The sequence below is a fragment of the Actinobacillus ureae ATCC 25976 genome (assembly GCF_000188255.1).
In the GTDB taxonomy this organism is placed as follows: domain Bacteria; phylum Pseudomonadota; class Gammaproteobacteria; order Enterobacterales; family Pasteurellaceae; genus Actinobacillus; species Actinobacillus ureae.
The window spans coordinates 61,153-104,267 of record NZ_GL831081.1; the positions used below are offsets into that span (position 1 = coordinate 61,153).

38 protein-coding genes and 4 pseudogenes are annotated in these 43,115 nt (G+C 40.4%); 19 read left to right on the forward strand and 23 right to left on the reverse strand.

All coding sequences use genetic code 11. The annotated features are described in order from the left end of the window. The 3 genes from rsxC to rsxA form a co-directional block, all read right to left on the reverse strand. A partial coding sequence (gene rsxC, locus HMPREF0027_RS08145; RefSeq protein ID WP_005624039.1) for an electron transport complex subunit RsxC occupies positions 1 to 1,813 on the reverse strand: 1,813 nt, incomplete at its 3' end. Then, entirely contained in the window at positions 1,806 to 2,426 is a 621-nt protein-coding gene (gene rsxB, locus HMPREF0027_RS08150; RefSeq protein WP_005624040.1) for an electron transport complex subunit RsxB, read from the reverse strand. The genes rsxC and rsxB, both read right to left, overlap by 8 nt. Continuing rightward, positions 2,426 to 3,007 carry an electron transport complex subunit RsxA gene (gene rsxA / locus HMPREF0027_RS08155; RefSeq protein ID WP_005624041.1) on the reverse strand — a complete coding sequence of 194 codons (582 nt, stop codon included), beginning with the start codon at positions 3,005 to 3,007 and terminating at the stop codon, positions 2,426 to 2,428. Before rsxA ends, rsxB begins: the two co-directional genes overlap by 1 nt. Before the next feature lie 246 nt (positions 3,008 to 3,253). Between rsxA and HMPREF0027_RS12700 the strand changes: the two genes are divergently transcribed. The 9 genes from HMPREF0027_RS12700 (at position 3,254) to HMPREF0027_RS12235 (ending at position 10,650) form a co-directional block, all read left to right on the forward strand. After that, entirely contained in the window at positions 3,254 to 3,991 is a 738-nt protein-coding gene (locus HMPREF0027_RS12700; protein ID WP_244261862.1) for a TolC family protein, read from the forward strand. 59 nt (positions 3,992 to 4,050) lie between these two features. Next, positions 4,051 to 4,566, forward strand: coding sequence for a TolC family protein (locus HMPREF0027_RS12705; RefSeq protein ID WP_005624045.1), 516 nt, complete (start codon positions 4,051 to 4,053; stop codon positions 4,564 to 4,566). A 1-nt stretch (position 4,567) separates the two neighbouring features. Further along, positions 4,568 to 5,140 carry a type I secretion system permease/ATPase gene (locus HMPREF0027_RS13160; protein ID WP_005624047.1) on the forward strand — a complete coding sequence of 191 codons (573 nt, stop codon included), beginning with the start codon at positions 4,568 to 4,570 and terminating at the stop codon, positions 5,138 to 5,140. 128 nt (positions 5,141 to 5,268) lie between these two features. Continuing rightward, positions 5,269 to 6,474 (forward strand): peptidase domain-containing ABC transporter, encoded by a 1,206-nt coding sequence (locus HMPREF0027_RS13165; protein WP_005624048.1) that lies wholly within the window; start codon positions 5,269 to 5,271, stop codon positions 6,472 to 6,474. After that, positions 6,467 to 6,784: a hypothetical protein gene (locus HMPREF0027_RS13170; protein WP_420834422.1), complete on the forward strand. Its 318-nt coding sequence runs from the start codon at positions 6,467 to 6,469 to the stop codon at positions 6,782 to 6,784. The genes HMPREF0027_RS13165 and HMPREF0027_RS13170 overlap by 8 nt, the downstream gene beginning before the upstream one ends. Then, positions 6,762 to 7,982 (forward strand): HlyD family type I secretion periplasmic adaptor subunit, encoded by a 1,221-nt coding sequence (locus tag HMPREF0027_RS08170; protein ID WP_005624053.1) that lies wholly within the window; start codon positions 6,762 to 6,764, stop codon positions 7,980 to 7,982. The genes HMPREF0027_RS13170 and HMPREF0027_RS08170 overlap by 23 nt, the downstream gene beginning before the upstream one ends. A gap of 219 nt (positions 7,983 to 8,201) precedes the next feature. Next, positions 8,202 to 8,669 carry an anaerobic ribonucleoside-triphosphate reductase activating protein gene (gene nrdG / locus HMPREF0027_RS08175; RefSeq protein ID WP_005624055.1) on the forward strand — a complete coding sequence of 156 codons (468 nt, stop codon included), beginning with the start codon at positions 8,202 to 8,204 and terminating at the stop codon, positions 8,667 to 8,669. Positions 8,670 to 8,673: 4 nt separating this feature from the next. Next, entirely contained in the window at positions 8,674 to 10,455 is a 1,782-nt protein-coding gene (nrdD, locus tag HMPREF0027_RS08180) for an anaerobic ribonucleoside-triphosphate reductase (RefSeq protein WP_005624057.1), read from the forward strand. Between the two features lie 27 nt (positions 10,456 to 10,482). Further along, positions 10,483 to 10,650 (forward strand): hypothetical protein, encoded by a 168-nt coding sequence (locus tag HMPREF0027_RS12235; protein ID WP_005624059.1) that lies wholly within the window; start codon positions 10,483 to 10,485, stop codon positions 10,648 to 10,650. Between the two features lie 346 nt (positions 10,651 to 10,996). Here the strand turns inward: HMPREF0027_RS12235 and HMPREF0027_RS08190 are convergent. Next, positions 10,997 to 11,510: pseudogene (locus HMPREF0027_RS08190) on the reverse strand (HAD-IA family hydrolase). 9 nt (positions 11,511 to 11,519) lie between these two features. Beyond that, positions 11,520 to 12,428, reverse strand: coding sequence for a recombination-associated protein RdgC (rdgC, locus tag HMPREF0027_RS08195; RefSeq protein ID WP_005624067.1), 909 nt, complete (start codon positions 12,426 to 12,428; stop codon positions 11,520 to 11,522). A gap of 252 nt (positions 12,429 to 12,680) precedes the next feature. On the opposite strand from rdgC, the gene proC reads away from it, so the two are divergent. The 3 genes and pseudogenes from proC to citC all read left to right on the forward strand — a co-directional run bounded on the left by proC (position 12,681) and on the right by citC (position 15,720). After that, a complete protein-coding gene (gene proC / locus HMPREF0027_RS08200) occupies positions 12,681 to 13,502 on the forward strand; it encodes a pyrroline-5-carboxylate reductase (protein ID WP_005624071.1) in 822 nt (273 codons plus the stop codon). Continuing rightward, a complete protein-coding gene (locus tag HMPREF0027_RS08205) occupies positions 13,499 to 14,671 on the forward strand; it encodes a 3-phenylpropionate MFS transporter (protein ID WP_005624073.1) in 1,173 nt (390 codons plus the stop codon). Before proC ends, HMPREF0027_RS08205 begins: the two co-directional genes overlap by 4 nt. Further along, positions 14,664 to 15,720 (forward strand): annotated as a pseudogene (gene citC / locus HMPREF0027_RS08210) ([citrate (pro-3S)-lyase] ligase). The gene HMPREF0027_RS08205 and the pseudogene citC overlap by 8 nt, the downstream one beginning before the upstream one ends. 72 nt (positions 15,721 to 15,792) lie before the next feature. Here citC and mnmA read toward each other — a convergent pair. The 9 genes from mnmA to HMPREF0027_RS08255 form a co-directional block, all read right to left on the reverse strand. Then, positions 15,793 to 16,962 (reverse strand): tRNA 2-thiouridine(34) synthase MnmA, encoded by a 1,170-nt coding sequence (gene mnmA / locus HMPREF0027_RS08215; protein ID WP_005624079.1) that lies wholly within the window; start codon positions 16,960 to 16,962, stop codon positions 15,793 to 15,795. Between the two features lie 241 nt (positions 16,963 to 17,203). Continuing rightward, on the reverse strand, positions 17,204 to 17,449 hold the full coding sequence (gene nqrM, locus HMPREF0027_RS08220) for a (Na+)-NQR maturation NqrM (protein WP_005595875.1): 246 nt from the start codon (positions 17,447 to 17,449) through the stop codon (positions 17,204 to 17,206). A gap of 12 nt (positions 17,450 to 17,461) precedes the next feature. Continuing rightward, positions 17,462 to 18,502, reverse strand: coding sequence for an FAD:protein FMN transferase (locus HMPREF0027_RS08225; RefSeq protein ID WP_044024477.1), 1,041 nt, complete (start codon positions 18,500 to 18,502; stop codon positions 17,462 to 17,464). A gap of 213 nt (positions 18,503 to 18,715) precedes the next feature. Beyond that, positions 18,716 to 19,945 (reverse strand): NADH:ubiquinone reductase (Na(+)-transporting) subunit F, encoded by a 1,230-nt coding sequence (gene nqrF / locus HMPREF0027_RS08230; protein ID WP_005624083.1) that lies wholly within the window; start codon positions 19,943 to 19,945, stop codon positions 18,716 to 18,718. A 10-nt stretch (positions 19,946 to 19,955) separates the two neighbouring features. Then, positions 19,956 to 20,552 (reverse strand): NADH:ubiquinone reductase (Na(+)-transporting) subunit E, encoded by a 597-nt coding sequence (nqrE, locus tag HMPREF0027_RS08235; protein WP_005624085.1) that lies wholly within the window; start codon positions 20,550 to 20,552, stop codon positions 19,956 to 19,958. Between the two features lies 1 nt (position 20,553). After that, positions 20,554 to 21,177: an NADH:ubiquinone reductase (Na(+)-transporting) subunit D gene (locus tag HMPREF0027_RS08240; RefSeq protein WP_005624087.1), complete on the reverse strand. Its 624-nt coding sequence runs from the start codon at positions 21,175 to 21,177 to the stop codon at positions 20,554 to 20,556. Then, positions 21,177 to 21,950 (reverse strand): Na(+)-translocating NADH-quinone reductase subunit C, encoded by a 774-nt coding sequence (locus HMPREF0027_RS08245; protein ID WP_005624090.1) that lies wholly within the window; start codon positions 21,948 to 21,950, stop codon positions 21,177 to 21,179. Before HMPREF0027_RS08245 ends, HMPREF0027_RS08240 begins: the two co-directional genes overlap by 1 nt. Before the next feature lie 2 nt (positions 21,951 to 21,952). After that, positions 21,953 to 23,185: an NADH:ubiquinone reductase (Na(+)-transporting) subunit B gene (locus HMPREF0027_RS08250; RefSeq protein ID WP_005624092.1), complete on the reverse strand. Its 1,233-nt coding sequence runs from the start codon at positions 23,183 to 23,185 to the stop codon at positions 21,953 to 21,955. Positions 23,186 to 23,189: 4 nt separating this feature from the next. Further along, positions 23,190 to 24,521 (reverse strand): Na(+)-translocating NADH-quinone reductase subunit A, encoded by a 1,332-nt coding sequence (locus HMPREF0027_RS08255; RefSeq protein ID WP_005624094.1) that lies wholly within the window; start codon positions 24,519 to 24,521, stop codon positions 23,190 to 23,192. A gap of 477 nt (positions 24,522 to 24,998) precedes the next feature. Here HMPREF0027_RS08255 and nfuA point away from each other — a divergent pair, with 477 nt between their 5' ends. Next, positions 24,999 to 25,598, forward strand: a complete 600-nt coding sequence (gene nfuA, locus HMPREF0027_RS08260) for a Fe-S biogenesis protein NfuA (protein WP_044024478.1) — start codon at positions 24,999 to 25,001, stop codon at positions 25,596 to 25,598. A gap of 69 nt (positions 25,599 to 25,667) precedes the next feature. Here the strand turns inward: nfuA and add are convergent. The 3 genes and pseudogenes from add to HMPREF0027_RS08275 form a co-directional block, all read right to left on the reverse strand. Further along, a pseudogene (add, locus tag HMPREF0027_RS08265) lies at positions 25,668 to 26,702 on the reverse strand (adenosine deaminase). A 164-nt stretch (positions 26,703 to 26,866) separates the two neighbouring features. Next, positions 26,867 to 28,531, reverse strand: coding sequence for a ribonucleoside-diphosphate reductase subunit alpha (locus HMPREF0027_RS08270; protein WP_005624104.1), 1,665 nt, complete (start codon positions 28,529 to 28,531; stop codon positions 26,867 to 26,869). After that, entirely contained in the window at positions 28,518 to 29,498 is a 981-nt protein-coding gene (locus HMPREF0027_RS08275; protein WP_005624106.1) for a ribonucleotide-diphosphate reductase subunit beta, read from the reverse strand. Before HMPREF0027_RS08275 ends, HMPREF0027_RS08270 begins: the two co-directional genes overlap by 14 nt. Before the next feature lie 357 nt (positions 29,499 to 29,855). On the opposite strand from HMPREF0027_RS08275, the gene dusA reads away from it, so the two are divergent. From dusA to HMPREF0027_RS08290, 3 genes are all read left to right on the forward strand, one after another. Further along, positions 29,856 to 30,827 carry a tRNA dihydrouridine(20/20a) synthase DusA gene (gene dusA, locus HMPREF0027_RS08280; RefSeq protein ID WP_005624112.1) on the forward strand — a complete coding sequence of 324 codons (972 nt, stop codon included), beginning with the start codon at positions 29,856 to 29,858 and terminating at the stop codon, positions 30,825 to 30,827. 65 nt (positions 30,828 to 30,892) lie between these two features. Further along, a complete protein-coding gene (gene ppnN / locus HMPREF0027_RS08285) occupies positions 30,893 to 32,257 on the forward strand; it encodes a nucleotide 5'-monophosphate nucleosidase PpnN (RefSeq protein ID WP_044024532.1) in 1,365 nt (454 codons plus the stop codon). An 11-nt stretch (positions 32,258 to 32,268) separates the two neighbouring features. Further along, a complete protein-coding gene (locus tag HMPREF0027_RS08290) occupies positions 32,269 to 33,834 on the forward strand; it encodes a DUF2813 domain-containing protein (RefSeq protein ID WP_005624118.1) in 1,566 nt (521 codons plus the stop codon). A gap of 82 nt (positions 33,835 to 33,916) precedes the next feature. Here HMPREF0027_RS08290 and HMPREF0027_RS08295 read toward each other — a convergent pair whose 3' ends face one another. The 5 genes from HMPREF0027_RS08295 to HMPREF0027_RS08315 all read right to left on the reverse strand — a co-directional run bounded on the left by HMPREF0027_RS08295 (position 33,917) and on the right by HMPREF0027_RS08315 (position 39,607). Continuing rightward, positions 33,917 to 34,177, reverse strand: a complete 261-nt coding sequence (locus tag HMPREF0027_RS08295) for an acylphosphatase (RefSeq protein WP_044024479.1) — start codon at positions 34,175 to 34,177, stop codon at positions 33,917 to 33,919. A 17-nt stretch (positions 34,178 to 34,194) separates the two neighbouring features. Beyond that, the gene (locus HMPREF0027_RS08300; protein ID WP_005624124.1) at positions 34,195 to 35,328 is read right to left on the reverse strand and encodes a glycerate kinase; all 1,134 of its coding nucleotides are present in this window, start codon (positions 35,326 to 35,328) and stop codon (positions 34,195 to 34,197) included. Between the two features lie 10 nt (positions 35,329 to 35,338). Then, positions 35,339 to 36,601: a GntP family permease gene (locus HMPREF0027_RS08305; RefSeq protein WP_044024480.1), complete on the reverse strand. Its 1,263-nt coding sequence runs from the start codon at positions 36,599 to 36,601 to the stop codon at positions 35,339 to 35,341. Positions 36,602 to 36,736: 135 nt separating this feature from the next. Continuing rightward, positions 36,737 to 37,846 (reverse strand): CdaR family transcriptional regulator, encoded by a 1,110-nt coding sequence (locus HMPREF0027_RS08310; protein WP_044024533.1) that lies wholly within the window; start codon positions 37,844 to 37,846, stop codon positions 36,737 to 36,739. 123 nt (positions 37,847 to 37,969) lie between these two features. Continuing rightward, on the reverse strand, positions 37,970 to 39,607 hold the full coding sequence (locus tag HMPREF0027_RS08315; protein ID WP_044024481.1) for an ABC transporter substrate-binding protein: 1,638 nt from the start codon (positions 39,605 to 39,607) through the stop codon (positions 37,970 to 37,972). A 446-nt stretch (positions 39,608 to 40,053) separates the two neighbouring features. Here HMPREF0027_RS08315 and leuC point away from each other — a divergent pair, with 446 nt between their 5' ends. Then, positions 40,054 to 41,463, forward strand: a complete 1,410-nt coding sequence (gene leuC, locus HMPREF0027_RS08320; RefSeq protein ID WP_005624136.1) for a 3-isopropylmalate dehydratase large subunit — start codon at positions 40,054 to 40,056, stop codon at positions 41,461 to 41,463. A 10-nt stretch (positions 41,464 to 41,473) separates the two neighbouring features. Then, positions 41,474 to 42,076, forward strand: coding sequence for a 3-isopropylmalate dehydratase small subunit (gene leuD, locus HMPREF0027_RS08325; RefSeq protein ID WP_005624139.1), 603 nt, complete (start codon positions 41,474 to 41,476; stop codon positions 42,074 to 42,076). Positions 42,077 to 42,117: 41 nt separating this feature from the next. Here leuD and HMPREF0027_RS08330 read toward each other — a convergent pair whose 3' ends face one another. Continuing rightward, positions 42,118 to 42,936, reverse strand: coding sequence for a glycosyltransferase family 2 protein (locus HMPREF0027_RS08330; RefSeq protein ID WP_005624141.1), 819 nt, complete (start codon positions 42,934 to 42,936; stop codon positions 42,118 to 42,120). Between the two features lie 72 nt (positions 42,937 to 43,008). Between HMPREF0027_RS08330 and HMPREF0027_RS12015 the strand changes: the two are divergent. Beyond that, positions 43,009 to 43,104: pseudogene (locus tag HMPREF0027_RS12015) on the forward strand (IS1595 family transposase); the annotation flags it as partial. Positions 43,105 to 43,115: the final 11 nt, after the last annotated feature.

A 43,115-nucleotide genomic window follows, 5' to 3' on the forward strand; every position in this document is an offset into this window, starting at 1 on the left:
CCGCTTGTTCCGGCGCTTGCTGAGCCGCTTTCTTCGCTCTTGCACGCGCTAATGCTGCTGCCACCGCGGCTTTCTTAGGATCAGTCTCTTCCACTTGCTGCACAGCATTGATAGAAAGATTGTCATTTACTTCATTTGTAACTTCAGCTTGTTTTGCCAAACGTCTTGCTCGGCGCTGCGCCATTAATTCGCTATTATCCGGCTCTCCATTGGCTTTTATATCAGCTTTTGCATGAACTGGTTCCGCTAATTGTGCTTCCGCTTTTTTCGCTTTGATACGAGCGAGTGCGGCTGCCACCGGATCTTCTCCGGCTGAATTTGCAATTTCTTCTCGGCGTTTATCTGCTGCTTGTGCGATACGTGCAGTTCGAGCGTCTTTTTCTTTTTGTAAACGAGCTTCTCTGGCTTCAAAACGAATTTTCGCTTCTTCCGCTTTTTTCGCTTTTTCCTCGATTTCCGCTATTTTGGCTTTTTCTTGGCGGAAATATTGGATCAAGGGAATGTAGCTCGGGCAGACATAAGCACAAACGCCGCATTCGATACAAGCGTCTAAATGGTATTCCTTCGATTTATCATGATCATCCGAACGAGAAAACCAATAAAGCTGCTGCGGCAATAATCCGACCGGACAAGCATCAGAGCAACTTGAGCAACGGATACAGCTACGTTCAGGCTCCGGCGGCGCATATTCAAAATGATCCGGCGCAATAATACAGTTGGCGGTTTTGGTAATCGGCGCTTGTAATGATTTCAGAATAAAACCGGTCATCGGCCCACCTAAAAAGACAGGGAAACGGCTATCCGCTTGATAATCCACTTGCTCCAATAAATGCTGAATCGGCGTTCCGAGTCTTGCCCACACATTACCTTTGTTGCGAATTTTATCGCCAGTCAGCGTCACTACTCGTTCAATCAACGGTTCATCGTCCATTACCGCACGTTTAACCGCAAATGCCGTACCGACATTGTGCATCACAATGCCCATTTCGATAGTACGTTTACCCTGCGGAATTTCTAAACCGGTTAAGACTTGTACCAACTGATCCGATGCACCGGAAGGATATTTGGTCGGAATTGGTTGAACATGAATATCATCCGAACCTTTTAGCGCTTTTTGGATCGCTTTAATCGCTTTCGGTTTGTTATCTTCAATCGCCAGTACCACCTCTTCCGGACGCAACACATAGCGTAAAATGCGGATACCTTCGATCAATTCAGCAGTGTAATCTTGCATCAAGCGGTCATCGCAAGTGATATAAGGTTCACATTCCGCACCGTTAATAATCAGTAATTTACAACGCTTATCCGCTAAGCTTAATTTAGATGCGGTAGAAAATACCGCCCCACCCAATCCAGCAATGCCGTATTGGTAAACTTTTTGGATAATTTGATCGCTTGTCAGTGTTAAGAAATCATCAATCGGCTGACGCTCAACCCATTCGTCTTTGCCGTCTGTTTCTATAATCACCGTGACTTCCGGCAATCCTGACGGATGTGCGGACACGTGTGGTTCAATACCGAGTATCGTACCGGATGTCGGGCTATGTACCGGCAATTGACGAAAATTATCACCTTTAGTCAGCGCCTGACCTTTTAAAACTTTATCGCTGACATTGACGATTAATTCGCCAGCCCAGCCCGAATGTTGAACTACAGGGACATAGAAAAACTTAGGTAAATGTAAGCTGCGAATCGGCTTTTGATTCGATTGCTTTTTGTTTTCCATCGGGTGAATACCGCCCGGATACGCCCACAATTTACCGGTTTGTTTAGTTTGACGAATGCGCTCAAGAACTAAATTAGGATTAGACATCTTTTGCTCCTTTTTCAGTTCCGATAATCATTTTTTTCTGTAACTCCGTAGTATTTACGATAGGGATAATCAGATTTTCATCAAATTGCCAATTCCAAGAACGAGCGCTCGGCTTCACTTTAATCATTTCAATACAATTGGTCGGGCAAGGCGCTACGCATAATTCGCAACCGGTACATAAATCCGCAATAATGGTGTGCATTGCTTTATTTGTGCCGATAATCGCATCCACCGGACAAGCTTGGATACACTTGGTACAGCCGATACACATATCTTCATGCACAAATGCCACTTTCACTTCCGGCTCTTCCACGCCATCCATTGCCGGTACTTCTACGCCCATCAAATCAGCAATTTTCACCACCAACGGCTGACCGCCGGGTACACATTTAGTGATTTGATCTCCATTAGCGATAGCTTCCGCATAAGGCTTACAACCGGGGTAGCCGCATTGACCGCATTGGCTCTGAGGCAACAATGCGTCAATTTGGTCGACAATCGGATCTGCTTCCACTTTGAGTTTAATTGACGAATAGCCTAATACCGCCCCAAAAATTAAAGCAATCACGGCAATAGCAATTAAGATGTAGGTGATAATTGGTAAGTCTAACATTAGATTTTCACCAATCCTGTAAAGCCCATAAAGGCAAGAGACATTAATCCAGCAGTGATTAAAGCAATTGAAGCGCCTTGGAAGGGACGCGGCACATCCGCCGCCACAAGGCGCTCACGCAATGCTGCGAAAAGCACTAACACTAACGAAAATCCAGCTGCCGCCCCGAAACCATATAAAACCGATTCCACTAAATTATTTGCTAAATTTACATTTAATAATGCCACCCCCAGTACCGCACAGTTGGTGGTAATCAGAGGTAAATAGATCCCAAGTAAACGATAGAGAATCGGACTGGTTTTATGAACGATCATTTCTGTTAATTGCACTATCACAGCAATCACTAAAATAAAAACTAAAGTACGTAAAAACTGTGCTTCAAGTGGTGCTAAGATAAATGTCTCGACCAAATAAGCTGATAACGATGCCACCGTCAACACAAAAATTGTCGCCATTCCCATACCAATCGCAGTTTCTACTTTTTTCGACACGCCCATAAATGGACAAAGTCCTAGGAATTTCACTAGGACAAAGTTGTTTATTAAAGCAGTACTGATAACTAACAATATATAATCGAGCATAGAATCCACAAAAGAAAGGTTCAATTTATTACAAAACAAGCGGTTAATTTTACGCCAAATTTTGCAAAAAACAGTAAAATTTTAACCGCTTGTAATACATCAAGCTAAAAATTCCGGTTATTATCCTGTCTTTTGCTATTTCTAACAATAAAAAATATTCACTATCTTGATCTTTATTAGTTTTGCTTGCATTACTATATGATTTTTATGAATTTTTTTAGAACATATTTCCTTATTTTCAGTCTAATGCGTGCTAGAATATTTGCTACCCATTTTATTTCTGCTGAATATTTCTCCCTGAAAAAATCTTATTATACTTTATTAAGTGTTGGATTATTTTTATTCACCCCATCACTCTCTCAGGCTGAAAGTTTAAAACAAATTTTACAATATGCTTTAGCTGAAGATCCCAGTTTAGAAGAAGCTCGTGCGCAAATTCGTATTGCAGAGAGCCAAACTAAGATTTCAGAGGCAGGACATCAACCCGTTATTTCCTTAAGCCAAAATGGTGTTATTGCTCAAAAGCATACTTACCAGGGCAAACGCCGTTCAGAGCCAAGTTTAAATGGACGTGTAAATCTCTATGCTTGGGGCGCAATTGAAGCAGAAATCGCTCGCGATAAATATAGAACGGATTATTATCAACATAAATTTTATGAAACCCGAGAATTAATAGGGCAACGAATCGGCCAGCTTTATCTAAGCGCATTAAGAGCGAAAGAAAACATTGCGATCTATCAAGAAAGTTTCGACCGCCATACAAAATTAGTAGAAGACTTAAAAGTGATCGTTTCTTACGATAATGGTCGAGCCTTTGAATTAACCGAAGCACTCTCTCGTCTGAATCAAGTTGAATCCAATATTGCACGCCAAGAACGAGTACTTTCTACCAGCTTGAGTCAATTAGCTCGCTATACTAAAAAAACCTCGATGAACATTCATTACAAGATCCTTTTTCTTCACAGGATACGCATGCTTTTCTAAAACGCTACCAAAATAATGATCTCTCAGCTAACCCAACCTTTTTAGCACAACAAAAAGAAGTGAAAAGTAGTGAGTCGGCAGCAAAAGCAGCTGAAACTCGCCGAATGCCATCTATTAACTTAGAAGGGTCTGCAAGTCGCCATGAGCGAGAAGTTTATGTTGGTGTATCTTGGGATATTTATAACCAAGCAAGTAAATATGAAGTGGAAAAAAGCCAATACACTAAAGCAGCGGCTGAAGCAAAATTACGTGAAATTCAATTAGATGTGACGGAAAAAGCTCGTACGGCAGAATTAGAAATGTTCCGCTCACAAAAACTGGCGAAAACAACACAACGTCAAATTAAATTACAACGAAAAGTTGTTGATGATACCGAACTACAATTTGATATTGCGACAAAATCATTACTTAATTTGCTGGATGCATACCAAGAATTAACCAGTGTACAAGCGGAAGAAGTTGCAGCACGCAATGATTATCGAGATGCTGCTTTACTCTATTTGGTTTCTCAAGCCAAAGTAGCAAGTTGGGCTGGTTTTAGCACTCTGAACTTAACGGAAGAAAAAGGTAAATAAATTGAAAGCGATTATCGACCACTTAGATCATATCACTCAATTACACGGTTCGCCGGTTGCTAAAGAGGCGCTTTCCGCGCAAGTGATACGAGAACAAAACCTCAATGTAAATTTTCAGTCCTTAGTAGAAGTTTTACGTTCACATAGATTTGAAAACCAAATTTCTCATCGTGACTTAAAAGATATTCCTTCGCTTTCAACCCCAGTATTGCTGGTCTTACAAAATGAAGAAGCGGCGATTGTCACGAAAATTGAAGGTGCAGGTAAGGACAGAATTTATCATCTGTATCAAAATGGCATCACACATAGTGTATCTGCCGATTCACTTACTCAGAATTATTTAGGATATTGTTGGTTTATTAAGCCTCAAACAGGCAAAGATCAACGTTCCGAATTGCCGGAGTACCATATGCCAAAAGCTTGGTTCTGGAAGGTAGTTTGGTGTTTCCGTTCTTATTATTATCAAGTGATCTTAGTAACGTTTATCATCAATTTCTTAGCCTTAGTCAGCTCACTTTATGTGATGAACGTTTATGATCGAGTAATTCCAAATAAAAAGTATGAAACCCTTTGAGCATTAAGTATCGGCGTAGTACTTGCGATTAGCTTTGAACTAGCTGCTAAATTAATTCGAGCACATCTCACTGACATCGCCGGCAAAAAGCCGACTTACTGATAAGTTCAGCTATTTTCAGACGGGTTATGGGGCTACGTTTAGTCGATAAACCGGCATCTTCCGGTTCTTATGCCAACAACTTACGTGAATTCGAATCCGTTCGAGAATTTATGACCAGCGCAAGTTTACTGGTATTAGTTGACTTGCCTTTCGTATTGTTATTTATTTTTGTGATTTTCTTGGTGGGTGGTTCCTTAGCGCTCGTGCCATTGATCATTATCCCAATTGTAATGATTGTCGGCTTTGCGGTACAACCGAAAATTGCTGAAAACATTAATAAAACCATGCGCGAAAGCTCGCAACGACAAGGTTTAGTTGTGGAAGTGATTGACGGTATTGAAACCTTAAAAACCAATAATGCGGCAAATTGGGCTCAGCAACGCTGGGATTCTTATACGGCAAAAACGGCCGCAACACAAATTAAGGTCAAAGATTTAAGTAATTTTGTAGTAAATTTTTCAACGGCAATGCAGCAACTGAATACAGTTTTCTTAGTTGTCGTCGGGACTTACCTTATCCATGCGGAAAATGAAGCGTCTCGTATTACGATGGGTGCATTGAGCGCTTCCGTGATTCTTTCCGGCCGAGCATTAGCGCCATTGTCACAAATTGCCGGATTGGCAACGCGTTTCCAACAAGCTCGTCTAGCGTTAAAAGGCTTGGACAGCATTATTGAGCGTCCAACCGAGCGAGATCCGGAGCGTAAATATATTACTCTGTCATCGGTACAGGGACATATTCAATTTAACCAAGCACATTTCCAATATTCGGAGCAAGGTAACGATATTGTTTCAGGGTTGAATTTACAGATAAAACTGGGTGAGAAAATCAGTATTTTAGGCAGAATCGGAAGCGGCAAAACAATACTACTTAAATTGGCTTCAGGTTTATACGAACCAAGCAAAGGTAACGTTACATTAGATAATGTAGATTTACGCCAAATTGATCCAAACTTCTTACGTAACCAAATAGCACTGTTTAGCCAGTCGCCTCACTTATTTTTAGGTTCATTACGTGAAAACTTAGATTTAGCGCGTACTGACAATTTCGCCAGTGACCAAGAGCTATTACTGGCGCTACGTCGTTTCGGCTTAGATCGCATTATCCAGCGGCATCTTCGCGGTTTGGATATGCCTTTAGGTGAAAATGGACAAGGCTTATCCGGCGGTCAAAAACAATTTAGTAGCCTTAGCACGCTTAACTTTAAAAGATCCAAAAGTAGTTTTGCTTGATGAACCGACCAGCGATCTTGACCAAGGCTCGGAAATGATGGTGTTAAACGCTTTTGCGAATTGGACGAAAAATCGTACGATGCTGGTAGTTACGCATCGTCCGCAAGTATTACGAATTGTTGAGCGAGTAATCGTGGTAGAAAATGGCAAAATCGTATTAGATGGTCCTCGTGATACCGTGTTAGCAAAATTGCGTGAGAATGAACAAGCAAAAAAACAACAAAATTCGACCGCTACTACTAAACAAGCAGAACCTGTAGCAACACAATCTCAAGGAAGTGAAAATAATGAGCAACCAAGAAAAAATTAGTCAAGCAGATCTTGCTTTAATTAACGATCTGAATGCTGCGATGCAGACCGAAAAACATCGTGGCATATTTGCTGTGATTATCTTGTTCTTCGCTTTTCTCGTGGTCTTCGTAATTTGGGCATATCATAGTCCATTGGAAGAAGTCACTCGCGGGCAGAGTGTTATCCCGACCAGTCGTGAACAAATAGCACAGAGTCTTGATCCCGGCATTATTCGCGAAATGAAAGTAAAAGAAGGCGATATTGTCGAAAAAGATCAAATTTTACTAACTTTGGACGATACCCGTAGTTCTGCAATGCTGCGAGAAACTAAAGCGAAAGTGCTTAATCTACAAGCGGTTTCAACTCGTTTACAAGCTGAAGCTTATGGTATGCCGCTTAAATTTAGCACTGATATTCCTCGTGATATTCAAGCGCGCGAGAAAGCCGCTTATCAAGCTCGTTTACGAGCTATGAGTGATGCGGTGAAAGGTTTAACACACAGTAAAGCACTATTGGATCGTGAAATTGCACTCACCTCGCCAATGGTAAAAAGAGGTGTAATGTCCGAAGTTGAATTACTACGGACTAAGCATCAATCGGCCGATTTAGCACAACAAATTGCAGAGCGTAAAAATCGTTATGCTGCTGAAGCGAATGAGGAATTAGTTCGAACAGAATCTGAATTAGCACAAGCGAAAGAAACGCTGGCGATGTATGCGGATCCGGTTGAACGTTCGCAAATCAAAGCTCCGCTACGTGGTATTGTGAAAAATATCAAAATCAATACAGTTGGCGGTGTGGTTCAAGCCGGACAAGATATTCTGGAAATTATACCGTTGGATGAAAAATTGTTAGTACAAGCCTATATTAGCCCTAAAGATGTCGCATTTATTCGAAGCGGGCAACTTGCTCTAGTTAAAATCAGTGCCTATGACTATGCAAGTTATGGCGGACTTGAGGGAAAAGTGACGCTTATCAGCCCAGATACCTTGCAAGATGATCGAACTCAGAGTACGTTAAAATTAAATCCGGATGAGTCTTACTACCGTATTTTAGTCGAAACCAACGAAAGTAAAATTTTCGATAAAAATGGCAATCCGCTTGAGATTACGCCGAGTATGACCGCTACAGTTGATATCCGAACTGGTGAAAAAACAATTTTCCAATATCTGATCAAACCGATTACGCGTATGAAGCAAGCAATGCAAGAGCGCTAAATCATTCTCATTTTAATAAGGCTGTCTGATCTTCAGGCAGCCTTTTTTATCACAAAAATTTACAATCCGTTATCCGCTTTATTTTTCCGTCACTTAGCAAATTGCAACCCCTCCCCTGCAAATTTTTTGATTTTATTTTCAAAAAAAATAACTACAATACACAACATATTGTGTCATCAATAAAAAATAACACAATATATAGTAACAATTTTATAACAAATGAAAAACCTCAGATTCTGCTCAGAACAAATTGTTTGGCAAGAAGTGCCGCACGAAACCTCACTCGCCTTCTTAATTACTGGCTGCCCGTTAGGCTGTAAAGGCTGCCATAGTACAGAAAGCTGGAAGGTTGGAAGCGGTCAAATTTTGACAAAAAATTACCTCATCGAGCAATTAAATAAATACCAAGGCTTAATCAGCTGCGTACTTTTTATGGGTGGCGAGTGGCTACCCGAACAACTTATTCCGCTACTGAGTTACTGCAGAAAAAGAGGGCTACAGACTTGCCTTTATACTGGGCTTGAACGAAATGAGCTTTCTGCAGAGTTGCTTTCGCAATTAACCTACCTAAAAACTGGGCGTTGGATAGCAGAAAGAGGCGGTCTAAATAGTCTTACCACCAATCAACGATTTATCGATTTACGCACCGGCGAAAATCTAAATCACTTATTTAGCAAGGGAGTTTAATCATATGATTCGCTTACAACCTAATCAACTTGAAGGCAAATTAGGCTTTATTGATCATTATCTGCACGCAAAAAATGCGGCGGACGGCTCCAAAATGGATGCGAATGCCAATGTGACCCAAAAAAACATTGCCACCATGGAAAATGAAATGATGAAAGACTTCTTTGTGCAAATTAACCGTGCCAAAGTGAGTCACAAAATTGCAGAATTATTTGATGAAGAACTTGCGGGCGAATACCTACGTCAAATTGAATCACACGAAATCTACGTACACGATGAAACTAGCCTCAAGCCATATTGTGTTTCAGTAACAATGTACCCATTCTTACGTGACGGACTCACCAAATTAGGTGGTGAATCTAAAGCACCAAAACATCTTGCTTCATTTTGTGGTTCGTTTGTGAATTTCGTGTTTGCGGTCAGCTCACAATTTGCCGGAGCGGTTGCTACCGTTGAGTTTCTCATGTATTTTGACTATTTCGCGCGTAAAGATTTTGGCGATAACTATTTAGAAACCCACCGTAGCGAAATCGAAAACCACCTACAACAAGTGGTTTACAGCATTAACCAACCGGCCGCTGCACGAGGTTATCAAAGTGTGTTTTGGAATATCTCACTTTATGACAAACACTACTTTGAAGCGATGTTCGGTAATTTTGTGTTCCCTGATTTTGAACGTCCAAATTGGGAAACCACTGCTGCCTTACAAATTTTCTTTATGAAATGGTTTAACCAAGAACGCTCTAAAGCGATTTTGACTTTCCCCGTGGTAACAGCCGCAATGCTGACCGAAAATGGTAAATGTAAAGACAACGAATTTGCCGATCAAATGGCGGAAGAGCTTTCACAAGGTAATTCATTTTTTATCTATCAATCCGATAACCCTGATTCACTCGCTTCTTGTTGCCGTTTACGTAATGAAATCTCGGATCACACATTCTCTTATTCATTGGGTGCTGGCGGCGTGGCGACCGGTTCGATTAACGTCATTACTATTAATATGAACCGTTTAGTGCAAGATGGACGCAATTTAGAAGAAGAAGTCGGCAAAATTCATAAATACCAATATGCTTACCGTAAATTAATGGAAGAATATTTAGCAGCGGGAATGCTACCGGTTTATGATGTGGGCTTTATTTCTTTAGATAAGCAATTCCTCACGATCGGCATTAACGGAATGGCGGAAGCGGCCGAATCACAAGGCTTAACCGTTGGTTATAATCCTGATTATATGCAGTTTGTACAAAGTCGCTTAAAAGTGATTTTTGAAGCAAATCAGACCGCTTCCAAAAAATATGGTGTAAAGTTCAATACCGAATTTGTACCAGCGGAAAATCTCGGTGTAAAAAATGCCAAATGGGATAAAGCGGACGGCTATTTTGTGCCTCGTGACTGCTACAATTCTTATTTCTATGTGGTGGAAGACGAAAACACCAATGCTTTGGATAAATTCTTACTGCACGGAAAAGAACTAATTGAGTGGCTAGATGGCGGTTCAGCGCTACACCTTAATTTAGATGAAGCACTTACTCAAAGTGGCTATCGCTCATTACTTGATATTGCAGCAAAAACCGGCTGTAACTATTTTTGTATCAACGTGAAAATCACGATTTGTAACGAATGTGCACATATTGATAAACGCACCTTATGCAACTGTTCAAAATGCGGTTCACAAAATATCGACTACGGCACACGCGTGATCGGCTACTTAAAACGAGTATCCGCCTTCAGCTCCGCCCGCCAAAAAGAGCATAGTTTGCGTTTTTATCATAGAGAAGCGGCGTAATTTAATTTTAATCAAAGAGAGTAAACTATGAAATATTGGCTTGTTGGCGCATCTTGGGGTGGAATTGAACATCAAGATGAAACTTTTATTGAAAATGGTTATTGGATGCTTGGTTGGAAAAAAAATCAGCAGCCTTCACAATTTGCTAAAGGCGATACTATCAAGAAAGGAGATCGCATAGCAATAAAAAAATGAATGGTAAAGGGGCAAGAGATATCCGGATTTGTCATTTGGATATCGTAAAAGGTGTTGTCCATGACTCAGGAAAAATCATTTGTATTGTTGATTGGGTCGCGACTAATCTAAATAGAAATGTAGAAAGTAGAGGTTGCTTTGCATCCATTCACGGATCATACGACAAGGATAAATGGATTAAAGAAATATTTTGTATCTAATCAGTATGGATATCAAGCGGTTAAATTCTCTCAATATTTGTAAAAATATGAGAGAATTTAACCGCTTATTTTACCCTCATCCACCCGAGGGAAAGAGTATTTGTCATTAAGAAGTTAAGTTAATTAAAAAAGCAATCAAGAAAAAACTATCGTGCTTTTGTAATCTGATTCGTTCTCACATCAAATACGTCCATTCCGCCGGCAAGGGCGGCTTGGATACCGAGAGCAGCATCTTCAAATACCAGACAATGTTTAGGTTCAACGCCTAAACTCTCAGCACATAATAAAAAGGTTTCCGGTGATGGCTTATGTTGTTTAACATCGTCCGCATCAATAATCGTGTTGAAATACGGGCGGAGGTTAAATTTATCGAGTAATTTATAGGCTTGGATCCGATGTGCACCGGTACCGACTGCTAATGGCTTTTTGCCTGAATAATGTTGGATAATCTCAAATGCTGGCAGGAGCGAGGAATGTTCATAGGTAAGATCCATCGCAATTTTACGTTTCATTTGAACCACTTCTTCCAACAGTTCCATCGGCATGTTCGCCGGTAATCTCCCACGCCTTAGCGTGGCTTGGCATTGTATCAATGATCGTGCCGTCCATATCAAAAATTAATGCCTGATATTGATCCAAAATATCTGTATTGACTAACATAGATTTCTCCTAAATACGTTCTTTAATGCCACCAAATTCCTCAATCATTTTTTGAGTAAATAATTTGAGTTCTTCGGTCATTAACAAGAAATCTGCATCAAAACGTTGGGCAATATCTTCTTTTAAAATATCGTCATTCTTCTCACGCACTTCATCAGCGAATTTCACACGAGAAAGGGTTGCATCTTCATTCAATACGCACGAAAAATGATTCTCCCAATCAATTGCAAGTTTTGTGACAAATTTGCCCACTTGTAAATGTTGAGCAATCTCTTCGCTTTCTAGATCTTGGCGTTTGCAACGGATCACACTGTCCGTATCAAACGACTTTAACTCGGCTTCTTCCAATAAGCTCAACCAATTCGGCGTATGTCCTTTGACAATCCAGTTCGTCATCACTTCACTCGGCAATAAAGCAAATGAAATTGGCACAACAGGCAGCGAGCCCAATGTTTTACGCAATAATGCGAGTGTATCTTCTGCTCGCTTGCTTGAACCGGTATCGACATAAACTAGCTGTGCATCTAAATCCAACCAAATTGCGGTAAATTGGTGCTTACTAAATGCACGCGGCAACAACATTGCCACCACATCATCTTTGATCGCCTGTTTTTCGGTTTTCTTGAGCTTACGGGCTTCTTTTTCTTCTAAAACGGCAATACGTTCTTCCGTTGCTTTTTTCACCACATTCGCCGGTAACAGCTTATCTTCTTTATGTGAAACCAATAAAAACTGTTTGCCCTGCGAAAAATGTAATAATTCCGACCCGGAAAGTGGACTCGACCAACCGAATTTACTCATATCGCTTTGCGAACAAGGGCTAAATTTAGTTTGTTGAAGTTGCTCCTCCAAAGAATGACTTTCCAACGAAAGCAGCGAAGTCAGGCGATAAATCATGACATTTTTGAACCAGAACATTTTTATGATCCTTTTAGGGTGTTAGAATGAGTAAAATTCTAACAGATTTCTCCCTTAGGCTCTAATCAAATCTCCCTAGCCCCTCTTTTCTAGTTTGCTTGCAAACGAGTTTGAAAAGTTCGCCTCAAAAGTTAGCAATAAGCGTAGGGAGAAGGAAAATCTGGGGTCGCTTTTCTTTGGTTACTTTCTTTGGCGAAGCAAAGAAAGTGACAAAAAACAGATCAAATTGATTAACGTTAGCTGGAAATAATAATGAAACACTACCCACTTCTAGGCTTTATCGGCACCGGCAATATGGCATACGCTATTATTCAAGGCTTACTCAAAAGCCATTATCCTGCCTCACAAATCATCGCTTGTAACAAAAGCAATTTAGCTCGCCGAGCGGAATTACAAGCAGTCGGAATTGTGACAAATTTTACCAATCGTGAAGCAGTTGAACAGGCGGAAGTCGTTGTGTTAGCGGTCAAACCGCAAATGATGGCGGAGGTTTGTAGTGAATTTTCAACGGTGGATTTTTCGAATAAAACCGTGATCTCTGTCGCGGCAGGGATTTCAGTTGCTCGTTTAGAACAGCTTTTACCGACAGCAAAAAATATTATTCGCACGATGCCAAATACGCCGTCACTGATTGGTGAAGGAATGACTGGGCTATTTGCAAAAAAATCGGTAAATTCGACCGCTTGTCAATTTGCCGAAAGCTTAATGTCAGCGGTAGGAAAATGCTATTGGCTCGAACAAGAGCAACAAATCAATCATATTATTGCAGTAACCGGCTCAAGTCCTGCCTATTTCTTCCGTTTTATGGAAGCAATGCAACAAAGTGCAATGCAAATGGGATTTAGCGAAGCTGATGCACGTTTACTGGTGCAACAAGCTGCATTAGGTGCAGCAAAATTAGTCGAAGCAAATCCAAATACACCTCTTTCAACATTACGAGAAAACGTTACTTCAAAAGGCGGAACAACGGCTAAAGCATTGGAAGTTTTTGAACAACACGCATTAGCGGAAACAGTCGATCAAGCGATGTGGGCAGCTATTCACCGTACAGAAGAAATGGAGCAACAACTATGATAAAACCAACCCCATTCCAGTGGGCGGCATTTAACTTCTTTGGTTTCTTCTGTGCTTATGGCGTGCTGCTGCCCTTTTTACCGGTTTGGCTAAAACAGCATGGCTACAGCACCGAAATGATCGGTTTACTTGCTTCATTCGGCTATCTATTCCGTTTTGCCGGCGGAATGTTATCGTCACAACAAGTTAAATCGCCTAACCAATTAATTCCAACCGTACGTGTGCTGACATTATTAAATCTGCTTGCGATTATTCTCATTGCATGGTCAGTGGATTCTATTTGGTTACTATTCCCGGTACTGATGCTTTTCCATATTTTTAATGCAGGATCAATGCCTATCGGTGACAGTATCGCTTCGCTTTGGCAACAACAAGTTGACATTGATTACGGTAAAGCCCGTTTATTCGGCTCTATAGCATTTGTGGTCGGTTCGTTAAGCACAGGCTATTTAACCAGCTGGCTAGGTGAAAACTCAATTATTTGGATTATGTTCGGTTTCTTTATCTTATTAGGTTGTGGGCAATTACTTACACCTAAGGTTAGCTTTGAAAACCAGCAAGATAAGCAATCTTCATCCAACCTCAGCTATTGGCAGGTTCTCAAAGAACCAACCACATTACGTATGATGTTAGCGATTTCGCTAATTCTTGGTTCACACGCTGCTTACTATACTTATAGTACGATTCATTGGTCGGCTGCAGGCATCTCCACCCAAACCAGCAGCTTTTTATGGGGCTTTGCGGTATGTGCCGAAATTTTATTTTTCTTATTTTCTAACCGCTTATTTAAGACGTGGCGAATTTCGCATTTGATGATAATTGCAAGTTTGGCTGCAATTCTCCGTTGGTCAATTTTAGCTTCAACCACTGAAATTACCCTATTGGCGATCTCACAAGCATTTCATGCTATCACGTTCGGTATGGCTCACTATGCGATGATTCGTTATATTTCCTCCCAAAATCCGGAAAAAATCACCAAATTGCAGGGCTTATATTTTGCATTATCAAATTGTGGCTTTACGGCGATTTTTACCTTTATATCAGGCATGCTATACCAAGATATACCAAACTTTGTCTTCTGGTTGATGGCTATTATCGTTGTGCCGGCAATTTTGATCGTGCCGAAAAAATTTGAGGTGAAACTAGTGCAAGGAGAAAATCATGTCTGAATATAGTATTGGCAAAGTATTTGCTTCCGATAAAACCACTTATCAGGCAATTGATCAGCTGCTCGAACAAGAAGGCATTCGTAGAGATAATAATCTTGATTACACCTGTGCGATGTATAACAACGATGATCAAGTGATTGCAACCGGTAGCTGTTTTTCAAATACGCTACGCTGCTTAGCAGTATCTCATTAACATCAAGGTGAAGGCTTAATGAATCAAATTATTACGCATTTAATTAATGAACAATTTGAGCGAGGTAATTCACATATTTTTCTTTATACCAAAACCTCAACCAGCCAATTTTTTGCCAATTTAGGCTTTCACGAGATTGCTCGTATAGAAGGGAAAATTTCCTTTATGGAAAATCAGCGCACCGGATTTGCAAATTATTTAGCAAATTTGACCGCTTGTAGTCCGACTCCTCTCGCAAATCAACGGGTAGCTGCGATCGTAATGAATGCCAATCCGTTTACTTTGGGACATCTCTATTTGGTGGAAAAAGCCGCAAGAGAAAATGATCTAGTACATCTTTTTATGGTGTCTGAAGATAAAAGTTTAGTTCCGTTTGCAGTTCGAAAACAATTGATAGAACAGGGCGTAGCACATTTAAACAATGTGATTTGCCATGAAAGCGGTTCTTATATTATTAGTTCGGCAACCTTCCCGAGTTACTTCCAAGAAAATGATAATGCTGTGATCGAAAGTAATGCAATACTTGATCTGCAAATTTTTACGCGTATTGCCAATGTGTTAGGCATTCAACGTCGTTACGTTGGCGATGAGCCTTTTAGCCGAGTAACCCATATTTATAACCAAATCATGCAAGACAAATTACCGGAACAGGGAATCGAATGCGTTATCGTGCCTCGCAAAGAGGCGAACGAACAAATCATTAGTGCTTCTGCTGTTCGAGAGTTGATTAAAAACGGTGATTTCACTACGATGAAACAGAATGGTGCCAGAATCGACATATCAATTTTTTACCAGCGAAGTGGCAAAGCCGATTATTACACGTATTCAAGCAACAGATAATGTAAAACATTATTAAAAAAACAAACGGTCATATTTTGCAAATTTCTTACAAAATATGACCGCTTGTTTTATACAAGTAAGTTAATCCTTACTTCAATTGTTCTTCAATAACACCGCCACCTAAGCAAACTTCGCCTTGATAGAAGACCGCTGATTGCCCCGGGGTTACCGCAATTTGTGGCTCATCAAAAATCACGCGAATCGTATCATCATCCATCGGCTGAATTTCACAAGCGATATCCGTTTGGCGATAGCGCGTTTTGACCGTACAACGTACATTTTCACGAATCGGCTGACGATCCACCCAGTGTAGCTGAGTAGCGATTAAACCACTTGAAAGTAATGCCGAATTATCATGACCTTGTGCCACAACTAACACATTATTAATCAGGTCTTTTTCCACCACATAAAACGGATCTTCGCTCAAGCCTTTCACACCACCGATCCCTAAGCCTTTACGCTGACCAAGAGTATGATACATTAAACCATCATGACGACCGACAACTTTACCATCCACCGTTCTGATCTCACCCGGTTGTGCTGGTAAATAACGTGCTAAGAAATCTTTAAATTTACGTTCACCGATAAAACAAATACCGGTTGAATCTTTTTTCTTCGCTGTCGCTAAGCCAAGATCTTCAGCAATTTGACGGACAATCGGTTTCCCAATATCACCTACAGGGAATAGGCTCTGCCCTACTTGCTTATGGCTTAGTGTGTAAAGGAAATAACTTTGATCTTTATTTGCATCTAAACCACATAACAATTGTGCGTTATTATCATCACCGCTACGGCGTACATAATGGCCGGTCGCAATATAATCCGCACCTAAATCTTTCGCCGCATATTCTAAAAATGCTTTAAATTTGATTTCTTTATTACAAAGAATATCCGGATTCGGCGTACGGCCCGCTTTATATTCATTTAAGAAATGTTCGAATACATTGTCCCAATATTCTGCAGCAAAGTTGATTTTATGCAGTTTCATGCCCAATTTATCCGCCACCGCTTGAGCATCAGCTAAATCCGCCGCAGCAGTACAATAATCGGTATCATCGTCTTCTTCCCAGTTTTTCATAAACAGGCCTTCAACTTGATAACCTTGTTGTTGCAGAATAAAAGCGGATACTGATGAATCTACGCCACCGGACATTCCAATAATCACTTTCTTTTTCGCATTCTCCGCTAATTGCTCAGCGGTTAATTTAGCAAAGTGAGTATCATAAGTTTTTGAGCTAAGTTGAGTTTGATTTGTCATAATTCTCCCGTAACTTCGGTTAAGGCGAAGCACATTGGTTGGTTTACCTGATAGGTAAGTATTTACTTACACATATAGAAAACGGCACAAACCCAATGTTTGTGCCATTAAAATATTGAAAAAGAGACTGTAAGGTTTAACAATTTTTAAACCGCGTTCCCCTCTCCCTGATTTTTCTTTTATACAAAGAAAAATCTGTCCCTCTACCACAAGGGGAGAGGGATATATGTCCTTTATATTTTTATTTTACTTCATAAAATTGCGGTTCTTTACTGAAGCGTGCAACCTCTTCAGGATCAGCCGTACCATCCGCCATTTTTGCTTTCAGATTGTCACAAGGCTCTTCACAGTCACACATTTTTTTCATACCTAATGCAGTAATACCACCGCAACTGCCTTTGATTGTTTTTCCTTTTACGATAAAACCAATCGACATTGCAAAAATTACAGCGATAAAAAAGCCGAAAGTAATTAATAATGTTTCCATTGTTTACTCCAATTATTTTTGGTTAATTAATTTTTCAAATTCGCTCGACATTTTAGTTTCAAATGCTTCGCCATTCTTAATAATCAGGAAAACCGCCAACTTTTCACGTTCAGCGACTTCAAGTGCTTTTTCTGGCCCTAATACGAATAAACCTGTTGATAAACCGTCTGCTGTCATTGTTGTTGGAGCAAATACGGTAATCGAGGCTAATTTATGGTTAACCGGACGCAGTTCTTTCGGATTAATAATATGCGAAAGACGATTACCTTGTTCATCTTCGAAATAATTGCGGTAATTACCGGAAGTCGCCATCCCCAGATTATGTAATGGAACGGTAATCTGTGCCGCTTGTCCTTGCGCTAGTGTAGGCTGCTCAATCGCAATACGCCAATCAACACCTTGTAAATTTTTCCCTTTACCACGCAACTCACCACCGATTTCCACTAAGTAATTGGTTAAACCGAGGCTTTCGAGATGTTCCGCTAACTTATCTACACCAAAACCTTTTGCGATAGAAGAAAGATCTAAATAAAGATTCGGTACAGATTTTGCTAATAAAGATTTATTACTACCGGTTAATGTTAACTTTTCAATGCCAACTGCCGCTGCTCGTTCGGTAATCTGTTCTGCTGAAGGGACTTTATTTAAACGTTTGTCCGGCCCGAACCCCCATAAGTTAACTAAAGACCCAACAGTAACATCTAACGCTCCTTCAGTCACTTTATTTAATCGGATTGCTTCATTCACAACTTTTGCAAAATCAGGTGAAATTTCAACCGATTTATTAACCTCTTGCATTGCATTAAAGCGACTGATTTGCGAATCTTGTTGGTAGGTAGACATTTCATCATTAACAGTTTTCAATAAACTGTCCAATTGCTTCTGCACTTCATTCGGTGCCTCCAACTGCGCAACTTTACCGTCATCAATATATTTTACCGTATAGGTTGTGCCCATCGTTTTACCTTGTAAGGTAATTTGCTCTGGCGTTTTATTGCAAGCAGTTAACAAAATCGCTGACATTGCAAAAGTTAAAATCGATTTAAGTTTCAAATTAAACCTCTTTATTATTTTAGTAGGTACGATTTCTAGGTAAGCCATTCAGCTTACCCTTATAAATTTAAATTACTATTGAAAAAGACTGTAGAAACAAACTTTTTCACTAATAATTTAAAGCACGTCAAGCGGCGTGATTTACAAAAAACTTTGCAAATCACACCGCTTGTAAATCAGAGAGCATTTACCCTCTCTGTGTTCTATTTGGTATTAACCACCGAAGTCATCTAATAAGATGTTTTCATCTTCAACACCTAAGCTCTTTAGCATACCGATTACCGCTGCATTCATCACTGGTGGACCACACATATAGTATTCACAGTCTTCCGGTGCTTCATGATTTTTCAGATAGTTCTCATAAAGTACGTTGTGAATAAAGCCTGTGTAACCTGTCCAGTTATCTTCCGGCAATGCATCTGAAAGTGCTACGTGCCATACGAAGTTATCGTTTTCAACCGCTAATTGGTCAAAGTCTTCTTGATAGAAGATTTCACGTTTAGAACGAGCACCATACCAGAATGACATTTTACGTTTAGATTTTAAACGTTTTAATTGGTCAAAGATATGTGAACGCATTGGCGCCATACCAGCACCACCACCGATAAATACCATTTCGTTGTCAGTATCTTTCGCGAAGAATTCACCGAACGGACCAGAAATCGTTACTTTATCACCTGCTTTTAATGACCAAATGTATGAAGACATTTGACCCGGTGGAACATCCGGATTACGTGGTGGAGGCGTTGCAATACGCACGTTTAGCATAATAATGCCTTTCTCTTCCGGATATGAAGCCATTGAGTAAGCACGAATAATATGTTCGTCCACTTTTGACACATAACGCCATAAGTTAAATTTATCCCAGTCTTCGTGATACTCTTTCGGAATATCGAAGTCTTTATAATTAACTGTATGAGGTTCCGCTTCAATTTGGATATAACCACCCGCACGGAAAGGCACTTCTTCGCCTTCAGGAATTTGAAGTTTAAGCTCTTTGATGAAGGTTGCTTTGTTATCGTTAGAAATAACGGTACATTCCCATTTTTTCACACCAAAGATTTCTTCTGGAAGTTCAACATCCATTGAAGATTTTACGTTTACCTGACACGCTAAACGCCAACCTTCTTTCGCTTCTTTCTTAGAAATGTGCGATAACTCGGTTGGAAGAATTTCACCACCGCCAGATTTTACTTGTACTTTACATTGACCACATGAGCCACCGCCACCACAAGCTGACGATACGAAAATACCTTTACTCGCTAAAGCACCAAGTAATTTACCACCTGCCGGAAGCGTAATGCCTTTTTCCGGATCGTTGTTGATTGAGATGGTAATATCACCTGAATCGACTAATTTTGATTTAGCGAAAAGAATGATCACCGCAAGCACTAATACAAGAGCAGTAAATGCGATAATACCGAAAATAAAATTACTATCCACGATATGCTCCTTATAATTGAATGCCTGAGAATGACATGAAGCCTAACGCCATTAAGCCAACAGTGATAAAGGTAATACCTAAACCACGTAAACCTGCCGGAACATCAGAATATTTCATTTTTTCAGTTAAACCTGCAAGCGCAACGATTGCTAACATCCAGCCCGTACCAGCACCGATACCATAAACTACAGACTCCGTGAAGTTGTATTCACGTTGAACCATGAATGATACACCACCAAAGATCGCACAGTTTACGGTAATCAACGGTAAGAAGATACCTAATGCGCTATATAACGCTGGGAAGAACTTATCCAAAATCATTTCTAAGATTTGAACAAGTGCTGCAATCACACCGATGAACGTGATGAAGTTTAAGAAACTTAAATCAACACCTTCAACAAGTGCGCCGTCTTTTAATACGTGTGTATAAACTAATTGGTTAGCCGGTACCGCAATACCTAATACTACGATTACCGCAATACCTAAACCAAAAGCAGTTGAAACTTTCTTAGACACCGCAAGGAATGTACACATACCAAGGAAGAAAGAAAGTGCCATATTCTCAATGAATACAGACTTAACAAATAGACTTAAATAATGTTCCATCTTATTTCTCCACTTGCTCTGGTTTCCAGGTACGAATTCCCCAAATCACAAAACCGATGATGAAGAACGCACTTGGCGCTAATAAGAATAAACCGTTTGCTTGATACCAACCGCCGTTTTGAACAGTTTCTAATACGGTAATACCGAAGATTTTACCTGAACCGATTAGTTCACGGAAAAATGCTACGATGATTAACATCGCACCGTAACCTAAACCGTTACCGATACCGTCAACGAAACTTTCTACCGGACCTGATTTCATTGCAAATGCTTCAGCACGACCCATTACGATACAGTTAGTAATGATAAGACCTACGAATACAGAAAGCTGTTTTGATAAGTCATATGCATACGCACGTAAAATTTGGTCAACTAAGATTACAAGTGATGCAATGATAGCCATTTGCACAATGATACGAATACTATTAGGAATAAAGTTACGAATCATTGAAATAAACATACTAGAGAAAGCAGTAACTAAACTTACTGCAATCGCCATTACTACCGCAGTTTGTAACTGAGTAGTTACCGCTAATGCAGAACAGATACCTAAGATCTGTAATGCGATCGGGTTGTTATCCGCGATTGGAGATAACAATAACTTTTTAAGATTGTTACTCGCCATTAGTTAGCTCCCATTGCTGCTTTGAATTTCGCTAAATATGGACCGAAACCGTTAGCACCGAACCAATATTTGAATGAGCCGTCAACACCGTTTGAAGTTAATGTCGCACCAGATAAACCATCAATACCGTGATCTTTATCTGCTGAAGCACCTTTACCTACGGTTAATGCCACTTCATTGTTTGCGTTGAATAATTTCTTACCTACAAAGTTTTTCTGCCAGTTAGGGTTAGCGATTTCGCCGCCAAGCCCCGCAGTTTCACCTTGTTCATAGTAAGTAATACCATTTACAGTGTTCGCATCAGGTTGAACCGCAACAAAGCCGTACATAATTGACCATAAACCGTTACCGTACATAGGAAGTACTACTTGGCTTACTTTACCCACTTCGTCTTTTACTAAATAAACTTCCGCATATTTAGCACGTACTTTGATGTTCGCTTTATCATCAGTCGGATTGATCGCTACGTTTTGTGCAGGATCTTTCGCCGCTGCTTTCGCATCAAAGTTTGTTACGCCTTCAACATAATCACCGGTCGCTAAATCAACGATTTTAGGTTCGATGAATTTCGCATAGGTTTCTTGCACGTTTGTATTTGGCTGCATTAAACCTGCTGCTTGTAAAATGTTCTTTTGTTTATCAAGCACTTTCTGAATATCTTGCGTAGGTTTAAGCAATACTGCCGCACCCGCTACGATAAGAGAACAGATTAAACTTAATAACACAACAACGGTTAAAGTACCGCCTACGCTATCTTTATTAAATTTAGCCATTTTTATGCCGCCTTCGCTTTTCTACGTTTGATGTTGCCTTGAACTACTAAGTAGTCGAAGATCGGAGCAAATAAGTTAGCGAATAAGATTGCTAACATCATACCTTCAGGATATGCCGGGTTTGCTACACGGATAACAACACACATCACACCGATTAACGCACCGTACCACCATTTACCTTTATTAGTAAATGCCGCTGATACAGGGTCTGTTGCCATGAAGAACATACCTAATGCGAAACCGCCTAACACTAAGTGCCAATGCCATGGCATTGAGAATAGTGGATTTGTGTCTGAACCGATTAAATTAAATACGGTTGCTGTTGCCGCCATACCAACAAATACGCCAGCGATAATGCGCCATGAAGCAATACGTGTGAACACGATAATTGCCGCACCAATCATTAGCATAAGCGTTGACACTTCACCGATTGAACCAGGAATGTTACCTAAGAAAGCATCCATCCAAGTAATTTCTTGACCGGTTACTGCGTGTTTAAGCGCACCTTGACCACCTTGTGCCCATTGTGAAAGCGCTGTTGCACCAGAGAAGCCATCCGCAGCAGTCCACACTAAGTCACCTGAAATCTGTGCCGGATAAGCGAAGAATAAGAACGCACGACCCGCTAATGCTGGGTTCATAAAGTTTTTACCTACACCGCCAAACACTTCTTTCGCAACCACAACACCAAAGGTTGTAGCAAGCGCCGCTTGCCATAATGGCAATGTTGGTGGAACGATTAACGCTAATAAGATAGAAGTAACAAAGAAACCTTCGTTAATTTCATGCTTACGCACCATTGCAAATACGACTTCCCAGAAACCACCTACAAGGAAAACTGTTAAGTAGATAGGAAGGAAATACGTTGCACCGAGAAGCATTTTACTGCCCCAGCCTGCATCAGCGGTTAGTGTTGCACCTAATGCATCTGAAAAACCGTAATGCCAGTTATTTGCGATTGAATCCGCTAATGTACCTAAATGGCTTGTTGCAAGAATTGCTTGCGCACCCACGTTATACATCCCCCAGAACATTGCCGGGAATAACGCTAACCATACGATAATCATCATACGTTTAGAATCTAACGCATCACGTACGTGTGAATCTTTACGAGTCACAGTACCCGGTGTATAAAGAATGGTATATGTCGCTTCAAAAAGCGTGTACCATTTCTCATATTTTCCACCTTTGTGAAACGCAGGTTCCATCTTTTCAAAAAGATTTTTTAAACCCATTTTATTAACCTTCCTTCTCGATCTTATCTAACGCAGCACGTAACATCGGACCGTAGTTGTTTTTACCTGGGCAAACATAAGTACATAACGCTAAATCTTCTTCATCTAGCTCTAAGCAACCTAAGTTTTGCGCAGAATCAGTATCGCCGGCCGCTAAGTCACGAAGTAATAACGTAGGAATAATATCTAACGGCATTACACGCTCATATGCACCGATTGGCACCATTGCACGCTCACCACCGTGAACTGCAGTTGTGAAGTTAAATAATTTTTTGCTGAAGTGACCTAATACGGTACGAGTGATAGAGAATTTATCCGAACCTGGCATAATCCAACCGAATAATTCTTTCTCATGGCCTTCTGCAAGTACAGAAACTTGTAACGCATAACGACCTAAGTAGTTAACAGGACCTGTTGCCGTTGCACCACTTAACACTGAACCTGAAATCACACGGTTTTCACCCGCATTGAGTTCATTTGCCGTTAATTGTGAAAGGCTTGCACCAAGACGAGTACGTACTAAACGTGGTGTTTTTACTTGCGGACCAGCAAGCGCAACAACACGGTCAGTAAACAATTCACCACTTGTGAATAATTTACCGATTGCGATTACATCTTGATAATTTAAATGCCATACGGTTTTCGTTAAACCTACCGGATCAATAAAGTGAATGTGAGTACCCACTAAACCTGCCGGGTGACGACCCGCAAATTCGTGTACATTTACACCGCTAACTGAAGGAACATTCGCACCAGCTGCTTTCACTAAATTCACTTTCACGCCTAAACGAGTTAAGACCGTTAAACCGTGTTCGAAATCATTTTTGTATTCGTTAATGATCACAGTCGGATCAGCGCTTAACGGATTAGTATCCATTGCATTAACGAAAATTGATGCTGGAGTTGCATCAACTGCAGGAACTTTGCTGAACGGACGAGTACGGAATGCTGTCCATAAACCCGATTCAACAAGATTTGTTCTTACTTGTTCCGCTGATAAAGAGGCTAATTGCGCAGCTTCATAGCTCTTAAAGGTAATTTGCTCATCACCCTCAACTTTAATCACGACTGATTGAAGAACACGTTTTTCACCACGGTTAATCGTTACTACCGTACCGCTTGCTGGGGCTGTAAATACTACGCCAGGGTTCTTTTTATCTTCAAAAAGTACCTGACCTTTTTTCACTACATCGCCTTCACGAACTTTCATTGAAGGACGCATACCCACATATTCTTCACCAAGCATCGCAACTTCATTAACGGTATTGCCGTTATGGATTACTTGTGCCGGCGTACCTGCGATAGGTAAATCCAAGCCTTTTTTGATTGTAATCATATTGTTTGCACTACTTTTTGTTGGGTTAAAAAAAAGATTACGAAAAAATCGCAATCGCTTCTCTTGAGCCGTAACGCTGATTTAAAAACAAACGAATTCCCCCACTTGTTTCTAAAAAGTTACATTAAGTTCTCAAATCTAGGTTTTATCTTGGAATTAATTCACAAGCTAAAATAAACGAGGTATTTTACCTTAAAAACGAGCTAACTTTCCACAAAAACACACGATTTTAAGCCGTTAGCCCTTGAATATTTGAAATAAATCAATATTTATTAGACAATTTTTTAACCTTTACCTCTAAAGGGGTAATCCATATTTCAGTGTTTCGGCGCCAAACAAGCGGTCAAATTTTCTAAACTTTTTGCAAAGTTTGTAACAATTGGTAATTGCAAAATTTTGAGTAGAAAAAACCGCCTGTAAGGCGTAGAATACCCGATGATTTTACTCAATTTAAATAACGAATTTGGAAACTCAATAATGGAACAACAAGAAGTCATTCATATTTCGATTTCTGAAGCGGCACAAGCACACTTTCGCCGTCTTCTAGAGCAACAAGAAGAAAATACCAATATCCGTATTTTCGTAGTAAACCCAGGCAGCCCTAATGCTGAGTGTGGCGTTTCTTATTGCCCGCAAAATGCCGTAGAAGAAACCGATACACAATTTGAATATAATGGTTTCTCTGCATTTGTAGATGAAATTAGCTTACCTTTCTTAGATGAAGCGGAAATTGATTATGTAACAGATCCGATGGGATCACAGCTCACATTAAAGGCACCTAATGCGAAAATGCGTAAAGTTGCAGATGATGCACCTTTTATCGAACGTCTAGACTATGTGATTCAAACTCAAGTAAACCCACAATTAGCAAGCCATGGCGGCCGAGTAACTTTAATTGAAGTAACAGAAGATAAATATGCTATCTTACAATTCGGCGGCGGTTGTAACGGTTGTTCAATGGTAGATGTGACATTAAAAGAAGGGATCGAGAAACAATTATTAGCCATGTTCCCAGATGAATTAGTCGGTGTGAAAGATGTAACAGAACATCAACACGGCGAACACTCTTACTACTAAATAACATAAAAAAGCACGAGTTTTTACTCGTGCTTTTTTTGCAATTTTTCAGCCAAATTTAACCACTTGCTAAAGTAATGTCGGATAACGTTGTTGAATTTCGCTCAATAAAGCTTTTTTATCTTGCTTAGAGAGAAAAGCCGCTTCAATCGCATTAAATAAAAGTTGCTGCGCTTCTTCTTTAGTCAGCTGATAATCTGCTTCCAATAGCTGGAATTCATTTCTCACATCCGTTTGAGAAACGGTCATATTATCGCTATTTAATGTTGCCACCACACCTCGCTCTAAAAAAGCACGTAACGGATAATCCTGCAAATGCTGAACCGTTTTAGTTTTCAGATTACTACACGGACACATTTCTAACGGCGTTCGACTACCAATCAATTTACGCATTACCACTTCCGACTGAATGGAGCGAACTCCATGCCCAATACGAGATGCGCCGAAATTAAGCGCTTGCTCAACACTTTCCGCACCAGCCGCTTCTCCGGCATGAAGGGGAAAGGGTACACCTAATTCATTTGCATAATCAAATTCTGCACTAAAATTCACTGTCGGAAAGATACCTTCCGCACCGGCTAAATCCACCGCCACCACACCGGCTTCACCTTTACTTAAATATTTATGCGCTAAACGTGCAGTTTCTAAATTTTCCGCCTGATTATCCGCTGCTCGCATACAGCATAAAATTAAATTTGCTTTAAATAACTGTGTTTTTGCTAAGCCTTCTTGTAAACCTTTAATTGCCGCTTGTACCACTTGCTCTTGATCCATGTCTTTTTGGGTATGAAATTGTGGTGCAAAACGAATCTCCGCATAAAGCAAGCCGGCTTAATCTAATCGTTGTAGAACATCAGTAACGGACGAAGCTAACGCTTCAGGGGTTTGTAACAAAGAAATGGGTAATTCGAAACAGCGTAAATATTGGTTTAAATCGCTACAATCTTGGGGAACAGAAATAAAAGGAAGTAAGGTTTGGGGGTCAGAGGACGGGAGTTGAATTTGCTGTTTAGCTGCCCATTCAATCATCCATTCAGGCGATAAGGAACCGTCTAAATGTAGATGTAAATCGATCACTCCATATTTTGCTAAATTTAAAGTCATATTGTCTCCTTAACTGTTATTGATATTTTATATATGACCAAACAAAGATTACACAAACTTACATAAAATGACAATATATAAAAACCATAAGCGGTCTAATTTCTGAGAAATCTTACAGATATAAAAACACCACCTTAACGGTGGTGTTTTTGATACATAACGAATTAACCTTCGCAGCTAGAACAGCTTAATAAGTTACGGTTAAATACTTGCGCCGCACTCATTGAGTATTGGTAATAAATTGATTTTAAACCAAGTTCTTCTGCAGTTAAGTATAACTGGTTCAAATCACGTGCTGGTGTTGCCGGGTGAACCATAATATTAATACTTTGACCTTGGTCGATATATTTCTGACGTTGTGCCGCTTGCTGAATCACGCTTAACTGGCTGATTTCAGAGAAGGTTTTGAATACTTCTTTTTCTTCGTCCGTTAGCTGTTCCAAGTGCTGTACAGAACCGTCATTATGTAAAATCGATTCCCAAATTTCTTCCGTATCTAAACCTTTTTCTTGGAGTAATTTCTCTAAGAACGGGTTTTTATACACAGTTTTGATTTTCGCTAAATCTTTCACATAGTAGTTAGATTTAAACGGTTCAACCGATGGTGATACGCTACCTAAAATAAAGCTACTTGATTTCGTCGGTGCAATACTCATTAAAGTAGTATTACGACGACCATAGCCTTTTAAGATTTCCGGTTCACCAAAACGTTTCGCTAACTCTTGTGACGCTTTTAAGGTTTTTTCTTGTAACGTTTTAAAGATTAAGTTGTTTTTCTGCATTGCTTGGAAGCTATCAAACGCAATATTATTCGCTTGTAAGTAGCTGTGCCAACCTAATACGCCTAAACCTAATGCACGGTGACGAGTTGCAAAGCGATGCGCACGATCTAAGAATGGCATATCTTTACTTTTCTCGATAAACTCACTCATTACCACGTCTAAGAAATAAGTTAATACTTCCGGCGCTTCTGTGTCTTTCCACTCATCAAAATAAAGTAAGTTCATTGAAGAAAGACAGCAAACGAAGCTTTCATCATTGCTTGACGGAAGCATAATTTCGGTACATAAGTTTGAAGCGTGTACCGTCATATTTTTATCTTTATAAACGTCCGGACGACCGGCATTCGCATTATCTTTAAAGAATAAATACGGGATACCCGTTTCAGTTTTACGTTGTAACAGTTTTGCCCAAAGTTGACGTTTATACGGATCACCTGCTTTCATGGATTCTAACCAATCATGACCGACACATACGCCGTAATACATTAATTGGATTGGGTTACCTTCAGTATGAATATCTAACCATTCGTCGATATCACCATGTTCGATATCGATATAACCGGCAAATTGACCTTTACGCGAAGTACCTTGAGAAATAACGTCAATCACCGTATCAAACAATTTACTAAAGTTAAATGAACCGTCTGATTTACCGTTATTTTTAATTGCCGAACCACGCGGACGAATATCACCGAAATAAGCGGAAGTACCGCCACCGATTTTACTCATCATCCCCACTTCAGCGGTCGTCACCATAATTTCGTGAATTGAGTCACCGATGTAGCTACCAAAACAAGAAATCGGTAAACCACGATCTAAACCGAAATTCGACCAAATCGGAGAAGAAAGTGAGAAATAGCCACGAGCCATATAGTGATAGAATTTATCCGCATAACCTTCGATACCGAGTTTATGCTCCGCATGCTCAGCGATAAAACGAATACGCTCTAATGCGGTTGTTCCTTCAAGTAAGTAACCACGTTGTAAAAATAAGCGGCTATCTTCATTTAGCCATTCAAAATCAGGGCGAGTATTAGAATAAGTCATCTGCGGTAATCTGCTTCATTTTTTTGCTGTAATCAGTACTACGTTTGTTAAAGAAATCTGTTTCTTTTGTCGATAAGATTTCAATATCAAACCACTCAGTTTCTTTTAGTAATTCAGGATTTACGTCGTACGGCGGCTCTAAACCTAGCGTCATTAACGAGTTGTTATAACGGCTACGAATATAGTTTTCTACTGCTTCACGACTAATAAAGCTTAAGTCGCCTTCTTCAAAAATCCAATCTAAAATGCCACATTCCGCCTCAAATGCTTGAGTAGATAGGGTCTTTAATTCTTCAAAAAATTCCGGAGTGAAAAGCTCACTGTGTTCATCACGTAAAATTTCGTATAACGCAATACCGAATTTACCATGAATCTCTTCTTCTTTTGATGTTGCTTCAACCGCATTAGAAATCCCTTTAAAGAGGTTTTTATGCTTATTGAACGACATCATAATTAAGAACTGACCGAATAATGAAATATGTTCTACGAAAAGTGAGAATAAAACGAGTGAAAGTACGAATTCACCTTTACCTGCATCCTTATCTTTCATGAACGATTCCATATAACGAATACGGTTCATTAACGGCTCAATGTCTTGGATTTGGCTAAACATTTCGTTTAAGCCTAATTTTTCTAATAAAAACGAGTATGCATCTTTGTGACGAACTTCCGACTCGGCGAATGTACCGCCCACATCATCCATTTCTGGTTTCGGGAAATAGCGATATAGTTCACCCCAGAAACGTTTTACGTTTACTTCCACCTGAGAAATCGCCAACATCGCACGAGTTAACACATGACGTTCGTGATCATTGATATCAATACGGTAGTTCTGAATATCACCGGTAAAATTGAACTCGGTATGCAACCAGTAAGAATGGCGAATTGCATCTTTAAATTCTAATAATTCAGGGTATTCGTATGGCTTGATGTTCAAGCGTTTTTCAAAAAGGTTTCTTTTGGACATACTCGTTAACTCTATCTTTATTCATTAGTAATTATGGCGTGGATTTTAGGGAAAATTTTTTAGTATCACAAGTCTTGACAAACAAGCTTTTTAGCTAGTCGTTTGATTTATAAAGAAAAAAATTTTTGTCAATTTATAAATCAATATCTAGTGGTTTATTTGTAAAAATCTACTAGATATTGTATTGCATTAATTATAATCAAATCGTACTCCGAACGTAAAAACCGTGAATTCACAAGCGTTTTATAGTATGATGAGCGAAATTTTGATCCCTTTACAAGCGGTTAAATTTAGCAAAAAATTTACAAAAGATCGGCTAAATAACACCGCTTGTTATTTTTATTCGTGAACAATTTTATGCAAAATCAATTTTACCGCGGACGTTTTTCCGTTGCACCAATGCTTGATTGGACCACTCGTCATTGTCGCTACTTCCATCGTCAATTTAGCCAACATGCTTTGCTTTATACCGAAATGATCACCGCGCCGGCGATCATTCATGCAAAATACGATCTGCTTGAATACGATCCGAGTGAAAATCCGGTTGCGTTACAGCTCGGCGGCAGCGATCCGGCTCAACTTGCACATTGTGCCAAATTAGTTGAAGAACGTGGCTATGCCGAAATCAACTTAAATGTCGGCTGTCCTTCCGACCGTGTGCAAAACGGGATGTTTGGCGCTTGTTTAATGGCAAAAGCAAATTTAGTTGCAGACTGTATCAAAGCAATGCAAGATACGGTGCAAATTCCAGTGACAGTTAAACACCGTATCGGCATTGATGACTTGGATAGCTACGAATTCTTATGTGATTTTATTGAGAAAGTACAGCCATATAGTAACGATTTTATCGTTCATGCTCGCAAAGCGTGGTTGTCCGGTTTAAGTCCGAAACAAAATCGTGAAATTCCACCGCTTGATTACGAGCGTGTTTATCAACTGAAACGTGACTTCCCGCACTTAAATATTTCAATTAACGGCGGCATTAAAACTGTTGATGAAATCAAACAACACTTGGTATTTGTCGATGGCGTAATGGTGGGGCGTGAAGCCTATCAAAACCCGTCATTGTTAGGTGAAATCGATTCGCAAATTTTCGGTGAAAATCGACCGCTTGTCACCGCCCGTGAAGCGGTGGAAAAGATGTTGCCTTATATTGAAGCACAAACACAAAAAGGGGTTTATTTAAACCACATCGTTCGCCATATGTTAGGCGCATTCCAAAACTGTAAAGGCGCACGCCAATGGCGTCGTCATTTAAGTGAAAACGCTACCAAACAAGGGGCTGGTGTTGAAGTTGTTGAACAGGCGCTCAGCTTTGTACAAAAATAATTAAATTTGCTATTTCCCCCTAAGCAGGCATAATGTTTTTATCTTATGTATCCTTCGGGGGAAATATGACTACTCACTCAGTCAATCCAAAAGGCAGTTTAGACCAACTCTCACATTTGGAAATGGAATTGCTAACCAAAAATGCTCAAGGCAATCTCTATTCTCTTTATCGCAATTGTTCGCTTGCCGTACTGAATTCCGGTGCAGTCACCGATGACAGTCGTGCGCTGCTCAATCAATATCAACACTTTGAAATCAATCTGATTACCCGTGAAAAAGGGGTAACACTTGAGCTGCACAATCCGCCGGAAACCGCTTTTGTTGACGATAAAATGATGCTCAATATTCAATATCATCTATTTGCCGTATTACGTGACATTGTTTTTGTAAACGCCCTTTCTCAATATTTCAAACAAGATCAACCGCAAACCGATTGTCGCTATATCACCAATCAAGTCTTTTCGATTTTACGTAATGCCAAAGCGCTTGAGATTGGTTCTGATCCGAATCTGATTGTTTGCTGGGGCGGCCATTCAATTAACCAAACCGAATACCAATATTGTCGAGCAGTCGGAACCGAATTGGGGCTACGTTTACTCAATATCGTCACCGGCTGCGGTACCGGTGTGATGGAAGCGCCAATGAAAGGCGCTGCGATTGGTCATGCGAATCAGCGTTATCAGAATAGCCGTTTTATCGGAATCACCGAGCCGTCTATTATTGCCTCCGAGCCGCCGAATCCGATCGTCAACGAATTAATCATTATGCCCGATATTGAAAAACGGTTAGAAGCATTCGTGCGAATGGGACACGGCATTGTCATCTTCCCCGGCGGCCCCGGTACATTAGAAGAATTGCTTTATATCATCGGTATAAAACTCAATCCGGCTAATAAGTTACAACAATTACCTGTAATTTTGACCGCACCGCCGGAAAGTGCCGATTATTTCACCGCGATTGATGAATTTATAGGTGAAACGCTTGGTAAAGAAGCGCAACAACAATATGAAATCATCATTGATGATCCGGTTTTAGTCGCCCAAAAAATGGCACAGGCAATGAAAGAAGTGAAACGTCAGCGCCAAGCGCTAGCCGATTCATATAGTTTTAACTGGTTACTGAAAATTGACGATGCTTTTATTTTGCCGTTTGCTCCGACTCACGAAAATATGGCGAATCTTGATCTGCATTTTGACCAAGATCCGGCGCAATTAGCGGCGAATCTACGCCGTGTATTTTCGGGTATTGTTGCCGGTAATATCAAACCGGATACGCAAGATATGATTGAGCAATACGGGCCTTTTCAGCTCAAGGGCAATCGCAAATTAATGGAGAAAATCGACCGCTTGTTACAACGCTTTATTCAGCAACATCGCATGAAACTACCGACCGGAGAGGCTTACAAACCTTGTTATCAGATTCGTAAATAGCGAGGGGAATTATGTATTTACAACAGATTGAAATCAGCGGCTTTCGAGGAATTAATCAGCTCACGCTACAATTGCGCCCGAATATGGTCTTGATTGGTGAAAACGCTTGGGGTAAATCCAGTTTGTTGGATGCGCTCAGCCATATCTTCAATATCAACGGTGAGCTTTATCAATTTAGTGAATCCGACTTCCACCAACAATATCATGCAACTACCAAGGCAGAGCAAATCCGCCTACTGTTCACCTTCTGTGCCGAACATGAGGACGAATGTCAGGCTGATATTCATCAGCCCTATTGCCACCTTTTTTATCCGGATGAAAAAGGCAACCCTTGTATTAATCTACAAGTTTCCGGTAAACACCTAAATGGCGTTATTGAAACTGGCTACTGTTTTCTGAATAACTTCGCCAAACCGCTAACGGTTGCCAATCATGAAGACATTATTCTTTCGATTATCAATCACTCGCCCGTTTATCGTTTTAGAGATGCTCGTTTAAATAAATCCTCGCCGCTTGAAACACTTTCTCCTCATATCGAAAATGAGCAAGATACGCTACAAAGCGAATTACAGGCACTCTCTCTACTGTTGCGCTATTACTTTTTAAGTATCAAAAGCCGTCAACAATTAGCCGATGCAATGCAAGACACTTCCATGCTATGGGAAAGAGTCAAATCACTTTGCTTACGTTTAAAACAGGATCAAAGCGGAGAACTAACTCATAAGGTGCGCACTCACCTTTCCTCGTTGTTTATGATCAGCCAAAAATTACGTCGTGTTGAAAAGCCGATTATTTTATTTGAAGATCTCGAAGCACGTTTACATCCTCGTATGATTGCGATCTTTTGGGAATTAGTAAATTACCTGCCGGTACAACGTATTACCACGACTAATTCGATGGAATTACTTTCTCAAGTGCCGTTACATGAAATTAGTCGCTTGGTGCGTTATCGAGATCATACCGAGGCATTCTCGCTTGCACACAGTTCGTTGGGCAAAGAAGACCTACGTAAACTGACCTTTCATATTCACTACAATCGAGGTTTAGCTTTATTTTCTCGAGCATGGATTTTAGTCGAAGGCGAAACGGAAGTTTGGATTCTAACCGAGCTGGCAAATTTACTGGATATTAATTTGGAAATGGAAGGAATTCGGATAGTGGAATTTGCCCAATGCGGCTTACGCCCGCTAATTAAATACGCCAAAGCGATGGGCATTGAATGGTACGTATTGACCGACGGTGATCAAGCGGGCGAAAAATATGCCGATATTGCCAAAAGCATGTTGCAGGAAAACGAACACCCAAGTAAACATTTGACCGTCATTCCACGCCAAGATATCGAACATTTTTTCTATCACGAAGGACTAAGGGAAGTATTTGTGCGTCTTGCCCGTTGGCAGCCGAGAGATCATAAATACCCGACTAAAACCATTATCAAACGAGCGATTCAGTACACATCAAAACCGGATTTGGCGATTGCGATTTCAACTGAAATCAAACAACGAGGCAACCAAGCGATTCCGAGTTTATTTAGAAAACTATTCATTAAAGTTTTACAACTTATCAAAGAGCAATAAATAACAAGCGGTTAAATTTACAAGATTTTTTGCAAATTTAACCGCTTGTCTGATTCAAAATTCGCCATGGCTAGCGTCGAATTTAAAAGCGTTCGAATTGTTCCGAGCTTTGATAACTTTGTTCAATTAAATTACGTACTGCTGATGTCGGAGGGCCTTTTTGTAACCAGTTTCTGAACGCTGCCATTTGCGCTTCGCTACCAATGGCAACTACTTCCACCGAGCCTTCAGGACGATTTTTCACATAACCTTTAATGCCGATTTTCCCTGCCTCTTGTATCGTGAAGAATCGAAAGCCAACACCTTGTACGTGTTCGGTCACAATAAACAGTTTCTGCTGTATAAGCCCTCCGTCAATTTCTACATTTTCAATTTAATTAAACGTGCGACATTTTCTGCGCTAGACTCCAAATTTTCTCGTCCTTGTTTTAAGGTTTCTTCGAGTGAATTTAATTGACGAATAATCGGAAATACCGCATCAATGCCGTGCTGATAAACTACATTGTAATCTTCTCGTAAGCAACCGACAATCGCAATCACCTGCACATCAAATTGTTTTGCCATTTTTGCCACACCAACCGGTGTTTTGCCGGCAATACTTTGTGCGTCCATACGCCCCTCGCCGGTAATCACTAAATCCGCATCTTGGATATGCTCCGCCAAACGAGTCGCTTCGATAATGATTTGTACACCTGCTTTAAGCTGCACATTCGGCAGTAATAATAAACCGCCGCCCATACCGCCTGCTGCACCGGTGCCGGCATGATTAGCAATCGCAATCCCCTGTTGAGCTAATGCGACATCCGCAAAATGCGCTAACGCATTATCCAAAGTTTGCATCATCTCCGGCGTTGCACCTTTTTGTGGGCCAAACACTGCCGAAGCACCACGCTCACCGCATAACGGGTTATTTACGTCACACGCCACTTCAAACTCAACACTTTGTAAACGAGGCTCTAAATTTTCTAACGAAATCTGGCAGATTTGTTGTAGCTGTTCGCCCCCAAAACCAATTTCCTCACCGGCTGCATTTTTGAAAGAAGCACCGAGCGCTTGCAACATACCGACACCGCCGTCATTGGTTGCACTACCTCCAATGCCTAACAGAATTTTCTTCACGCCCAAATCTAACGCTTTTTTGATTAATTCGCCGGTACCGAAACTGGTGGTTTTAAGCGGATTACGTTGCTCAAAAGGTACAAGGTGTAAACCGGAAGCCGCCGCCATTTCAATAAAAGCGGTCTGTTTATCGCCCGAAATGCCTAAAAAGCCGGTCACTTTATTACCGAGCGGCGCAGTCACTTCAACTTCTAGCAGCTCACCTTTAGTCGCATCAATTAATGACTGAACCGAACCTTCACCACCGTCTGCCATTGGTACTTTAATATATTGCGCATCAGGGAAAATACGTCTGAAACCGCCTTCGATCGATTGTGCCACTTCAAGTGCTGTAAGACTTTCTTTAAATGAATCTGGAGCAATAACAATTTTCATATTTTACCTCTTAGAATAATTTAAACACACCAAATACTAAGGTTGAAACGAGAGTCATAATTAAACCGACTGCTGTTTCATACGGAATTAATTTTAAGCGTTCTTTCATCTCCATATTGACACTTCCGCCAGTGGCATGGAAGAAAGAGCCGTGCGGCATATGATCAAATACGGTCGCACCAGCGTGAATCATTGCAGCACCAGCCAATGCACTTACACCTAATTCGATTAAGGTTGCACTAAATACGTTTGAAGCTACCACGGTACCCGCTGTAGTTGAAGCGGTTGCCAGTGACATTAACGCCCCTGAAATCGGCGCAAGTAAATAAGACGGCAAGCCCGAAGCAGTTAATGCTTCAATTAACACATCTTTTAAACCCGAATTGGCAATAATGCCGGCTAATGCCCCTGTACCTAATAACATCACGGCAACTGGTGACATTTTTAACAAGCCTGAAGTGGCAAATTGATTCACTTGTTTTAATTTGCCCATAGCCAACGCGCCGACTAAGCCACCAAACGGTAATGCGATCAGTGGATCAATTTTTATATCTGCAATAGGACGTAACGCTAATAAGATAATCGCACAAAGCGGTGCGGTAATTGCCGGTAGGAAAGCGGGTAAATTTTGCAGATTATTTGCAGAAACTTCATTATCTGCCACTTTTGAACCTTTGTTGATCAGACGTTTGGCTAAAAAATAGGTCAGAATAATACCGAAAATGGCCGGAAGGATCCCTGCCGCCATTACAGAGGTGAGCGGTAAATGGAAAGCGTCTGAAGCAGCAATCGCATTTGGGTTTGGCGACATAATGTTACCGGCTTTACCGCCGCCAATCATCGCTAATAAGATAGCCGGTTTCGATAAATCGCCTCGTTTCGCTAACGCTAATGCAATTGGGGAAACGGTAATAACCGCTACGTCCACAAATACCCCAACAGCGGTTAAAATCATAGTGGAAAGCACTAAAGCAAGTAAGGCACGGGTTTCACCTAATTTTTTCACAATCGTTTCGGCGATGGTACTTGCCGCACCGGATTCAATTAACACACCGGCTAATACTCCTGCCGCTAAAATACGCATTACTGCGGTGGTAATCCCTTGCGCCCCACCAATCATTAAGCTCACGGTTTGCGACAGATCCGCACCACCGATTAAACCGCCGACCAATGCACCGATTAACATACCGTATGCTGGCGGCACTTTCTTTAAGATTAAAACTATCGCGACTGATAGTGCTACAACAGCACCGACTGCAGTTACCGCAACCATAATGTTCTCCTTAATCCAAAAACATAAATACAAAAATAAATTGTTCGGCATTATGCGGGTTTTTAACGAAAAGTCGTTAGTGAAAATCACAAAAAGATGCGATTTACTGTGACTAATATTGTAAAAATCAACAAATTAAGGCGTCAAAATCGCACCTAAATAGAGAATAAATTTATCTTCTATCTTATTGAAAGATAAAGAAGTTATCTGCTCAATCCGTTCTAAACGATAACGTAAGGTATTTTGATGAATAAACAATTTTTCCGAAGCGTGAACCAGATCACAATTTGACAAAAAATATTGCTGCAAACTTTTAAACAGTACATTTTTCTCATCTTGAGAAATTAAGTGTTGAACCGGTGTAAATAATTCTTTGGCTTGCCACGAATGAGAAAAATCTGCTAATAGCGCCTGTAAGCGATAATCTTCAAAACAGATAATCTGCTTTTTCGTATGATTATTTTCCGCATACGCTAAGGTGTGTAACGCTGATTGGTAAGAAAAATGCGCTTCGACAAAATGTTCTACCAAGCAGCCGATTACCATACGATAATCAGTTTCTGCCATTTGTGACGGAAACAACTGATTCAATGTTTTTTGTTTTTGGCGTTGAAGCAATTCTTCTGCCGGTAACAGCAGCACTAATTTATCCAAACCCACGACGACGACTGTTGCATTCGGTTGCTGCTGCTCTAAATGTAATAAAACCGTTTGTAAATCTTCTGAAGTAGGTTTATTTAATTTGATAATAATCGCCGCCAATGTTTGAACCGGATTTAAATTAAAGAAGCGAGCTTGTTGTTCCGTCTGTTCCTTGTTTAAGCTGCCTTTTAATAATTGGCGAATAAATTCTTCTTTATAACGGCGCTGCCAGCGTTCCGTTTCCAAAACAATCGCTTGTTCAACAATTAATTCCGCCGCCATCGTAACTAATTCCGCATAATGGCGAACTGCCTGCGGTGCGCCGGAAATACCAATAACGCCAATCGTGTTACCTAAATATCTGATCGGTAAATTTAGCCCTTCTCTCGCTTCATAGTTCCACTGTTTTGCTAATTTTTCATCAATTTCAACCGCTTGGTTGCTGCGTAATACAATTACGGCACCGGTATGACGCTCACCTACGCGACTCGGGTCGCCGGAGGCAATAATAATGCCCTGTTCGTCCATCACATTCACTGAATTTGGAATAATTTGCATGGTGCGTTTGACAATCGCTTGCGCGGTTTGTTTGTCTAGTTTCATCATTTCTTCTCTAATTAACGCTAAAAATAAGCGACAAGCGGTCAAATTTTTCCAATTTTTTGCAAAAAATCAGAAAAAACAAACCGCTTAAAAAACAATCCCCTGACAAGCAGGGGATAAAGATTAATGTTTAAGAATATATAAGTTACGCAACAAAATATCATCTTGTGGATCTTTACCACTATAGCCTTTCACATACGGTTTGACTAAACGTGGGTTCACATAGTTATAAATCGGCACGATAGCGTAATCGTCCGCCAGTACTTTTTCCGCTTTCGCATAAGCGGTCGCTCTGCCTTCCGCATCCGTCGCTTTGTAGGATTCCGCTACTGCTTCATCATACGCTTTACTTGCATAACCTGTTTTGTTGTTACTTGAATCCGATAGGAAATACGTCACGAAAGTGCTTGCTTGGTTATAATCTGCCGACCAGCCTGCACGTGCTAAATCATACTTACCTTCACGGCGTGTATCTAAATAGGTTTTCCATTCTTGATTTTCTAATTCAACTTGAACTAGCCCTTTAGTATTGGCTTTCCATAATGAAGCGGCGGCAATCGCAATTTTTTTATGGTTGTCATTGGTGTTATATAAAATTGAGAATTTCAATGGATTTGCCTTGCTGAATCCTGCCTCCTCCAACAATTTAATCGCTTGCGCATTACGCTCTGTCATTGTTTGCTGACTATATTCAGGTGATTGAATTTTTTGTCCTTCGTGAATATAGGTCGGTGTAAACACATAAGTCGGTGTTTGCCCTTGTCCTAGCACTTTATCGGTAATAATCGTACGATCGAGTGCTAAATTTAATGCTTTACGTACTCGAAGATCATCAAACGGTTTTTTGTTCAAATTCATTTCATATAAATAAGTAGAAAGCGTTCTTGCGGTAAAAACTTCTTCCGGAAGATCTTTTTTCAACTTAGCAAACTGTTCCGGCGGTAACGTATAATTCGTTACGTCTAAATCACCTGCTTTATAACGAGCCACATCGGTCGTTGCATTCGGAATGGCTAAATATGTCGCTTTATTAATCACGGTTTCTTTATCATTCCAATAATTGCTATTGCGCTCAAACACGATTTTTTCATTGATAACGTGTTCCACCAATTTATACGCGCCGTTACCAACTAAGTTCGCTTTTTTTGCCCAGCTATCGCCAAACTGTTCTACCACTTTTTTATTTACCGGTAATAATGATGCATGAGTGGTCAGCTCATTTGCGTAAGGAACCGGATTAGTTAACGACAGCACTAACGTATAGTCATCTACTGCTTTCACGCCCAGTTCTTCCGGTTTTTTCTTGCCATCAATAATCTCTTGCGCATTTTCCACTTGTAGATAAGTCAGATAACTTGCGTAAGGTGAAGCGGTTAATGGATTAGCTAAACGCTGCCACGCATAGACAAAATCATGCGCCGTTACCGGTTCTCCATTCGCCCATTTTGCGTTTTGACGTAATTTAAATGTCCATGTTTTGTAATCGGGAGAACTTTGCCAGCTCTCTGCCACACCGGCTTGTAATTTACCTTCTTCATCTTTAGTAATCAGCCCTTCAAACAACTGATAAGCGACTTGAGACTCCGGTACACCTTCTATTCTTTGCGGGTCAAAGCTGGCAGGCTCTGAGCCGTTATTAATAATAATTTCTTGTTTTTCCGCCAAAACCGTTCCTTCCGGCACCTTTGCAGCAAAAGCGCTGCTAGATAAACCGAGTACGATTGCGATATTTACTAATGAGCGAGTCAGTTTTATTTGCATAATTATTTCCTTTGTTTGAATAAATATATAAGACATATATCTTTAAAGTTTTAAAATAAAAAAATCACTTTGTAAAGCGTTATACCTTAATTCAGCTCGCTTTTTTTCCATTTTGTGATAGGAATCACCTTTTATTGCAAATTATTCAATAAAAATAAGTTAGGTAATCACGCTATAAAGCGTTACAAAGCATAGATAAGCGTCTATATAGACTGAATAACCCAGAATAAAATTCTGTATTTTCTCAATAACAGGCATTTTTTTACTTACTCATTAGAATAAAAAACGCCATTTTTTATAAAAATAGTGTTTTACTTTCGTTTTTTTAACCGTTATATTCATTAACAACAATAAGCAAGCGGTTGCTTTTGCAAAAAATAAAGCAAATTTGACCGCTTATTTATTCATATGCATTCACAATATTTATTTTAGAGTTGGACAATATCATGGCAAAAACATTATACGAAAAACTATTTGATGCTCACGTTGTATATGAAGCCGCAGGCGAAACGCCGATTCTTTATATCAACCGCCATTTAATTCATGAAGTGACAAGCCCACAAGCATTTGACGGTTTACGTGTTGCCGGTCGCCAAGTTCGTCAAGTGAGTAAAACCTTCGGCACAATGGACCACAGCATTTCAACCCAAGTGCGTGATGTAAATCAATTAGAAGGTCAGGCGAAAATTCAAGTTTTAGAATTAGCGAAAAACTGTGAAGTAAGCGGTATTTCGTTATTCGATATGCAAACCAAAGAACAAGGTATCGTCCATGTAATGGGTCCGGAGCAAGGTTTAACCCTACCGGGTATGACCATCGTATGCGGTGACTCACATACCGCAACACACGGTGCATTCGGTGCATTAGCTTTCGGTATCGGTACTTCTGAAGTAGAACACGTGCTTGCAACTCAAACCTTAAAACAAGCTCGTGCAAAAAGTATGAAAGTGGAAGTTCGCGGCAAAGTGAACCTGGGCATTACTGCAAAAGATATCGTGCTTGCAATTATCGGTAAAACAACCATGGCGGGCGGTACCGGTCACGTGGTGGAGTTCTGTGGCGAAGCGATCCAAGATCTTTCAATGGAAGGTCGTATGACGGTATGTAATATGGCGATCGAATTCGGCGCTAAAGCCGGTTTAGTCGCTCCGGATGAAACTACTTTTGCTTACCTAAAAGGCCGCCCACACGCGCCAAAAGGTAAAGACTGGGACGATGCGGTTGAATATTGGAAAACCTTAAAATCAGACGATGATGCGATCTTTGACACGGTGGTGGTATTAGAAGCGAAAGATATTGCGCCGCAAGTGACTTGGGGAACCAACCCAGGTCAAGTTATCGGCATTGACCAAGTTGTGCCAAATCCACAAGAAATGGCGGATCCGGTGACGAAAGCCTCCGCAGAAAAAGCATTGGAATACATTGGTTTAGAAGCCAATACCGATATGAAAGATATTCCTGTGGATCAGGTATTTATCGGTTCTTGTACTAATTCTCGTATTGAAGACTTACGTGCGGCAGCAGCGGTGATGAAAGGCCGTAAAAAAGCGGATAACGTAAAACGTGTATTGGTTGTATCGGGTTCAGGTTTAGTGAAAGAACAAGCAGAAAAAGAGGGCTTAGATAAGATCTTTATCGAAGCCGGCGCGGAATGGCGTAATCCGGGCTGTTCAATGTGTTTAGGTATGAATGATGACCGTTTAGGCGAATGGGAACGTTGTGCTTCAACCTCTAACCGTAACTTTGAAGGCCGCCAAGGTCGTAACGGTCGAACCCACTTAGTTAGCCCGGCAATGGCGGCAGCGGCGGCAATGTTCGGTAAATTTGTAGATATTCGTCACGTGGAATTAAATTAAGGATAAAAAAATGGCAGGGTTAAAACAACACTCAGGTTTAGTCGTTCCGCTTGATGCGGCAAATGTGGATACCGACGCAATCATTCCAAAACAGTTCTTACAAGCGATTACTCGTGTCGGCTTCGGTAAGCATTTATTCCACGAATGGCGTTATTTAGATGCGGAAGAAACCCAATTAAATCCGGATTTCGTGTTAAATTTCCCACAATATCAAGGGGCAACCATTTTACTGGCACGTAAAAATCTAGGTTGTGGCTCTTCACGTGAACACGCACCGTGGGCGTTAGCCGATTACGGTTTTAAAGTGATGATCGCACCGAGTTTTGCGGACATTTTCTATAATAATAGCTTAAATAACCATATGCTCCCGATTCGCTTAAGTGAAGAAGAAGTGGAAGAAATTTTCCAATGGGTATGGGCGAACGAAGGTAAACAAATCCATATTGATTTGGAAGCTATGACGGTAACGGTCGGTGACAAAGTTTACCGTTTCGAGTTAGATGAATTCCGCCATCATTGTTTATTAAACGGTTTGGATAATATCGGCTTAACCCTACAACACGAAGATGCAATCGCAGCTTACGAAAGTAAGATTCCGGCATTTTTGCGTTAGTCTGATAAAACTAAAGCCAAGTATCGCTACTTGGCTTTCTTTTATTGGTTTTTATAAAAATCCGAAATATGGCAAACAAAATCCTCTAACATTTCTATTTTCTGTGCTTCGGTAACTTCATCTGAAACTCTAGCAGAAATAGAAGCATAAATCCCTTCTGCAAAACGCTTCACATCCAATGCGTAATTCACACAGAACGTGTGGGTGCAATCTCCCTTATATTCAGTAGATGATAATAACCAGTTAGACACGTTGTTATCATTACATTCCCCCGAATACCAATATTGGCTTGCTTTAATCGCAACTTCACGCTTTAAACAGTAACAATTTGTATCAATATGGTTCTTACGCTCTAAACAAATCGTACCGGAAATCCCTAAAGCATCGGATGATACATCAATATCCCCAATCATTTTGTAGTATTTACCGACTGACTCAAATGTATCTTGGCAAATCAATTTACCGGTTTCCACATTCACAAAGTTACGCATACTATAAACGTAATCATATTGGTGTGCAGTAAGCTGACGAACACAGTTTTCCACATGATTAGGCTCATACCAGTTATCATCATCTAAATAACAGATGAGATCTTCTTTAACCAAAAACGGGGCAATCGCATTGATACTGCTATTTGTCCAATCATTCGCACCGGTATTCATCGGTAGGTATGTCACTACCACTTGTGGGTACTTCTCTACAATCGCTTTCGCATTCGCAGAAAATTGCTGACCATCGACAAAAATATAGTGCTTGCAATTGGCATAGCTCTGTTGCTGTACACTTAGAATAGCTCGTTCTAAATGCGGACGACCTATTGTTGATGTAATAATTGCTACAGAAGGGGCTGTAACAGACATTATTCACTCCTCAGGGATAAATTTATAATTTTAGGGGCTGTAGTAGATTATCAAGAATGCTATACTACAAAAATGAAGATAACCCATTGTAAATTAAAGAAATCTATACAAAGAAGATTGCTTGAATTTTTTGTTGCAGAAGTGACAGCCAGAACAGCTGCAGATTTATATTAGGCATT

Excerpts from the sequence above, each read along its gene's own strand:
- rsxB (WP_005624040.1), bottom strand. The coding sequence starts at position 2,426 with ATGTTAGACTTACCAATTATCACCTACATCTTAATTGCTATTGCCGTG.
- rsxA (WP_005624041.1), bottom strand. The coding sequence starts at position 3,007 with ATGCTCGATTATATATTGTTAGTTATCAGTACTGCTTTAATAAACAAC.
- HMPREF0027_RS12700 (WP_244261862.1), top strand. The coding sequence starts at position 3,254 with ATGCGTGCTAGAATATTTGCTACCCATTTTATTTCTGCTGAATATTTC.
- HMPREF0027_RS13165 (WP_005624048.1), top strand. The coding sequence starts at position 5,269 with ATGGGGCTACGTTTAGTCGATAAACCGGCATCTTCCGGTTCTTATGCC.
- HMPREF0027_RS08170 (WP_005624053.1), top strand. The coding sequence starts at position 6,762 with ATGAGCAACCAAGAAAAAATTAGTCAAGCAGATCTTGCTTTAATTAAC.
- nrdG (WP_005624055.1), top strand. The coding sequence starts at position 8,202 with ATGAAAAACCTCAGATTCTGCTCAGAACAAATTGTTTGGCAAGAAGTG.
- nrdD (WP_005624057.1), top strand. The coding sequence starts at position 8,674 with ATGATTCGCTTACAACCTAATCAACTTGAAGGCAAATTAGGCTTTATT.
- HMPREF0027_RS12235 (WP_005624059.1), top strand. The coding sequence starts at position 10,483 with ATGAAATATTGGCTTGTTGGCGCATCTTGGGGTGGAATTGAACATCAA.
- rdgC (WP_005624067.1), bottom strand. The coding sequence starts at position 12,428 with ATGTTCTGGTTCAAAAATGTCATGATTTATCGCCTGACTTCGCTGCTT.
- proC (WP_005624071.1), top strand. The coding sequence starts at position 12,681 with ATGAAACACTACCCACTTCTAGGCTTTATCGGCACCGGCAATATGGCA.
- HMPREF0027_RS08205 (WP_005624073.1), top strand. The coding sequence starts at position 13,499 with ATGATAAAACCAACCCCATTCCAGTGGGCGGCATTTAACTTCTTTGGT.
- mnmA (WP_005624079.1), bottom strand. The coding sequence starts at position 16,962 with ATGACAAATCAAACTCAACTTAGCTCAAAAACTTATGATACTCACTTT.
- nqrM (WP_005595875.1), bottom strand. The coding sequence starts at position 17,449 with ATGGAAACATTATTAATTACTTTCGGCTTTTTTATCGCTGTAATTTTT.
- nqrE (WP_005624085.1), bottom strand. The coding sequence starts at position 20,552 with ATGGAACATTATTTAAGTCTATTTGTTAAGTCTGTATTCATTGAGAAT.
- HMPREF0027_RS08240 (WP_005624087.1), bottom strand. The coding sequence starts at position 21,177 with ATGGCGAGTAACAATCTTAAAAAGTTATTGTTATCTCCAATCGCGGAT.
- HMPREF0027_RS08245 (WP_005624090.1), bottom strand. The coding sequence starts at position 21,950 with ATGGCTAAATTTAATAAAGATAGCGTAGGCGGTACTTTAACCGTTGTT.
- HMPREF0027_RS08250 (WP_005624092.1), bottom strand. The coding sequence starts at position 23,185 with ATGGGTTTAAAAAATCTTTTTGAAAAGATGGAACCTGCGTTTCACAAA.
- HMPREF0027_RS08255 (WP_005624094.1), bottom strand. The coding sequence starts at position 24,521 with ATGATTACAATCAAAAAAGGCTTGGATTTACCTATCGCAGGTACGCCG.
- nfuA (WP_044024478.1), top strand. The coding sequence starts at position 24,999 with ATGGAACAACAAGAAGTCATTCATATTTCGATTTCTGAAGCGGCACAA.
- HMPREF0027_RS08270 (WP_005624104.1), bottom strand. The coding sequence starts at position 28,531 with ATGACTTATTCTAATACTCGCCCTGATTTTGAATGGCTAAATGAAGAT.
- HMPREF0027_RS08275 (WP_005624106.1), bottom strand. The coding sequence starts at position 29,498 with ATGTCCAAAAGAAACCTTTTTGAAAAACGCTTGAACATCAAGCCATAC.
- dusA (WP_005624112.1), top strand. The coding sequence starts at position 29,856 with ATGCAAAATCAATTTTACCGCGGACGTTTTTCCGTTGCACCAATGCTT.
- ppnN (WP_044024532.1), top strand. The coding sequence starts at position 30,893 with ATGACTACTCACTCAGTCAATCCAAAAGGCAGTTTAGACCAACTCTCA.
- HMPREF0027_RS08290 (WP_005624118.1), top strand. The coding sequence starts at position 32,269 with ATGTATTTACAACAGATTGAAATCAGCGGCTTTCGAGGAATTAATCAG.
- HMPREF0027_RS08300 (WP_005624124.1), bottom strand. The coding sequence starts at position 35,328 with ATGAAAATTGTTATTGCTCCAGATTCATTTAAAGAAAGTCTTACAGCA.
- HMPREF0027_RS08305 (WP_044024480.1), bottom strand. The coding sequence starts at position 36,601 with ATGGTTGCGGTAACTGCAGTCGGTGCTGTTGTAGCACTATCAGTCGCG.
- HMPREF0027_RS08310 (WP_044024533.1), bottom strand. The coding sequence starts at position 37,846 with ATGAAACTAGACAAACAAACCGCGCAAGCGATTGTCAAACGCACCATG.
- HMPREF0027_RS08315 (WP_044024481.1), bottom strand. The coding sequence starts at position 39,607 with ATGCAAATAAAACTGACTCGCTCATTAGTAAATATCGCAATCGTACTC.
- leuC (WP_005624136.1), top strand. The coding sequence starts at position 40,054 with ATGGCAAAAACATTATACGAAAAACTATTTGATGCTCACGTTGTATAT.
- leuD (WP_005624139.1), top strand. The coding sequence starts at position 41,474 with ATGGCAGGGTTAAAACAACACTCAGGTTTAGTCGTTCCGCTTGATGCG.
- HMPREF0027_RS08330 (WP_005624141.1), bottom strand. The coding sequence starts at position 42,936 with ATGTCTGTTACAGCCCCTTCTGTAGCAATTATTACATCAACAATAGGT.